Below are 55,352 nucleotides of genomic sequence, written 5' to 3'. Positions count from 1 at the left end.
CACCTGGTTCACCGCCATCGCCATCGCCATCGAACTCGGCGGACTCGCGAACCTCGAACCCGGCGGCTTCGTCGCCATGGCAGCCAGTCTCATCACCGTGGTCGGAGCCCTCGGACTCCCCCTGGACCGGCACACCAAGGAGTCGCTGCCCCAGTTCAGCTGGCCGGCCTTCATCGGGCTCACCCTCATCACCGGCCTCATCACCTACCCGCTCTGGCGCTTCATCCGGCTCGGCCCCAACCCCCGCCAGATCAAGCGCCCCAAGGAGCTCCCCTCCTGGGCCGAGATCCTGATCATCGTCGCCGCCTTCGGCATCGGTCTCTTCGTCGTCACCTACGGCATCGACACCGCATACCCCGAACTCTTCGTCGGCTACCTGATCATCACCGCCTTCGCCGTGACCGCACTCTTCAAGGCCGGCCTCATGGCCCGCCTCTCCGCGCTCACCACGAAGTACCGCTCCATCGCCGTCGCCGCCGCCTTCGTCGCCGCGGCCGTCTTCCCGTTCACCCAGAACACCGACCAGTACACCCTCATCGCGGTCAACATCCTCATCTTCGCGACCGTGGCTCTGGGCCTGAACATCGTCGTCGGCCTGGCCGGACTCCTCGACCTCGGATACGTCGCCTTCCTCGGCGTCGGCGCCTACACCGCCGCCCTCGTCTCCGGCACCACCGCATCCGCGTTCGGCGTCCAGTTCCCCTTCTGGGCCTCCGTCCTCACCGGCGCCGCCGTCTCGCTCATCTTCGGCGTCGTCATCGGAGCACCCACCCTCCGCCTCCGCGGCGACTACCTCGCCATCGTCACCCTGGGCTTCGGCGAGATCTTCCGCATCGCCGTCGGCAACCTCGACGGCGTCTCCGGACCCCGGGTCACCAACGGCCCCAACGGCGTACCGAACATCCCCGACCTCAACTTCTTCGGGTACGACTTCGGCGAGTCCCACACCATCCTCGGCTTCGAACTCGGCGCCTACGCCAACTACTACCTGCTCATGCTGCTCGCGATGATCCTCGTGGTCCTCGTCTTCAGCCGGGCCGGCAGCTCCCGCATCGGCCGCGCCTGGGTCGCCATCCGCGAGGACGAGACCGCCGCCACCGCCATGGGCATCAACGGCTTCCGCGTCAAGCTCATCGCCTTCGCCCTCGGCGCCACCCTCGCCGGCATCGCCGGCACCGTACAGGCCCACGTCCAGAGCACCGTCGTCCCGGAGATGTACGTCTTCGCCGGACCCGTGCCGCCCAACTCCGCCTTCCTCCTCGCCGCCGTCATCCTCGGCGGCATGGGAACCATCAGCGGACCCCTCATCGGCGCAGCACTCCTCTACATGATCCCGGCGAAGCTCCAGTTCCTCTCGGACTACCAGCTCCTCGGCTTCGGCCTCGCGCTCATCCTCCTCATGCGCTTCCGCCCGGAAGGCCTCATCGCCAACCGGCGGGCCAAGCTGGAGTACCACGAGACCGGCCAGCTCGACGTACCCGAAGAAACCCTGGCCGGCACCACCTCCGGCACCACGAAGGCGGGGGCGTGAACACCATGACCACCACCACACCCGAGACCGCCACCACGGTGCTCGACGCCAGCGGCGTCACCATGCGCTTCGGCGGACTCACCGCCGTACGCAACGTCGACCTCACCGTCACAGCAGGCGAGATCGTCGGCCTCATCGGCCCCAACGGCGCCGGCAAGACCACCTTCTTCAACTGCCTCACCGGCCTCTACGTCCCCACCGAGGGCAAGGTCAGGTACAAGGGCACCGTCCTGCCGCCCAAGCCCCACCTCGTCACCCAGGCAGGCATCGCCCGCACCTTCCAGAACATCCGGCTCTTCGCCAACATGACCGTCCTGGAGAACGTCCTCGTCGGACGCCACACCCGCACCAAGGAAGGCCTCTGGTCAGCCCTCCTCCGCGGCCCCGGCTTCAAGAAGGCAGAAGCCGCGTCCCACGCACGCGCCATGGAACTCCTGGAGTTCATCGGCCTCCAGGACAAGGCCGACCACCTCGCGCGCAACCTCCCCTACGGAGACCAGCGCAAGCTGGAGATCGCCCGAGCCCTCGCCAGCGACCCAGGCCTCCTCCTCCTGGACGAGCCCACCGCCGGCATGAACCCCCAGGAAACCCGCGTCACCGAAGAGCTCATCTTCGCCATCCGCGACATGGGCATCGCCGTACTCGTCATCGAGCACGACATGCGCTTCATCTTCAACCTCTGCGACCGCGTCGCCTGCCTCGTCCAGGGCGAAAAGCTCGTCGAGGGCACCCCGAGCGTCGTCCAGGCCGACGAACGCGTCGTCGCCGCCTATCTCGGTACGCCCTTCGAAGGCGCCCCCGGGGACGAGGAGGCCGCCGAGGTCGAAGCAGCCGAGGCGCAGAGCACCACCCGCAAGGAAGGGGAAACCCCGTGACCGCCCTGCTAGAGGTCGAAGACCTCCGCGTCGCCTACGGCAAGATCGAAGCCGTCAAGGGCATCTCCTTCAGCGTCGAAGCCGGCCAGGTCGTCACCCTCATCGGCACCAACGGCGCGGGCAAGACCACCACACTGCGCACCCTCTCCGGGCTCCTCAAGCCCTCCGGCGGCCGCATCACCTTCGACGGGAAACCCCTCGGCAGCGTCCCCGCGCACAAGATCGTCGCACTCGGACTCGCCCACTCCCCCGAGGGCCGCCACATCTTCCCCCGCCTCACCATCACGGAGAACCTCCAGCTCGGAGCGTTCCTCCGGACCGACAAGGCAGGCATCGAGAAGGACGTCCAGCGCGCCTACGACCTCTTCCCCATCCTCGGGGAACGCCGGAAGCAGGCCGCGGGAACCCTCTCGGGCGGCGAGCAGCAGATGCTCGCCATGGGACGCGCCCTCATGTCCCAGCCCAAACTGCTCATGCTCGACGAGCCCTCCATGGGGCTCTCCCCGATCATGATGCAGAAGATCATGGAGACCATCGTCGAGCTCAAGGCGGCGGGCACCACGATCCTGCTCGTCGAGCAGAACGCCCAGGCCGCCCTGTCCCTCGCGGACCAGGGTCACGTCATGGAGGTCGGCAAGATCGTCCTCTCCGGCCCCGGCTCGGACCTGCTCCACGACGAGTCGGTCCGCAAGGCCTACCTCGGCGAGGACTGAAGCCCCTGCCGCCGTACGCGAGAGGCCCGCACCCCCCGGTCTTCCGGGGTGCGGGCCTCTCGCTCCGTCACGCGTACGCGGCTACTCTGCCGACTTCTTCTTCTCCTCGGCGTCCTCGATCAGCGCCTCCGCCAGCTGCTGCATCGACATCCGGCGGTCCATCGACGTCTTCTGGATCCACCGGAACGCGGCCGGCTCGGAGAGCCCGTAATCCGTCTGCAGGATGCTCTTGGCCCGGTCCACCAGCTTCCGGGTCTCCAGCCGCTGGGACAGGTCCGCGATCTCGCTCTCCAGCGCCTTCAGCTCCGCGAACCGGGAGACGGCCATCTCGATGGCCGGCACCACGTCGCTCTTGCTGAACGGCTTCACGAGGTACGCCATGGCCCCGGCGTCCCGGGCCCGCTCGACGAGGTCGCGCTGCGAGAACGCGGTGAGCATGAGGACCGGGGCGATGGACTCCTCGGCGATCTTCTCGGCTGCGGAGATGCCGTCGAGGACCGGCATCTTCACGTCCAGGATGACCAGGTCGGGCTTGTGCTCCCGGGCCAGCTCGACGGCCTGCTGCCCGTCGCCCGCCTCACCGACGACGGAGTAACCCTCCTCCTCCAGCATCTCCTTGAGGTCGAGGCGGATGAGGGCCTCGTCCTCGGCGATGACGACGCGGGTCGTCAGCGGCGGGACGTGCGACTTGTCGTCGTCGACGGCGTCTACGGGCTGGGGCGACTCGGGGGTGGTCACGGGGCTCCTTGATTCAGGGCAGGCGCTGCTGCGAAGCAGCCTACCTACCTGCTGCCGCCTCCTGTCACCAGGTACACTGCTGATCGGTTACCACGCCGGGTTGGCGCAATTGGTTGACGCGGAGGTCTCAAACACCTCTGTCCGAAAGGACATGTGGGTTCGAATCCCATACCCGGTACTACCTCACAGAGCGGATGTTCACTTTCGCGTGAACATCCGCTTTTTGCTGCCCGAGGCCGCCCCTCTCCACCAAGAGTGGACGAATGAACGCACACAGCACAGAAGTGCGCCAACAAGCTCTCACCCTCCTTCGGAGCGGCACCCGAAACGCTGAAGTGGCCCGCAGACTGAGCGTGCCGCGCGGCACCGTCTCGTACTGGCTCCACATGGATCGTTCTCGACGCGGCGAGTGCCCCGGGGCGCACAACCCATCGTGCCACCGGTGCGACGGCACAGTGCTCGACGAGTCCGCCTACGCCTACCTGCTCGGGCTCTACCTGGGCGACGGCCACATCAGCCCATGCTCGGCACATCGAGCACCCAGCCTGATGATCACGCTGGACAATGCCTGGCCAGGCGTCCAGGACGAGGCGGAGGCCGCGTTACGCAAGGTCTTCCCGCAGAACACCACGTGCCGGGTCCGCCGGGCCGGCTGCCACAACATCAAGGTGTACTCGAAGCACCTCGTCTGCTACTTCCCGCAGCACGGTCCGGGCAGGAAGCACGAGCGCGAGACAGTCCTGGAGCCCTGGCAGCAGAAGATCGTCGACGCCCATCCTTGGCAGCTCGTCCGAGGTCTCATCCACTCGGACGGCTGTCGGCTCACCAACTGGACGACTCGCGTGGTCGGCGGTGAACGCAAGCGCTACGAGTATCCCCGCTACTGGTTCACCAACGTCTCCGACGACATCCGCCGCCTCTACACCGCCACCCTCGACGCGCTCGGCATCACCCGGACGCACTGCACGCGCGCGGGCAAGCCCTACAACATCTCCGTAGCCCGACGGGCATCCGTAGCCCTCATGGATGCGCACGTCGGGCCGAAATACTGAGCTGATCCTGAGCCGCCCTACTTCGGGCTGTCGTCCTCGCCGATGTGGTGGACGCGGACCAGGTTCGTGGAGCCCGCGACGCCCGGCGGGGAGCCGGCGGTGATGACCACGACGTCGCCCTTCTTGCAGCGGCCGATGCGCAGCAGCTCCTCGTCGACCTGGGCGACCATCGCGTCCGTGGAGTCGACGTGCGGGCCGAGGAAGGTCTCGACGCCCCAGGTGAGGTTGAGCTGGGCGCGGGTGGCCTCGTCGGGGGTGAAGGCGAGGAGCGGGATGGGTGAGCGGTAGCGGGAGAGGCGCTTGACGGTGTCGCCGCTCTGGGTGAAGGCGACGAGGAACTTCGCGCCGAGGAAGTCGCCCATCTCGGCGGCGGCCCTCGCGACGGCGCCGCCCTGGGTGCGGGGCTTGTTGCGCTCGGTGAGGGGCGGGAGGCCCTTGGCGAGGAGATCTTCCTCCGCGGCCTCGACGATGCGGGACATGGTGCGGACGGTCTCGATGGCGTACTTGCCGACACTGGTCTCGCCGGAGAGCATGACCGCGTCGGTGCCGTCGATGATGGCGTTGGCGACGTCGGAGGCCTCGGCACGGGTGGGGCGGGAGTTGTCGATCATCGAGTCGAGCATCTGGGTGGCGACGATGACCGGTTTGGCGTTGCGCCGGGCGAGCTTGATGGCGCGCTTCTGGACGATCGGGACCTGCTCCAGGGGCATTTCGACGCCGAGGTCGCCGCGGGCGACCATGATGCCGTCGAAGGCGGCGACGATGTCGTCGATGTTGTCGACGGCCTGGGGCTTCTCGACCTTGGCGATGACGGGGAGGCGGCGGTTCTCCTCGTCCATGATCCGGTGGACGTCGTCGATGTCGTGTCCGGTGCGGACGAAGGACAGGGCGATGATGTCGGCGCCGATACGCAGGGCCCAGCGGAGGTCGTCGATGTCCTTCTCGGAGAGGGCGGGGACGGAGACGGCGACGCCGGGGAGGTTGAGCCCCTTGTTGTCGGAGACCATGCCGCCTTCGATGACGGTGGTGTGGACGCGGGGCCCTTCGACGCCGGTGACTTCGAGGGTGACGCGGCCGTCGTCGACGAGGATGCGTTCGCCGGCGGTGACGTCGGCGGCGAGTCCGTCGTAGGTGGTGCCGCAGATGTCGCCGGTGCCCTGTCCCTCGAGGGGTTCGACGGTGATGGTGAAGGTGTCGCCGCGTTCAAGGAGTACGGGGCCTTCGCGGAAGCGTCCGAGGCGGATCTTCGGGCCTTGAAGGTCGGCGAGGATGCCGACGTTGCGGCCGGTTTCCCCGGCCGCTTTGCGGACGCGGTGGTAGCGCTCTTCGTGTTCGGCGTAGCTGCCGTGGCTGAGGTTGAAGCGGGCGATGTCCATTCCCGCTTCGACCAGGGCTTTGATCTGGTCGTATGTGTCGGTCGCGGGTCCCAGGGTACAAACGATTTTCGCTCGGCGCATGGTTCGAGACTAAACCTTACCTACGGGTAGGTAATTGGCTGCGAGTGACACCTCAACAACCGCCGAATGAAGGGTTGTTGACAACTGTTTAATTGTGCAGCGGGTCGCTCCGATGAGCGTTTATCCGAGGTTCGGCGGGACGAGCGTGAAGGACGCTTCGACGTGGGCGTCGACGGTCTGGCGTACGGGTTCGAGGTCGACGGGTGCGGCGTCGGTGGCGGCTTCGGTGACTCCTCCGTAGGACCTGGCCTGGGCGGAGAAGCCGATGGGGCCCATGTGGGGGCTGCCGTGGGTGCCGGTGTCGCTGAGTTCGAGGAGGGCGCCGAGTCGGGTGTCGAGGGCTTCGGCGTACTCGCGGGCCCGCTGGAGGGCTTCGTGGACGGCTTGGCGGCGGGCGGCGGCGTGGTGGGGGGAGGTGGGGCGCAGCGCCCACCAGGGGCCGTCGATGCGCGTGAGGTCGTGGTCGGCGAGGCGGGTGACGAGTTCGCCGAGGGTGGTGAAGTCGTTGATGGTGACGGCGAGTTGGATGTGGCCGTGGTAGGCGCGGACGCGTTCGGCGCGGCCGTGGCGGGTGAGTTCGGGGTTGATGGTGAGGGTGCCGGTCTCCAGTTTCTCGATGGCGTCGCCGTAGGTCTTGATGAGGTCGAGGGTGGTGGCGTTGCGGTGGGTGAGGCCGTCGAGGGTGGTGCGTCGGTCGGTGCCGCGGGCGGTGAGGGTGATGGTGAGGTGGGCGATCTCGGGGTCGACTTCGAGGTGGGCTTCGCCTCGGACGGTGACGTGAGGGGTGGCGGGGGTGCCGTAGGGGTGGTGGGGCGCGGGGGCGGGTGTGGGGGTTTCGGTCATGTGTTCACTGTGGCATGAGGGGTGGCGTGGCGTGGTGTGTCTCGCGTGGTCATCGGATCGAAACCTGCGCGGGGTGTTGTGCGTGGTGGTCCCTGGGCCAGAATCTACGCGCGTTGCCCAACTGAACGAGGAGTGAAGAGATGCCGTTGAACCGTAGGACGTTTCTGGGCCGTTCGGCTGCCGCCGGTGCGGGTGTGGCGATGGTGGGCGGGGCGGTCGTGGGCTCGGCGGGTGCTGCGGAGGCGCAGGGGCACGGTCACGGTCACGGGCGTCCGGCGAAGCGGTATTCGTTCACGGTGATGGGCACGACCGATCTGCACGGGAACGTCTTCAACTGGGACTACTTCACGGACGAGGAGTACGACGACCCCGCGCACAACGATGTCGGTCTGGCGAAGATCTCGACGTTGGTGGAGCAGGTGCGCCGGGAGAAGGGCCGTCGGAACACGCTGTTGATCGACGCGGGCGACACGATCCAGGGCACGCAGTTGTCGTACTACTACGCGAAGGTCGACCCGATCACGGCGCGGCGGGGTCCGGTGCATCCGATGGCGCGGGCGATGAACGCGATCGGCTACGACGCGGCGGCGCTCGGGAATCACGAGTTCAATTACGGCATTCCGGTGCTGCGGAAATTCGAGGAGCAGTGCGACTTTCCGTTGCTGGGGGCGAATGCGCTGGATGCGAGGACGTTGCGGCCGGCGTTCGCCCCGTATGTCATCAAGCGGATGCGGACGCCGTACGGGCGTGATGTGCGGGTGGCGGTGCTGGGGCTGACGAATCCCGGGGTCGCGATCTGGGACAAGGCGAATGTGGGCGGGAAGATGGTGTTCCCGGGTCTGGAGGAGCAGGCGGCGAAGTGGGTGCCGAAGCTGCGGTCGATGGGTGCGGACGTGGTGCTGGTGTCGGCGCATTCGGGTTCTTCGGGGACGTCGTCGTGGGGGGATCAGTTGCCGTACGTGGAGAACGCGGCGGCGCTGGTGGCGGAGCAGGTGCCGGGGATCGACGCGATTCTGGTGGGGCACGCGCATGTGGAGATCGCCGAGCACTTCGTGACGAACAAGGAGACCGGGAAGCGGGTCGTGCTCTCGGAGCCGGCGAAGTGGGGTCAGCGGCTGACGCTGTTCGATTTCGATCTGGTGTGGGAGAGGGGACGTTGGGCGGTGGAGAAGGCCGGTTCGCGGGTGTTGAACTCCAACACGGTGCCGGAGGACCGAAAGGTGACGTCGCTGCTGCGCTCGGAGCACCGTGAGGTGGTGGAGTACGTCAACCAGGTCATCGGTACGTCGGTGGTGGCGATGTCGACGGCGGACGCGCCGTGGAAGGACGAGCCGATCATCGACCTGATCAACCAGGTGCAGGCGGAGACGGTGCGGGCGGCGCTGGCGGGTGGGGAGTACGCGGCGTTGCCGGTGCTGTCGCAGGCTTCGTGCTTCTCGCGTACGGCGGGGATTCCGGCCGGTGAGGTGACGATCAAGGACGCGGCGGGGTTGTATCCGTTCGAGAACACGCTGGAGGCGCGGCTGCTCACGGGTGCCCAGTTGAAGGAGTACCTGGAGTATTCGGCACGGTATTTCGTGCGGACGCCGGCGGGTGGTCCGGTGGACACGGCGAAGCTGACGAACGCGGACGGGGTTCCGGACTACAACTACGACGCGGTGTCGGGGGTGACGTACGACATCGACATCGCTCGGCCGGTGGGTTCGCGGATCGTCGGGCTGTCCTTCGGGGGGAAGGCGATCGATCCGGCTGCGCGGTTCGTGTTCGCGGTGAACAACTATCGCGCGAGCGGTGGGGGGAACTTCCCGCATGTACCGGGTGCGCGGCAGGTGTGGGCGGATTCGGACGAGATCCGGAACACGATCATCGGGTGGGTGCGGGAGAAGGGGTCGGTGGATCCGGCGGCGTTCGCTTCGGTGGGGTGGCGGCTGACGCGGGATGGGACGCCGGTGTTCCCGTGACGCCGGTGTTCCTTGCGGCGCTTGTGTTCCCGTAGCGCGCCGGTACCGCCGGTGTTCCCGTGGCGCTGTGCGCGGTGGGTTGTTCGTTCGGCCCGGGTCTCCTTCGGTGGGGCCCGGGCCGTTCGGCGTGCGGGGGCTAGACGGATTGGCTCAGGGGGACGAGGGCGTGACCCTGGGCGGGGATTCTCGGGGGGTGGGGGGCGAGGCCGAAGGTGGTGAAGGCGGTGCGGTCGGGGAGGGGGTAGGGGTTGGCGCCGGTGAGGTTGTTGAGGATGGTGGCGCTGCGCCAGGCGGCGAGTCCGAGGTCGGGGGCGCCTACTCCGTGGGTGTGGCGTTCGGCGTTCTGTACGTAGACGTGTCCGGTGACGGCGGGGTCGAGGACGAGGCGGTACTGGTCGTCGATGCGGGGGCGGTGGGAGGCGTCGCGGCTGAGGTAGGGGCCGAGGCTGCCGAGGACGGCGTCGAGGGGGCGTTCGCGGTAGCCGGTGGCGAGGATGACGGCGTCGGTGGTGAGGCGGGAGCGGGTGCCCTGCTGGGTGTGCTCGAGGTGGAGTTCGACGCGGGTGTTGGCGACGCGTCCGGCGGTGCGGACGTGGACGCCGGGGGTGAGGGTGGCGTCGGGCCAGCCGCCGTGGAGGGTGCGGCGGTAGAGCTCGTCGTGGATGGCGGCGATGGTGTCGGCGTCGATGCCTTTGTGGAGCTGCCATTGGCGGGGGACGAGTTCGTCGCGGGCTGATTCGGGCAGCGCGTGGAAGTAGCGGCTGTAGTCGGGGGTGAAGTGTTCGAGGCCGAGTTTGGAGTACTCCATGGGGGCGAAGGCCTGGGTGCGGGCGAGCCAGTGGATCCTCTCGGCGCCTTCGGGGCGGGCGCGCAGGAGGTCGAGGAAGATCTCGGCGCCGGACTGTCCTGAGCCGATGACGGTGATGTGTTCGGCGGCGAGGAGACGTTCGCGGTGGCGGAGGTAGTCGGCGGAGTGGAGTACGGGGACGGTTTCCGCTTCGGCGAGGGGTTTGAGGGGTTCGGGGACGAAGGGTTCGGTGCCGATGCCGAGGGCGATGTGGCGGGCGTAGGCGCGGCCGAGGGCTTCGGCTTCGCCGTCGCGGTCGAGTTGGGTGAAGTCGACTTCGAAGAGGGCGCGGCCGGTGTTCCAGCGGACGGCGTCGACCTGGTGGCCGAAGTGGAGGCCGGGGAGTTGTTCGCTGACCCAGCGGCAGTAGGCGTCGTATTCGGCTCGTTGGATGTGGAAGCGCTCGGCGAAGTAGAAGGGGAAGAGCCGGTCGCGGGTGCGGAGGTAGTTGAGGAAGCTCCAGGGGCTGGCGGGGTCGGCGAGGGTGACGAGGTCGGCGAGGAAGGGGACCTGGAGGCTGGCGCCGTCGAGGAGGAGGCCGGGGTGCCAGTGGAAGGCGGGGCGTTGCTCGTAGAAGGTCGCGGCGAGGGGGCGGGGGTCGTCGGTGCTCGCGGGGATGTTGTGGGCGAGTGCGGCGAGGGAGAGGTTGAAGGGGCCGATGCCGATGCCGACGAGGTCGTGGGGCCGGTCGGGTGCGGGGGCGGGCCGGGCGGTCATCGCGGGGTGTCGCTTTCCGTGGGGTGGGGGGTGGCGTGGGTCGCGGCGGGTGGGCGGGTGGGGTGGTCGGTGGTGGTGTCGGTGATGAGGTCGAGGAGTGCTTGGAGGTCCTGGGGGGTGGTGTGGGGGTTGAGGAGGGTCGCTTTGAGCCAGAGGCGGCCTTCGGCGTGGGCGCGGCCGAGGACGGCGTGGCCGCGTTGGAGGAGGGTGCGGCGGACGGTGGCGACGGTGTGGTCGTCGGCGCCGGTGGGGCGGAGGAGGACGGTGCTGATGGTGGGGCGGTCGTAGAGGTCGAGTGCCGGGCTTTTGGTGACGAGGTCGGCGAGGTGGTGGGCGGTGGCGAGGGTGCGGTCGATGAGGTCGGCGAGTCCGGTGCGGCCGAGGGCCTGGAGGGTGACGGCGATCTTGAGGGCGTCGGGGCGGCGGGTGGTGCGCAGGGAGCGGCCGAGGAGGTCGGGGAGTCCGGCTTCGGTGTCGTCGTCGGCGTTGAGATAGGGGGCGTGGTGGTGGAGGGGGGTGAGGTGGTGGCGTTCGGGTACGGCGAGGAGGCCGGCACAGGCGGGTTGCCAGCCGAGTTTGTGCAGGTCGAGGGTGACGCTGTGGGCGCGGTCGAGGCCGTGGAGGAGGGTGCGGTGGGTGGGGCTGAAGAGGAGGGGTCCTCCGTAGGCGGCGTCGATGTGGAGTTCGGCGCCGTGGGTGGTGCAGAGGTCGGCGATGGCGTCGAGGGGGTCGATGGCGCCGGTGTCGGTGGTGCCGGCGGTGGCGACGACGAGGAGGGGGCGGTGGAGTTCGGTGAGGGCTTCGTCGAGGGCGGCGAGGTCGAGGGTGCCGGTGGGTGCGGGGACGACGACGGGTCGGGGGAGGCCGAGGAGCCAGGCGGCCCGGGCGACGCTGTGGTGGGCGTTGGCGCCGCAGATGGTCTGTACGGGGCCGTGGCGTTCGCGGGCGAGGAGCAGGGCGAGTTGGTTGGCCTCGGTGCCGCCGGTGGTGATGACGGCGTCGGGTGAGGGGGTGCGGGGGTAGATCTCGGCGGCGAGTGCGGTGGTGAGGTCGGCTTCGAGGGCGGAGGCGGCGGGGGCCTGGTCCCAGGAGTCCATGGAGGGGTTGAGGGCGCTGGCGGCGAGGTCGGCGGCGGCGGCCAGGGCGAGGGGCGGGGTGTGGAGGTGGGCGGCGCAGTGGGGGTGGGCGGGGTCCGCGGCGCCTGCGGCGAGGGTGGTGACGAGGCCGCGGAGAGCCTGGTGGGGGCCGGTGCCGTGGTCGGGGATGAGGGGGTGGGTGGCGGTGCGGGTGCGGGGGGTGACGGTGTCGGGTCCGCCGGCGGGGAGAGGGCCGCCTCGGAGGGTCGCGCCGTCGTGGAGTGCGGTGAGGACGGTGTCGATGAGGGGGCGCAGGGCGGCGGGGCCTGCGGTGCCTCCGGCGAGGGGCGGGGTGGGCATGGGTGGGTGGTCCTTCGGGTGCGCGGGGGTGGACATGCCAGCTGTTCCCGGGTTTCGGGTGGCGCGGCCGAAGAGCCCAACGATCTGAACTCGAAAGGGGTACTGCTGGTCGGTGTGGCCTGGCCGGGGAGGGGCGGGGTGGTAGGGGTGTGCGGTTCTGGGACGGGTGTGCGTCTCCGGGGGCGGCTGAGGTGGGGGTGGCCGGGGTGGGGGTGGCCGGGGTGGGGTTCGGGACGATCGGGCGGCTGAGGCTTGGGCAGGCCGCGGGCTGGGCCGACGGAGGACTGGGGCAGGCGGGCGGCCATCTCTCCGACCCTTGCTCAATGAGTGAATTGCAGATTTCAGCAATTCACTACATGCTGTACGGGCCGTTCCGCCGTCGGCGCGCGGCCCCCGCGTGGCTCTCCGGCCCGCGGCGGTGGTTTCCCGGCCGGGGGGTCCGCCCGATGATCACGCCGCCCGACACGTTGCCGTACCGGCATGTGCTGACGCTGCCCGCGGTGGGGGCGGCCGTGCGCATCGCCCGGGAGACCGCAGAGCAGGTGCTGGCGGAGTGGGGAGTGGGGCCGCGGGCTCCGTGCCGAAATGCGGCGCTGCTGATCCTCAGCGAGCTGGTGGCCAACAGTGTGCGGCACGCGGCGGTGCTCTCACCGAACGTGACGGTGGTGTTCGCGGGCGGACCGGGCACGTTCGCGTTCGGCGTGCACGACCGGCATCCTTACCGGCCGGCGCTGTTCGCCTCCGCCGGAACGGCTCCCGGGCGGGGCCTCGCCACCGTGATGGAGCTGACCCATGGTCTGGGCGGCAGCGCGGTGGTGCGGGGCGATGTCGACGAGGGCGGCAAGAGCATCTGGATCACCCTCCCGTTGCGGGCCGGCGGCCTGTGAGCGGACCGCCGGGTGACTTCGGGGGCCGTCGGGTGACCTCGGGGGCGGGGTGCCGTCCCCAGGTTCATCCGTGGGGCGCGAAGGCGCGAGGATGAGCCCATGGAGAAGAGTTCTGGTCAGCTGTGGTGCGACGGGTTCCCGTCGCACGGAACGGGGCCGCGCCGGTGAGCACACCGCTGTACCGATTGAAGGCGGAGTTCTTCAAGACGCTGGGGCATCCGGTCCGGATCAGGGTGCTCGAACTGCTCAGTGAACGCGATCACGCGGTCTCGGAGATGCTGCACGAGGTGGAGGTCGAGGCCGCCCATCTCTCGCAGCAGCTGGCCGTGTTGCGCCGGGCCGGTCTCGTGACGGCCCGGCGGGAGGGCTCGGCCGTCCACTACACGTTGGCCGACCCGGGGGTGGCGGAGCTGCTGCGGGTGGCCCGGACGATCCTGACCGGGGTGCTGGCGGGCCAGGCGGAGCTGCTGGCCGATCTGCGGGCGGCGGGCCGCTCCGGGGAGGACACCCCGGTCGGGGCTCCGGACGCCGCCGCCGAGGACGCGGAAGCGGAGGTGGACGTGGACGTGGACGGGGAAGTGGACGCGGACGGGGGAGTGGACGCGGAGGTGGACGCGGACGTGCACAAGGCCGGCAACGAGAACAACAGCAACGACGACGGCTGATCCTCCGTACCGCCCCCGCCCGCACCGCCCCCGCCCGCACCGTCCCCGCCCGTACCGCCCCCGCTGATCCCGTTTCGGCCGCGGGGCGGGGAGCGGTACCCGCCCCGCGGCCGTACGCGTCGGGTCAGCCGGTCGTGGCGGGGGCGGTCCGTACGGCGAGGGCGCGGCGGAGGTCGTCGAGCTGGTCGACGAGCTTGCGGCGCAGGGCGGGAATGAGGTCCGGGTCCTCCAGGGCGCGGACGCCGATGCGGAGGCTCTCGGGGTCGACGGCGTACGCGGGGAAGGCGTAGCGTCCGGCGGCCTCGGCGATGGCGGGGCCCCGGCGGGCGGCGAGAGCGACTGCTTCCGGGTAGAAGCGGGTCACGTAACCGCCGAGGAGCTCTTCCTGTCCGGGCTGCCAGAAGCCCTGGGCGGTGGCGGTGAACAGGTAATTGGACAGGGTGTCGTCGGTGAACAGGGCGTCCCAGGCGGCGGCCTTGGCCTCGGGGGTGGGCAGCGCGGCGCGGCAGCGGGCGGCGCCCTCGCGGCCGGTGGCGCTGGGGTCGGCCTCCAGGGCGGCGGCGATGGCGGCCTCGTCGGTGGCTCCGAGGACGGCGAGGCGGGTGAGGATGCGCCAGCGCAGCTCGGGGTCGAGCTCGGGTCCGCCGTGGACGGTGTCCTCGTCGATCCAGCTCCGCAGGGTGTCGGGCTGGGTGGCGGCGTCGATGAAGTGGCGTACGGCGATGAGGCGGAGGCCGGGGTTGGAGCCGTCCTCGGTGCGGCGGATGAGGTCGCGGCAGAGGTCGGTGAGGGTGGCCAGGGCGGCCGGACGGTCCTCGGGGACGGAATAGCGGTCGACGACCTGGCCGGCGGCGAAGGACAGGACGCCCTGGACGAGCGAGAGGTCGGTCTCGTGCGGGAGGTGCGTGCGGGCGGTCGCGAGGTAGAGGGCGGGAGGCAGTTCCGCGTCGCGGACCATGTCGCGGGCGGTGTTCCAGACGACGGCCCGGGTGAGGGCGTCGGGGATGCCGGAGAGGCTGGTCAGGACGGTGCCCCAGGAGGCGGTGTCCAGGCGGACCTTGGCGTAGGTGAGGTCGCCGTCGTTGAGGACGACGAGGGCGGGGCGGCTGCCGGGGCGGATCGTGGGCGTCCCGTCGCCGGGTACGTCGAGCTCGAAGCGGTCGCGCAGTGCGAGGTGGCCGGGGCCGCCGGCCTGGGTTCCCAGGGCGTGGTCGTAGGCGCCGACGGTGATGCGGTGGGGGCGGGAGCCGTCCCGGGTGACGGCGAGGGACCAGGACTGCGCGGCGCCGTTCGGCGCGGGCTCGGCGGGCTCGGGGGCGCCGGTCTCGGCGGTGAGGGTGTCGATGCCGGTGGTGCGCAGCCACTGCTCGGCCCAGGCGTGGACGTCGCGGTCGGTGGCGGAGGCCAGGTTGTCGATGAAGTCGGCGAGGGTGGCGTTGGCGAACTTGTGGCGGGCGAAGTGGGTGTTGATGCCGGCCAGGAAGTCCTTCTCACCGAGCCAGGCGACGAGTTGGCGCAGTGCGGAGGCGCCCTTCGCGTAGCTGATGCCGTCGAAGTTGAGGAGGGCCGACGCGGTGTCGGGGACGGCGTCGGGGTCCGGGGCGACGGGGTGGGTGGAGGGACGCTGGTCGGCGTCGTAGCCCCAGCCCTTGCGGGCGACACCGAAGTCGACCCAGGTGTCGGGGAACAGGGTCTCCCCTGCTCGGGTGGTGTGGGGAGTTCGGGGAAGGGTCGCCTCGGTGAGCGTCTGGTAGCCCATGTACTCGGCGAAGGACTCGTTCAGCCAGATGTCGTCCCACCAGGTCAGGGTGACGAGGTCGCCGAACCACATGTGGGCCATCTCGTGGGCGATGACCATGGCACGGGTCTGGCGCTCGGTGTCGGTGACGGCGGAGCGGTAGACGAACTCGTCGCGGAAGGTGACGAGGCCGGGGTTCTCCATGGCGCCCGCGTTGAACTCGGGGACGAAGGCCTGGTCGTAGGAGTCGAACGGGTAGGGCTCGTCGAACTTCTCGTGGTAGCGGTCGTAGCAGGCTCGGGTGATGTCGAGGATCTCGTCGGCGTCGGCGTCCAGGTACGGGGCGAGGGAGCGGCGGCAGTGGATGCCGAAGGGCAGTCCGGCGTGTTCGGTGGTGACCGAGTGCCAGGGTCCTGCGGCGACCGCGACGAGGTAGGTGGAGACGAGGGGCGTGGCGGCGATGGTCCAGCGCCCGTCCCCCGTGTGTTCGGCGACGCCGTTGCCGAGGACGGTCCAGCCTTCGGGCGCGGCGACGTCGATGGCGAAGACGGACTTGAGGTCCGGCTGGTCGAAGGCGGCGAAGACGCGCTGGACGTCCTCCATGAACAGCTGGGTGTAGACGTAGGTCTCGCCGTCGGTGGGGTCGGTGAAGCGGTGCATGCCCTCGCCGGTGCGGGAGTAGTGCATCGCGGCGTCGATGCGCAGTTCGTGGGGGCCGGCGGCGAGTGCGGTGAGGGGGTAGCGGTTGCCGTCGAGGAGGGCGGGGTCCAGGGGTTGTCCGTCGAGGCTGATCGAGCGCAGGGTGGCGGGCTTGACCTCGACGAAGGTGTCTCCGGCCGCGCGGGCGGTGAACCGGATGGCGGTGCGGGAGTCGAAGGTCCTCTCGCCGGTGGTGAGGTCGAGGGCGATCGTGTACCGCTCCACGTCGAGGATCTGGGCTCGGGTCTGCGCTTCGTCGCGCGTCAGTACGGACATGGCCCCATGCTGCCGTACGGGGGGCGGCGGGCGCAGTGGGGTTCTCCCTGGGCGGACGGGGCGGTGCGGGCGGGATCCGGCGCGGGAGCTTAGTGGGGGCGTGCGCGGGAGCGCGTTGTGCGGGCCGGCGTGGGCCTGCGCGGGAGCCGTGCGCGGGAGCCGTGCGAGCCCTGCGCCGGATCGAAGAGGTCTACGGGAGCGGTGCGGGCCCTGCGCGGGACGGTGGGGTCTGCTGCCGCTTACCATCTCCTCGGCGCGGCACATCGAGTATCGAGGACGTCCTCATGACGCTCAGGCCTGCGCACGAACCGGTCCGTCCGAGACCTCCGGCCGGTTTCGCCGTCCCGGTGCCGAAGCCCGCGGCGCCGCCGGTCGGCGCCGTCTCCCCCGTCGCGGTGCGCGCGGGGTGCGAGTTCGGGCTGACGGCGATGCTGTTGTTCCTCGTCGTGACGGCCGTGCGCTGGCTCGTGGGGGCGGCATCGCCGATGGCGGTGGCGGTCGGCCCCTCCCTCGCCGCGGCCGTCCTCGGCCTGGTGACCGGTGGGCTGCTCACCGTGTTCATGGTGTCGCCTCCCGGACGGTGTTCGGGAGGCCATCTGAATCCGGCCGTGACCCTGGCCCTGTGGCGGCTGGGCGCGCTTCCCGGCCGTGATGTCACCCCGTACGCCGTGGCGCAGCTGACGGGATCACTGGCCGGGGCGTGGTCGGCCGGGGCCCTGTGGGGTCCGGCCGCGACAGGGGACCCGGTGCGCAGCGCGTCGGTGCGGCCGGATCCGGCGTGGGGCGACGCGGCTGTGCTGGGCGCCGAGGCGGTGGTGCTGGTCGGGGTGACGGTGATGCTCGCGGTGTTCCTGGCGCGGCCGGTGGGGGGCCGGGGGCTCCCGTACGCGGTGGGGGTGACGACGGCCGTGGTCATCGCGGTGCTCGGTCCGTTGAGCGGTGGATCGGCCAATCCGGCACGTCAGTTCGGCCCGGCGGTGCTCGCCGGGGACGTCGACAGGCTGTGGGTGTATCTGCTCGGGCCGGTCCTGGGCGCGGTGCTCGGCGCGGGGCTCGTCGGCGCGGTCAGGTGCCGGAGGTGGTCCGGGGCCGGTCCGTGGGCCGGTCTCCCCCGGCGTTCTCCGCTTCGTCGGCGATGCGCTCGTGATGACGGATGACCTCGGCGATGATGAAGTTCAGCAGCTTCTCGGCGAACGCCGGGTCCAGGTTGGCGCTCTGCGCGAGCTGTCGGAGCCGGGCGATCTGGCGGGTCTCGCGGGCGGGGTCGGCGGGCGGCAGCTTGTGGTCCGCCTTGAGGCGGCCGACCTGCTGGGTGGCCTTGAAGCGCTCGGCCAGCATGTGGACGACGGCGGCGTCGATGTTGTCGATGCTCTCGCGCAGCCGGTTCAGCTCGGCCTGGACGGACGCGTCGATCTCGCTCGTACTCATGGTCAGCGAGCTTAGAGCCCCGCGACGCCGCCCCCCAATCGCCGGTGGGTCGTGGACCGCCGCGCTCAGGTGGTGATCGTCGGTGGGGCGTCGGGGTCGGGCACTTGGTCGCTCCAGCCGCCGGGCACGCTGCGGCCCTGCTGATCGCGGAAGCGGACGGGGGCGGTGCCGACCCGGCGGGCGAAGAGCCGGGAGAAGTAGGCGGGGTCGTCGTAGCCGACCCGGCGGGCCACGGCGGCGACCGGGAGGTCGGTGGCGGCGAGGAGTTCCTTGGCCCGGCCCAGACGGATGCCCAGCAGGTAGTCCTTGGGGCTGCAGCCGGCGCCGCGCCGTACGGCGGTGCGCAGTTCGGCGGGGGTCATGCCGTGCCGGGCGGCGTGCTCGGCGACGGTCAGCGGCTGGTACGCGTCGCGGGCCAGCGCCTGGAGCACCGGGTCGCCGTCGGGGCCGATGTCGGCGCGGGCGCGGCGCAGGGTGACCAGGAGTTCGTGGACGGCGGCCCCGGTCTCCACCTCCAGGAGGGGGTTGCCGCGCCGGGCGGCGCGCACGATGCGTCCGACGGCCGCGCGGGGGGCGGCGGTGTCGGAGAGGGGGACGAGGGGGCGGTCGGGCTCGATGTAGCCGAGTTCGGTGTACGTGGTGGTGGCGGGGCCGGTGAAGTCGACGAAGCTCTCGTCCCAGCCGGTTTTGGGGTCGGCGCCGTAGTGGTGGGGCGTGCCGGGGGTCAGCCAGATGAGGCTGGGGCCGGTGACGGGGGTGCGGCGGCCGTCGGGGCCCTTGAACCAGCCGGTGCCGGAGTTGACGATCACGGCGACGTGGTGGTCGAGGGTGCGGGGGCCGACGGTGGGGAGCGCTCCGTGCTGGAGGCCGACGCCGAGGCAGACGAGTCCCAGGCGGTGGTGGAGCGGGCTCGGGGTGAAGAAGCGCATCCAGGTGTGGTACATCGCGGTCCTTCCTCTCCCCTGCTGGTCCGGGCGCCGACCCGGCCGGCCCGTTGTGTCCGATCCCCGCTGGCCCGTTGTGTCCAATCAACAGCGATCTTTGTCCATGGACCGGGTGCGGCGCCAGAGGTGAAGGTGGTCGGACCAATCGACCCGAGGGCCGCCGGACGCGGCCGAGCACAGGAGCGTAACGGCACCATGACCGACTTCACCGTGGGGGACGACTGCTTCCGGCTCGACGGGAAGCCCGTGCGGCTGCTGTCGGGCGCCCTGCACTACTTCCGGGTGCACGAGGCGCAGTGGGAGCACCGGCTGGCGATGCTCGCCGCGATGGGGCTGAACTGCGTCGAGACGTACGTGCCGTGGAATCTGCACGAGCCCCGGGAGGGTGAGGTCCGGGACGCGGGGGCGCTCGGCCGGTTCCTGGACGCCGCGGAGCGGGCCGGGCTGTGGGCGATCGTGCGGCCGGGCCCGTACATCTGCGCCGAGTGGGAGAACGGCGGCCTTCCCGTGTGGGTGACGGGGCGGTTCGGGCGGCGGGTGCGCACCCGGGACGCGGAGTACCGGGCCGTGGTGGAGCGGTGGTTCCGGGAGCTGCTGCCGCAGGTGGTGCAGCGGCAGGTGTCCCGGGGCGGTCCGGTGATCCTCGTGCAGGCGGAGAACGAGTACGGGAGTTACGGCAGCGACGCGGTGTATCTGGAGTGGCTGGCGGGGCTGTTGCGGCGGTGCGGGGTGACGGTTCCCCTGTTCACGTCGGACGGCCCGGAGGACCACATGCTGACCGGCGGTTCGGTGCCGGGCCTTCTCGCGACGGCGAACTTCGGTTCGGGGGCGCGGGAGGGTTTCGAGGTGCTGCGGCGGCATCGGCCGAGGGGCCCGCTGATGTGCATGGAGTTCTGGTGCGGCTGGTTCGACCACTGGGGGTCCGAGCCGGTGCGCCGGGATCCGGAGCAGGCGGCCGGGGCGCTGCGGGAGATCCTGGAGTGCGGGGCGTCGGTGAACATCTACATGGCGCACGGGGGGACGAACTTCGGGGGCTGGGCGGGGGCGAACCGGTCCGGCCCGCATCAGGACGAGTCGTTCCGGCCGACGGTGACGTCGTACGACTACGACGCGCCGGTCGACGAGTACGGGCGGGCCACGGAGAAGTTCCGGCTGTTCCGCAAGATCCTGGAGGCTTACGCCGAGGGGCCGTTGCCCGCGCTGCCGCCGGAGCCGGTCGGGCTCGCCGGGCCGGTGCGGGTGGCGCTGGCGGAGTGGGCCGGGCTCGGGGCCGTACTGGAGGCGCTGGGCGATCCGGAGACGGAGTCGGGGGTGCCGCCGACCTTCGAGGAGTTGGGCGTGGACCGGGGCCTGGTGCGCTACCGGGTGGCGGTGCCGGGGCCGCGCCAGGCGTATCCGCTGGGGGCCTCGGGGCTGCGGGACCGGGCGGTGGTGTCCGTGGACGGGGTCCGGGCCGGGGTGCTGACCGAGGAGTCCTGCACGCTGCCGGAGCCGGTGGCGGGTCCGGCGGAGGTCGAGCTGTGGGTGGAGTCGCTGGGGCGGGTCAACTACGGGCCGCGCCTCGGCGAGCCGAAGGGTGTGACGGGCGGGGTGCTGCACGAGCGGCAGTATCTGCACGGGGTACGGGCCCGGGGCCTGCGGCTGGACGCGTTCGAGGCCGCGGGCGCGGTGGCGGCGATCCCGTTCGGACCGGTGGAGGCCGCCGCCGGGGCGGGTGACGCGGGGCGGACCGGCCTGTTCCGGGGGACGTTCACCATGGAAGGGCCCACGGGCGTCTCAGCCGCCACAGCCGCCTCGACCACCTCTGGACCGTCCGGCCCTGTCGGCGCTGTCGGCGCTGTCGGCGCTGTCGGCGCTGTCGGCGCTGTCGGCGCTGTCGGCGCTGTCGGCGCTGTCGGCGCTGTCGGCGCTGTCGGCATTGATCACGCGGGGCTCGAACTGCCGGGCTGGACGCGCGGGTTCGTCTGGGTGAACGGCTTCTGCCTCGGCCGGTACTGGTCGATGGGCCCGCAGCGGACCCTGTACGTGCCGGGTCCGGTGCTCCGCGAGGGCGCCAACGAGGTGTGGGTGCTGGAGCTGGAGGACGCGGGCGAGCCGCGGGTGGAGCTGGGTCCGGGGGCGCCCGCCGATACGGACGCCCCCGGGATGGTTCAGCCGTGATCACCGGCCCGGACGTGCGGTGATCCGGCGGTCGGCCCGGACCGGAGTCCGGGCCCGGACCGGAGTCCGGGCCCGGACCGGAGTCCGGGCCCGGACCGGAGTCAGAGCTCGGACCGGAGTCAGAGCGAGTCGGCCGCGGAGGCGATGTCGCCCGCGAAGTGCGAGACCTCGGTGTAGACGCCCGGGTAGTTCGGGCGGGCGCAGCCCTGGCCCCAGCTGACGATGCCGACCTGGATCCACTCGTCGGCGTCGTCCCTGCGGAACATCGGACCGCCGGAGTCGCCCTGGCAGCTGTCGACGCCGCCGGTGTCGAGGAGGCCAGCGCACAGCTCCTCACCGGGGACGAGGTCGCTGTAGGCGCCCTGGCAGTCGGCGTCGGAGACGAACGGGACGTCGGCCTTGAGCAGGTGGCGCTGCTGGCTGCCACCCTCACGGTCGGCGCCCCAGCCCGCGACGGTGAAGGTGCCCTCGTCGTAGGTGCTGTCGGTGGCGATCTTCAGGGTGGGCTGGTCGATCGGCTGGGCGAGCTTGATCAGCGCCCAGTCCTTGCCGGTGCCGTTGTAGCCGGGGGCCTGGAGGACCTTGGTGGACTGGACCTCGACGGCGTCGGGCGACTGGAGGTCGGCGACGCCGCCGGTGACGGTGATCGAGGTGTCGTTGCCCGATCCGTCCACGCAGTGGGCGGCGGTGAGGACGATGTCCTGGGCGTAGAGCGCACCGCCGCAGCCCATGGAGAGCCGGACCATGAAGGGGAACTCGCCCTGTTCGGCGCGTTCACCGCCGACGATCGGCTGGGGGGCCGCGGAGGCGGGCTGGAGACTGACGGTCGCGAGGGCGACGGCGGCTATGGCGACGGAACACCTTTTCAGTGCGCTCTGAAGCTTCACGGAGGCCTGCTTTCGTGGGGGGATTTCGTGTGGGGGGTTGCTGTGGGAGGTTGCCGGCTTGCCTTGCGGTGCAGGAGTCCCTGGACGGAGCGCTGGGCGGTGGTTCCCGCACAGCGGCGCCGCGTGGGGTCCTGCGGAGGTGCTGACGTACGGGGGTGCTGACGTACGGAAGTACGGGCGTACGGAAGTGCTGTGGTTCGCGCGGTCCGGCACGCGTGCCCCTGCCGGGTGACGACCGCCGGCACCGAAGCCGAACTAGTCATGTACTCGACAAGAACGATCCGATTATCGGTGCCGAGTGACCGCTGCCACAAGGCGCACTTTTCAGCCAAGATCATCGGGGCGCGTCCGGGACCTCCTCCCCGGCCCGGCATACAGTGGAGGTCCGTCGACCGTCACGGATGGGGGTTCCGACGTGGCGAACGGCCCTCCGGGCACCCCCGTCGTCCATGGCTTTCCGCATCTGGCCACGGTCCGCTCCGCCATCACCGCGCTCTACCGCCGGCTCTCCGCGGACGGCGTCCACGCCTACGCCACCAGCCTCCCGCCCGCCGACGCCGCCTTCGCGGACCAGGACGATCTGCACCTGGGAGCCCAGCGGGTGGCGCGCTCCCTGGTCCAGCACCTCCATCTGCCCGAGGCCCGCATGATCGTCGGCTTCCGGGCGATGGAGCACGCGGCGAGCGTGGAACTGACCGCGGGCCCCGAGTACTTCATCGAGCTCAACGACCGCTTCCGCACCCACCGCAGGGACATCGGCGCGGCGCTCGCGCACGAGGTCACCCATGTACTGCTGCACCGGCTCGGCCTGGAGTTCCCCGGCACCCGCGCCAACGAGATCCTGACCGACACGACGACGGCCTACCTCGGCGCGGGCTGGCTGCTGCTGGACGCGTTCCGGGAGGACGCCACGTCCCGCCAGAAGCTCGGCTACCTCACCCCGGAGGAGTTCGGATACGTCCTGGCCAAGCGGGCGTTCGCCTTCGGTGAGGACCCCTCCCCGTGGTTCACCAGCCCCCAGGCGTACACCGCGTACACCAAGGGGCGGGAGCGGGCGCTGCACGACCTGCGCAGGCCCCCGCTGACCGCCGCGGGCTGGGCGGGCCGCCGCCGCTACGCCAAGGACCGGCGGTACGCCCGGGACCACCCCTCCGCGAGCCCTGACCCGAACGTCCCGTACGCCTTCGAGACCGGCGATCAGGGACTGCGCGTCTCCTTCCCCTGCCCCACCTGCCACCAGCGCATCCGGGTCCCCGTCCGGGGCCGGTTCACCGCGCGATGCGGGCTGTGCCGGACCGCCCTGGACTGCGACACCTGAGCGTCGTTTCGGCCACCGTAGGATCGAAGCATGACGAACGAGCCGATCAGGGACGAACTACGCCTGTTCGACGCGCTGTACGAGGACGAGAACGCGGTCGTACGGGCGCTGCGCTCGGGCGCGCGGGCCGAGTCGAGCGACGAGGAGGGCACGACGGCTCTCTATCTGGCGTCGGTGCAGGACCGGCTGGAGGCGGTGCGCCTGCTGCTCGCCGTCGGGGCGGACCCGAACCGGGCGAGCGGCCCCGGGGCGAGCGACCTGCCGCTGTGCGGGGCGGCGTGCGGCGGGCACACCGAGGTGGTGGTGGCGCTGCTGTCCGCCGGGGCCCGGCCGGATCTGCGCGAGGAGTTCGGTTTCACCGCGCTGCGGTGGGCGGTCGGGCTGGGGCACGCCCCGACGGTGGAAGCGCTCCTCGCCCATGGCGCGGACCCGCTGCTGCCGGGCCCGCAGGGCGAGGCGATGCTGGTGCTGGCGGCGCAGCGCGGATCCTCGCGGACGGTACGGGCGCTGCTCGCGCACGGTGCGGGCGCGGCGGGTCAGGAGTCGGTGGTCGCCCTCGCGCGGGCCGAGGCGCGACGCATCGCCGCTCTCGATCCGGAACGGGAGTTGCGACGACGGCTGGAGGAGTCGTACGGCTCCGGGATCGAGACGGTGACGCTCCGCGACCGCAGGGACGGCGAGGAGACGATGGCGGTGGAGCTGCTCCGGGACGGAGTGCCGTCGGCGGGCACGGACCAGCACACGGGGCACGGGGAGATCGAGGCCCTGCTGGCCGGACCGTCGTAGTCGCTACCGGGCTCCCGGCCCGCCGCGCTCCCAGGCCTCACGGGTGAGTACGTACTCGACCTCGCCGTGCTCGGAGCCCTCGATGACCTCCGGCCAGTCCTCGGTGTAGGCCCGCAGGAAGGTCAGCCCCGCCTTCTCCATCACGCGCCGGGATCCCGTGTTGACCGCCATGGTGTTGGCGGTGACCCGCTGGACCCCGAGGTCGGTGAACCCCTTGGTGACCAGGGCCCGCGCGCCCTCGGTGGCGTAACCCCGGCCCCAGGCGGCCCGGTTCAGCCGGTAGCCGAGTTCGGCGACGGCGGGGTCGTGGTCGTCCAGCGGCCGGAGCTCGAACCAGCCGAGGAAGGCTCCGGTGTCCTTCTCCCGCGCGGCCCAGAAACCGCGGGTTCCGGTGCACGGGTGGTCGTGGAGGAGTCTCGGCAGGGTCCGGTCCCGGATGTCCTCGGGGCTCGTCGGCCGGCCGCCGTTGATGTACCGCATGACGGCGGGGTCGTTGTCGAGGGCGAGCAGCTCGGGGGCGTCGGCCTCCGTGACCGGGTGCAGGACGAGCCGGTCGGTCTCCAGGAAGGTGCGCATACGGCGATCCTCACCGCCGGCGGCCGGACCGCGCCACCCGATAAGCGCGCGGGCGTCACCGGTCCGGGCCGGGCTTGGGCCTGGGACGGTGCCCGGGTCCGGGGTCGGGCACCGGGCCGGTACCTGGTTCCGGGCCGGGTCAGGTCCCTTGCCGGGTCAGGTCCCGGCCCTGGACCCGGTCCCGGCCCTGGACCAGGAACGTCAGCCCTTCCGGGCTGCGCAGCCGCACGACGCGGCGGGCGCCTTCTCCGGCGAGGGTGACGAGGTCCGGCCCGTGGGCGCGGGCCCGGCGGATCACCGCGTCCGGATCGTCCACGGCGAGGGCCAACTCCCACCGGGGTGCGGTGGCGGTGGCGGTGCCGGTCGCGGCGGGACCCGCTTCCCGGAAGACGGCCCGGCCGAGGGGCGTGCCCGTCGTCCTGGCGTAGAACTCCCGGGCCCGCTCGGGGTCTTCGCAGGCCAGGACCGCGTGGTGGGGCGTGCCCTCCGCCGTGGCGGACACCGGCCACCCCGCGAACCCCCGTGGCCGCCAGAGGGAGACGACGGCGCCGACCGGGTCGATCAGCGTGGCGATCCGGCCCTGGTCCCCCGCGTCGAACGGCGGGACGACGACCTGTGCCCCGTTCGCCACCGCCAGAGCCGTGCGGTGGTCCACGGCGTCGACCGCGAGGTAGTGGGCGATGTGCGGCGGAGTGCCGGGTGGGTAGACCGGCTGGGCGAGATCGCTCACCCCGCCGATCCGGTCGGGCCCGGCGGATATCTTGACGGCCCGACGCCAGTCGTCCTCGTCCACGGCGAAGTCCCAGCCCAGCACCGAGGAGAAGAAGGCGGCGGTGCCGGACGGGTCGCGGGTCTTGAGGTCCATCCAGCAGAACTCGTTCATCGGGCCGTGCCGCGTCATCGTGTGCTCCTCCGGTGTCCGTGGCTGGATACAGGGCGCCCGCACGGGTGCGCAAGCGGGTTTCCCGCGCCGTACGCGCTCGGCGGGGCACGGGTCCCGGGCACGTGAGCCGTACGCGCTCGGCGGGGCGCGGGTCCCGGGGCATGGACGCGGCTCGGCGGATGCCCGGACGGCAACGCGACGCGGTCGGCGATCGGCCTACCGGTGCTGCCGGATCGCCGCCGGATCGGCATCCCTGGCGTTGCTGTGGTCTTCCCCTGCGCTGAAGAAGAATGCCCAGGTCACGACGTTGTCGCCAGCACGCTGTGTGCCCGGCTCCGTCTCGAAGCCGTCACAGAGGACATCTCCGCCGCAGCCGAATCCGATGTCCCTCCCGTGTGCGGCGGCGTGCGCCTCCATCTCCTGAGCGAGTTCCGACGGCTCACGGCCGATCAGCCGTATCCCCTCGCAGGTGACCTGTGGGCCGATGCGCCCGTCCACGAGTACGTACGCCAGAACACAGTCCCGATCGACCACGTCGAAGGAGCGCTTCACCGCCGCCTGCCACGCGTACGGCTCCGGCTTGCGGAACTCGGCGACGCGCCGGCCCTCTTCGGTCACGTCCGAACGTCGGCGAAGCCCAGCCCGGCCATGGCAGCGGCGCAGTCCGTCCAGCTCATCCCGAAGCGCAACGGCCCGAGTGCCTGCCCCGACACGTACTCCCACTGATCGCGCTCCCGTCCGGCAGCACTACCCACAAGTTCTGATCCATCACCTGATGATCCCCCGCTAGGGCGCCCCGTGGACCCGCCCCGGCTCCTCCGCGTCCGCCAGCAGCCGGCGCACCGTCTCGCCCGCCTCGGCCGGGGATCTGCGCGCGCCCCGGTCGTCGGTGGGGCCCGGGCGCCAGCCCTCCATGACGGTGATGCGGCCCGCCTCGGCCTCGAAGACGCGGCCCGTCACCCCCTCGCTCGCGGCGGAGCCGAGCCAGACGACGAGGGGCGAGACGTTCGCGGGGGCCATGGCGTCGAACTCCCCCGCCCCCGGGGCCGCCATCGCCTCGGCGAAGGTCCGCTCGGTCATCCGGGTCCGGGCGGCCGGGGCGAGGGCGTTGACGTGGACCCCGTACCGGCCCAGCTCGGCCGCGGCGACCAGGGTCAGGGCGACGATTCCGGCCTTGGCCGCCGCGTAGTTGCCCTGGCCGACGCTGCCGAGGAGTCCGGCGCCGGAGCTGGTGTTGACGACCCGGGCGACCGGCGGGCGGCCCGCCTTCGCCTCGGCCCGCCAGTGGGCGGCGGCGTGCTTCAGGGGCAGGAAGTGGCCCCTGAGGTGGACCCGCATCACCGCGTCCCAGTCGTCCTCGTCCAGGTTGACGAGCATCCGGTCGCGCAGGAAGCCCGCGTTGTTGACCAGGGTGTCGAGGTGTCCGAAGGTCTCCACGGCGGTGGCGACCAAGGAGGCCGCGCCCTCGGCCGTGGCGATGTCGCCGCCGTGGACGACGGCTTCGCCGCCCGCCGCCGCGATCTCGTCGACGACCTCGCGGGCCGGGCCGGAGGAGCCACCGCCCCCGTCGGGTCCGACGCCGAGGTCGTTGACGACGACCCGCGCCCCTTCGGCGGCGAAGGCCAGGGCGTGGGCCCGGCCGAGCCCCCGCCCGGCGCCCGTGACGGCGACGACCCGGTCCGCGCAGAGTCCGGCACGGCGTGCGGTGGGTGCGGTCATCTCATCTCCCCATGATCGAAGGCTGGTTGACGGCCAGTGGCCCGTTGACGGCCGATGGGCGGCCAGGAGACGGCCGGCGGACGGCCGGTTGGCGCACGGGGACGGGACTGCTACCGTCCACCTAACAAATGTTTGGTGGAAAGGTAGCTGATCCTCCGATGAGTGTCTCCACCGCCAGCCCCTCGGACGGCGTGCGCGTCGTCACCGTGGACCGTCCCCCCGTCAACGCGCTCCCCGTGCGGGGCTGGTACGACCTGGCGGACGCCGTCCGCTCGGCGGGCCTCGATCCCGGGGTCCGCTGCGTCGTCCTGGCCGCCGCCGGGCGCGGCTTCAACGCGGGCGTCGACATCAAGGAGTTGCAGCGCGACACGGGGCACGAGGCCCTGCTGGGCGCCAACCGGGGCTGCGCCGAGGCGTTCGCCGCGGTGTACGCCTGCGAGGTCCCGGTCGTCGCGGCGGTGCAGGGGTTCTGCCTGGGCGGCGGGGTCGGGCTCGTCGGGAACGCCGACGCGATCGTCGCGAGCGAGGACGCGGTCTTCGGCCTGCCGGAGCTGGACCGGGGTGCGCTCGGCGCCGCGACCCACCTGGCGCGGCTGGTCCCGCAGCACCTGATGCGCACGCTGTACTACACCTCCCGCACCGTGACCGCGGCCGAGCTGCTCGCCCACGGATCGGTCTGGCGGGTGGTCCGGGCCGGGGAACTGATGGACGCGGCACTGGAGTTGGCGGCCGAGATCGCCGCCAAGGACGGCCACCTGCTGCGGCTCGCGAAAGCCGCGCTGAACGGCATCGACCCCGTCGACGTACAGCGCAGCTACCGCTTCGAGCAGGGGTTCACCTTCGAGGCGAACCTCGCCGGGACCGCCGCCCGGGTCCGCGACACCTTCGGCAAGGAGGCCTGAACCGTGACCACTCCCCCTCATGTGCGCGACAAGACGATGACGCCCGAGGAGGTCGTCGACCGGCTGAGCAGCGGCATGACGATCGGGATCGGCGGCTGGGGGTCCCGCCGCAAGCCGATGGCCCTGGTCAGGGCGCTGCTCCGGTCGCCCGTCACCGATCTCACGGTGATCTCCTACGGCGGCCCGGACGTGGGGCTGCTGGCCGCGGCGGGCCGGATCGCCCGCCTGGTCACGGCATTCGTGACGCTCGACTCCATCCCGCTGGAGCCGCACTACCGGGCGGCCCGGCAGCGCGGGGCGTTCGCCCTGACGGAGATCGACGAGGCGATGTTCATGTGGGGGCTGCACGCGGCGGCGAACCGGCTGCCGTTCCTGCCGGTTCGCGCGGGCCTCGGATCGGATGTGATGCGGGTCAACCCCGAGCTGCGCACGGTGACCTCACCGTACGAGGACGGCGAGGAGTTCGTGGCGGCGCCGGCCCTGCGGATGGACGCGGCGCTGGTCCACCTCAACCGGGCGGACCGCCTCGGCAACGGCCAGTACCTGGGCCCCGATCCCTACTTCGACGACCTGTTCTGCGAAGCGGCGGACGCGGCGTACGTCTCCTGCGAACGCATCGTACGGACGGAGGAGTTGACCGGGAACGCCACCGCCCCGCAGACCCTCCTCGTCCAACGGCACTCGGTCACCGGTGTCGTGGAGACCCCGGGCGGGGCGCACTTCACGTCCTGCGTACCCGACCACCCGCGCGACGAGCCGTTCCAGAAGGCCTACGCCGCCGCGGCGGCGGACCCGGCCGCCTGGGCGGAGTTCGCCGCCCGCTTCCTGCCGCCGGACGGCGACGAGAAGGGCTACCAGCAGGCGGTCCGCACCTGGCACGAGGAGCAGACATGAACGCACCCACCCCCGACACCGACACCGAGGCCGACACCGGGAGCATCACCCGTGCCGAGCACTGCGTGATCGCCTGCGCCGAGGCCTGGCGGGGCGACGGCGAGATCCTGGCCAGCCCGATGGGCGCGGTGCCGTCGGCCGGCGCGCGGCTGGCCCGGCTGACCTTCGCCCCCGACCTGCTGCTCACGGACGGCGAGGCGACACTCGTCGGCCCGGACGGCGAGGCGGAGGGCTGGCTGCCCTACCGCAGGCATCTGGCGCTGGTGACCGGCGGGCGGCGGCACGTGATGATGGGCGCGAGCCAGATCGACCGCTTCGGCAACCAGAACATCTCCTGCATCGGCGACTGGGAGCAGCCCTCGCGGCAACTGCTCGGCGTACGCGGAGCCCCGGTCAACACCCTGAACAACCCCGTGAGTTACTGGATCCCCCGGCACTCCCCCCGGGTCTTCGTCGAGCGCGTCGACATGATCTGCGGAGTCGGCCACGACAGCGCGCGGGCGGCGGGCCCCTCCGCCACCCGCTTCCACCGCATCCCCCGGGTCGTCAGCGATCTCGGGGTCTTCGACTTCGCGACGCCCGACCGTTCGATGCGCCTCGCCTCGGTCCACCCCGGCGTCACGGTGGACCAGGTCCGCGAAGCGACGGGCTTCGCACTCGCGGTCCCCGCCGACGTCCCGTACACCCGCGACCCGACCGCGGCCGAACTCACCCTGATCCGCGAGGTCGTCGACCCGGCCCGCACCCGGGACCGGGAGGTCCGGTCCTGATGCGCACCGCCCTGACCGACCTCGTCGGCGTGCGGCACCCGATCGTGCAGACCGGGATGGGCTGGGTGGCGGGCCCCCGTCTGGTCACCGCGACCGCACGGGCCGGGGCGCTCGGCATCCTGGCCTCGGCGACCATGTCACCGGACCAACTGCGTTCGGCCGTACGGGAGGTGCAGTCCCGGACGGACGCGCCGTTCGGGGTGAACCTGCGGGCGGACGCGGGGGACGCCCGGGAGCGGGTCCGGATCATGGTCGAGGAGGGTGTGCGGGTGGCGTCGTTCGCACTCGCCCCGTCGAAGGAGCTGATCGCGGAGTTGAAGGACGCGGGCGTGGTCGTCGTCCCGTCGGTGGGGGCCCGGCGGCACGCGGAGAAGGTCGCGGCCTGGGGCGCGGACGCGGTGATCGTGCAGGGCGGCGAGGGCGGCGGCCACACCGGGGAGGTCGCCACCACGGTGCTGCTGCCGCAGGTCGTGGACGCGGTGGACATCCCGGTGGTCGCGGCGGGCGGCTTCCATGACGGCCGGGGTCTGGTGGCGGCGCTGGCGTACGGGGCGGCGGGCGTCGCGATGGGCACCCGGTTCCTGCTGACGTCGGACTCGACGGTCCCGGACGCGGTGAAGGCCCGCTATCTGGCGGCGACCGCCAAGGACATCACCCTGACGAGAGCGGTGGACGGCCTCCCGCACCGGATGCTCCGTACGGAGATGGTGGCGGAGCTGGAGGGTGCGGGCCGGCTGCGCTCCCTGTACCGGGCGGTGCGCCGGGCGTCCGGCTTCCGCCGGATCTCCGGCCTGAGCCGGCCGGGCATGGTCCGCGACGGCCTGGCGATGCGGCACGGCAAGGAGCTGAGCTGGAGTCAGGTGCTGCTGGCGGCGAACACCCCGATGCTGTTGAGGGCGGCCATGGTCGACGGCCGCACTGACCTCGGCATCATGGCATCGGGCCAGGTCGCTGCCCTGATCGAGGACCTGCCGAGCGTGGCGGAGCTGGTGGACCGGATCGTGGCGGAGGCGGAGACGGCCCGCGCGCGTCTGGTCGACCCGCCCCGGCCACATCGGCCGGAGCCCGGGCCCTCGGCCGACACCGACAACCAGGCGGCCGCACCCAGCCCGTCCGGCGCTTGAGGAAGAAGCCCGGTCGGGGGCTTTCGGGGCCCTGCCCCGGACCCCGGTCCTCAATCGCCGGACGGCCTGAAACAGGCCCTACGCGGCCCGACGGCCCCGAGCAGGCGCACCGGAGCGACCGGCGCCGCGCGCCTCGCCGCCGGAGCGGCCCGCGCCACCGGAGCGCCCCGCACCGCCACCGGAACGCGCACCCTGAGCACCGCCACCGCCACCGCCACCGACGCCGGCGGCCCCGCGCCGTCCGCGTCCCCGGCTGCCGGAGCGCACCGCGCCCCCGCCGGAGCCGCCCGCCGCACCGCCCGACCGGGTCCGCTGCTTCGGCGGCGTCGCCTGCGGCACCTCGATCACGATCGCGACGCCCGAGGGCTCGCGGGCCCCCGTGATCCGGCCCAGTTCCGCGTCGCTGGAGGTGACCCGCGTGGTGCGCGGCGCGATGCCCGCGTCCTGCATGAGCCGGGTCATCTCGCGCTTCTCCTCGGGCAGCACCAGCGTGACGACGCTGCCGGACTCCCCGGCGCGCGCCGTGCGCCCGCCGCGGTGGAGGTAGTCCTTGTGGTCGGTCGGCGGGTCCACGTTGACGACCAGGTCGAGGTCGTCGACATGGATGCCGCGGGCCGCGACGTTCGTCGCGACGAGCGCGGTGACCTGCCCGTTCTTGAACTGGTCGAGCGTCCGGTTGCGCTGCGGCTGGGAGCGCCCGCCGTGCAGGGCGGCCGCCCGTACACCGCTGGCGAGCAGCCGCTTGGCGAAGCGGTCGGCGGCGCGCTTGGTGTCGACGAACATGATCACCCGGCCCTCGCGGGCGGCGATCTTCGTGGCGACGGCCTTCTTGTCGGTCTCGTCCAGGACGTGGAGGACGTGGTGCTCCATCGTGGTGACCGCACCGGCGGACGGGTCGACGGAGTGCACGACCGGGTCGGTGAGGAACATCTTCACGAGCCGGTCGATGTTCTTGTCGAGGGTCGCGGAGAACAGCATCCGCTGCCCGTCTGCCTCGACCTGCTTGAGCAGGGCGACGACCTGCGGCATGAAGCCCATGTCGGCCATCTGGTCGGCCTCGTCGAGGACGGTGATGGAGACCTCGTCCAGGCGGCAGTCGCCGCGCTCGATGAGGTCCTTGAGCCGGCCCGGGGTGGCGACGAGCACTTCGGCGCCGCGCCGCAGGGTGGCGGACTGCTTGGTGATCGACATGCCGCCGACGACGGTGGCGAGCCGCAGGTTCACGGCGGTCGCGTACGGGGTCAGCGCGTCGGTGACCTGCTGGGCCAGCTCACGCGTGGGCACGAGGACCATGGCGAGCGGGGCGCGCGGCTCGCTGCGGCGCCCTGCGGTGCGGGCCAGCAGCGCCAGGCCGAAGGCGAGCGTCTTGCCGGAGCCGGTGCGTCCGCGGCCGAGGATGTCGCGGCCGGCCAGCGAGTTCGGCAGGGTCGCGCCCTGGATCGGGAAGGGCTCGGTGACGCCCTGCGCGGTGAGGGTCTTCAGCAGCCCGCCGGGCATGTCCAGGTCGGCGAAGGCGTCGACGGCGGGCAGCGCGGGGGTCACGGTCTCCGGCAGGGCGAACTCGCCCTGCGGCGGAGTGGCGCGACGGCGGGCCGGGGGCTTGGAGCCGCCCTGGGCCTTGGAGCGGGGCGCGCCGCCCCGGCCGTTCGCGGGAGCCTGGGTACCCGCGCCCTGGCCGCGGCCCCGGCCACGGGCCGGTCGCGAGCGGGGGGTGCGGTCCTGGCGTTCGGAGCTGGTCATACGGAATTGCCCTCCTGGGGGATTCCTGGGCAACTGCCGGATGGGTTTACTGCGATGTGCCGGCCCGGCCGTCCGGGTGCGCCCCCAGGATGTGCGCACAGAACGGGTTGTTGCGACGGGTCGTCGCTCGGACAGCACAAACCGGGGCCCGCACCTTCACGGTGCGGGCCCCGGTCAGCGAGGTACGCGTCCGGCAATTAGGCCGGGACGATGTTCTCCGCCTGCGGGCCCTTCTGGCCCTGCGTGACGTCGAAGGAGACCTTCTGGCCCTCCTGGAGCTCACGGAAGCCCGAGGTGGCGATGTTGGAGTAGTGGGCGAAGACGTCGGCGCCGCCGCCGTCCTGCTCGATGAAGCCGAAGCCCTTTTCCGAGTTGAACCACTTCACGGTTCCAGTAGCCATGTCATTCTCCTAAAAGAGGTGCAGTGCCGAGAACCCGCACTTTACGGATTCCAAGTCGCCGCATTGAGCCCCACCCGGAGAAAGCCGGAAAACAATAAAGCGCCTGAGGAAGCATTCCCGTCAGGCGCACATAAAGTTCATGGGTACCAAAACTGCAACGGGAAACACCCTAGCACGTCCTCTCGTCCGGCGGCGGAGCGCGCCGCGCCGCCGGAGGGAAAACTTTGCTGACCAGAGGGTGTACGGGCGGGCCCGCCGGGGCGCGGGCGGCCCCGGGGACCGGTTCTCAGAGCCGCTCGACGATGGTGACGTTGGCCTGTCCGCCGCCCTCGCACATCGTCTGGAGCCCGTAGCGGCCGCCGGTGCGTTCCAGTTCGTGCAGCAGGGTCGTCATCAGCCGGGCCCCGGTCGCGCCGAGTGGATGGCCGAGCGCGATGGCTCCGCCGTTGACGTTGACCCGCTCGGGGTCCGCACCGGTCTCTTTCAGCCAAGCGAGGACGACCGGGGCGAACGCCTCGTTGATCTCGACGAGGTCGATGGCGTCGAGGGTGAGGCCGGTCTTCTTCAGGGCGTGCGCGGTGGCCGGGATCGGGGCCGAGAGCATCCGGATCGGGTCCTCGCCCCGTACGGACAGGTGGTGGACGCGGGCCCGCGGGGTGAGCCCGTGTTCGGCGACGGCCCGTTCCGAGGCGATGAGCAGGGCGGCGGCCCCGTCGGAGACCTGGGAGGAGCAGGCCGCGGTGATGGTGCCGCCCTCCACGACGGGTCGCAGACCGGCCATTTTCTCCAGGGTGGTGTCGCGGCGCGGCCCCTCGTCCGCGGTGACGTCCCCGTACGCGACGATCTCGCGGGCGAAGCGGCCCTCGTCGATGGCGCGGAGTGCCCGGTGGTGGGAGGTGAGGGCGAAGTCCTCCATGTCCCGGCGGCTGATGCCCCACTTCTCGGCGATCAGCTGGGCGCCGTGGAACTGGTTGACGGGGGCGTCGCCGTAGCGGGCGCGCCAGCCCTCGCTGCCCGCGTACGGCCCCTGGGTGAGACCGAGGGGTTCGGCGGCCTGCCGGGAGGCGAAGGCGATCGGGATCTGGGTCATGTTCTGGGTACCGCCCGCGACGACGAGGTCCTGGGTGCCGGAGAGGACGCCCTGGGCCGCGAAGTGGAGGGCCTGCTGGGAGGAGCCGCACTGCCGGTCGATGGTGACGCCGGGGACCTCCTCGGGCAGTCCGGCGGCCAGCCATGACGTACGGGCGATGTCGCCGGCCTGCGGTCCGACGGTGTCGAGGCAGCCGAAGACGACGTCCTCGACGGCCGCCGGGTCGACGCCGGAGCGGGCGATCAGCTCTCTGAGCACGTGCGCGCCGAGGTCGGCGGGATGGACGGCCCCGAGGCCGCCCCCGCGCCGCCCGACGGGGGTGCGTACCGCTTCGACGATGTAGGCCTCGGCCATGGCTGCTGCTCCTCGGTGCGCTCGGGATGGACCGGTCTTTCGGTTACGTACGCAGGGCGATTCCGTCGAGCACCATCGAGAGGTACTGACGGGCGATCTCCTCGGGGCTGTGGTGTCCGCCGGGCCGGTACCAGGAGGCCGCGACCCAGACGGTGTCGCGGACGAAGCGGTAGGTGAGGCGGATGTCGAGGTCGTCGCGGAAGGCGCCTTCGGCGACGCCGCGTTCCAGGGTGCCGAGCCAGGCCTTCTCGAACTTCGTCTGCGAGTCGACGAGGTAGGTGAAGCGCGGCTGGTTGGCGAGGTGCTTGGACTCCTTCTGGTAGATCGCGACGGCGGGGCGGTGCCGGTCGATCTCCCGGAAGGACTCGGTGACCAGGGCCTCGATGGTCTCGCGGGGGCCGAGGCCGGACTCCAGGACCGTGTCGTAGCCCTGCCAGAGCTCGTCGAGGAAGGTGGAGAGGATCTCGTCGATCATCGATTCCTTGGAATCGAAGTGGTAGTAGAGGCTGCCCGCGAGCATCCCGGCCTCGTCCGCGATCCGGCGGACGGTGGTGGCGTTGTATCCGTGGGCGGCGAAGACCTCGGCGGCGGTGGCGAGCAGTTCACGGCGTCGCTCCGGCGTGGGGGTCACCTGGGGCTTCTTCTTGGTAGGCACCCGGCCATTGTCCGCCCGCGGCCCGTGTGTTCACGCATGCTGGCTGCTGACGGGGACGACCTCGCCGGTCATGTACGAGGAGTAGCCGCTGGCCAGGAAGACGATCACGTTGGCGACCTCCCAGGGTTCGGCGTACCGGTCGAAGGCCTCCTTCGCGGTGAGTTCGGCGAGCAGTTCGGCGGAGGTGACCTTGGCCAGGTGCGGGTGCATGGCGAGGCTGGGGGCGACGGCGTTGACGCGTACGCCGTAGTCGGCGGCCTCGACGGCGGCGCAGCGGGTGAGGGCCATGACGCCGGCCTTGGCGGCGGCGTAGTGGGCCTGGCCGCGCTGGGCGCGCCAGCCGACGACGGAGGCGTTGTTGACGAGGACTCCCCCGGTGCCGGCGGCCTTGAGGGAGCGCAGGGCGGCGCGGGTGCAGCGGAAGGTGCCGTTCAGGGTGACGTCGAGGATCCTCGTCCACTGGTCGTCGGTCATCTCGGTGAGTTCGGCGGTGCCGCCGAGGCCCGCGTTGTTGACGACGATGTCGAGGCCGCCGTGGGCGCGTTCGGCGTGGGCGAAGAGGGCGCCGACCTGGGCCTCGTCGGTGACGTCGCAGGTCAGGTGAGTGACGCGGTCGGCGCCGAACTCGTCGGCGAGGGCGTGCGCGCTCTCCTTCAGCCGGCGGGCATGGGCGTCGCCGATCACGACGCGGGCGCCCTCCTCCAGGAAGCGGCGGGCGGTCGCGCCGCCGATCCCGGCCCCGGCGGCGGCGGTGACGACGGCGGTGCGGCCGGCCAGCAGTCCGTGTCCCGGCAGGTACGGCGGTGTGTCCATGGCCCGGTCCCCCGACTTCTCGACGGTCTGTGGGTCGTACGTTAACCTACCAAACACTTGTTAGGGAACGTGCTCGGCGACGGCGCCGACCGGACGGAAGGCGGACGCCTCATGGATATGGCGCAGACGGCACGCACGACAGCCCTGCGGGCCGAGGCGCGGGCCTGGCTCCGGGACCACGTACCGGCCCGGCCGCTGCCCTCCCTGGAGACCGGGGAGGGATTCGCCGCGCACCGGGAGTGGGAGGCGCTGCTGCACACCGGCCGCTGGTCGGCGGTCTCCTGGCCGAAGGAGTACGGGGGCCGGGGCGCGGACCTCTTCGGCTGGCTGGCGTTCGAGGAGGAGTACTGGGCGGCGGGCGCGCCGGGCCGGGTCTCGCAGAACGGGATCAGCCTCCTCGCCCCGACCCTCCTCGCCCACGGCACGGCGGAGCAGCGGGCCCGGGTCCTGCCCCCGATGGCGAGCGGCGAGGTCATCTGGGCGCAGGCCTGGTCGGAGCCGGAGGCCGGGTCGGACCTGGCGGCACTGCGGTCGCGGGCGGTGCGCACGGACGGCGGCTGGCTGGTGTCGGGGCAGAAGGCCTGGTCCTCGCGGGCGGCTTTCGCGGACCGGGCCTTCGGCATCTTCCGTACGGACCCGGGGGCGGCGAAACCGCACCAGGGGCTGACGTACCTGATGTTCGGGCTGCGGGACCCCGGGGTCACGGTCCGCCCGATCGGGCGGCTGGACGGGAAGCCCGCGTTCGCCGAGATCTTCCTCGACGAGGTCTTCGTACCGGACGCGGACGTCATCGGGGAGCCGGGGCAGGGCTGGCGCATCGCCATGTCGGCCACCGGCGACGAGCGCGGCCTCACCCTCCGCTCCCCCGGCCGTTTCCTGGCCGCCGCCGACCGGCTCAAGGACCTGTGGCGGGAGGCGGGCGACCCGGCGGACACGGCGCTGCGGGACCGGGTGGCGGACGCGGTGATCGGGGCGCGGGCGTACCAGCTGTTCACGGCCGCCTCCGCGGCCCGGTTCGCGGCGGGGGCGTCGCTGGGGCCCGAGTCCAGCCTGAACAAGGTGTTCTGGTCGGGTTACGACATCGCGCTGCACGAGACGGCGCTCGATCTGCTGGGCCCGGACGCGGAGCTGGCGGACACGGCGTGGGCACAGGGGTACGTCTTCGCGCTCGCGGGCCCCGTGTACGCCGGGACGAACGAGATCCAGCGGGACATCATCGCCGAGCGGCTGCTCGGCCTGCCGAAGGGACGGCGCTGATGCGTTTCCTCCTCGACGACGAGCAGCGGGAGTTCGCCCGGTCGCTGGACGCGATGCTGACGGCGGCCGGCACGCCGTCGGTCCTGCGGGCGTGGGCGGCCGGGGACCACGCCCCGGGACGGGCCCTGTGGGGGCGGCTCGGGGACGCGGGGGTGTTCGCGCTCGCGGTCCCTCAGGCGTACGGGGGCCTCGGGCCGCTCCCCGTGGAGCTGGCAGTGGCCTGCGTCGAGCTGGGGCGGCACGCGGTGCCCGGACCGGTGGCGGAGACCTTGGCGGCCGGGGTTCTGCTGGGCGGGGCGGGCGGACCGGCGGCGAAGGAGTGGCTGCCCAGGATCGCCTCCGGCGAGGCGCTCCTCTCGCTGCGGCTGGCCGGGCACGGGCCGTACGCCCTGGACGCGGACGCGGCGGACGCGGTGTTCACGGTGGACGGCGACGAACTGCGGCTCGCGCCGGGGCCCGGGGAGCCGTCTGCGTCGGCGGATCCGGCACGGCGGCTGTTCAGGCCGGAGCCGGGCGGCGAGGTGGCGGCGGCCGGCCCCGGGGTGCGCGGGGCGGCGCGGGCGGCGGGTGACCTGGCGGCGTTCGCCACGGCGGCCCTGGCGCTGGGCTGCGGGGAGGAGCTGCTGCGGGCGACCGTGGCGTACGTGAAGCGGCGCACCCAGTTCGGGGTGCCCGTCGGGTCCTTCCAGGCGGTCAAGCACCGCCTCGCGGACACCCTGCTCGGCCTGGAGTTCGCGCGTCCGCTGCTGTACGGGGCGGCGGTGGAGCTGGCCGGGGGAACGGCCGGGGCGGGGGCGGCGGTCGCGGCGGCGAAGGCGGCGGCGGGTGAGGCGGGGTACGCGGCGGCCCGCACCGCGCTCCAGTCCCACGGCGCGGTCGGCTACACCGAGGAGCTGGACCTCGCGTGGTGGCTGCGCCGGGCCCGGCCGCTGCGGGACGCCTGGGGGACGCCGTCCGCCTGCCGGGCCCGGGTGCTGGCGGGCTGAGGCCGGGGGCGCGTCGCCCCCGGTTCAGGACGCGTCGGTCGTCGGCGGGGTGTCGTCGCCGGTGCGGCGCACGGTGCGCAGCGGCTGCCCGGGCCGCCAGGACCGGATGACCAGCGCCTCGCCGTCGAGCCCGATGCGGACCACCTCGGCCAGCTCCGCCCGGAAGAGGTGGAAGGGCTCCGGCGGGGCCGCCTCCTCGATGAAGCGGGCGATCACCCGCGGGTCGGTGATCTCCACGGCACGGCCGCTGACGCGGACGTCCCCGTCGTTCAGCTCGGCGTCGGGCCCGGGGTTGGCCTGGAGCGCGAAGCGCGGATCGCGGCGCAGGTCCAGGGCCTTGCGGGAGTTCGGCATCATGCCGAGCAGCAGCTCACCGAAGCGGAAGTCGGCCTCCAGGCCGGTGACCCGGGGCGAGCCGTCCTTGCGCAGGGTGGCCAGGACGTGGTGCTTGTAGAGCCGGAAGCGGCGCCGCACGGTGTCGGCGAACTCGGGCTCGGCGGCGGCGAAGCCGTCCCAGGAGACAGGCGCGTGCGAAGGGGATGAAGACGTCGTGGATGCCATGGATGCCATGGAACACCGGATACCCGACATCTCCTGTCGGTGTTTACGCGCGACAGGCGGGCGGATTCCGACGGACCGAGCACCATCTCGTCAAACGGCGTCACCGTCTCGCCGCGTCAGGCGTGGTTCGCCGGAGCCGGCCGGGTGAGCCTCAGCATGACCTCGTCGTACTCCTCGTCGACGCGGCGGCTCTCCTCCACGAAACCCATCCGGGCGTAGAAGCTCCGGGCCCCCGTGTTCTTCTCGTACACCTCAAGGGTCAACGCGCCGTGCAGCGCCGCCGCGTGTTCGACCAGGCGGCGGCCCACCCCGGTGCCCTGTGCCTCCGGAGCCACGAAGAGGCCGCCGATCTCGGCGTCCAGGAGGCCCAGGAGGGCCACCACACGGCCGTCCGTCTCGGCGACCCAGTTCTCGGCGTGGACGAGATAGACCTCGCGCATCTTGCGGGCGCGCTCGCCCTCGCCCTCGCCGGGGATGAAGGGGTGCGCCGGGCTGCCGGCACGGGACCAGACGTCCACCGCCGCGTTCTCGTCGGCGGCGGCATAGCGGCGGATCACGGTGCGTTCGGGTGCGTTTTCGGGCATGGGCGCGACCGTATCCCGAGGCGGGGAGATCGGCAGCCGAGTTTCCCGGCCGCCGGGAGCCGGCCGCCGGGAACCGATCGGTCACGCGTCCGAGAACGTGATCAGCACCGCCTGGCCCATCGTCCGCAGGACCCCGGGCGACACCCCGGCCGCCAGGACCGCGTCGTAGCGGTCCAGCCGGACGCCACCGCCCTCCAGCTCCGCGCCGTCGTCCAGGGAGACGGCCAGCACCGCGCCGCCCTCCGGTGGCAGCAGGCGGACCGTGCCGCAGACGACGGCGGCCTCCGCCCGCGTACGGGCCCTGCGGTACATGACGTTGAGATTGACGACGGGCCCGCCCAGCAGGAAGCCCTCGGTGGGCAGGTCCCCGGGGAAGCCGTACGGCCACAGCGGCTCGTCGACGATGTGGTGCTCACCGCCGACGACGAGGTCCATGCCCGCGCCCTCGACCACCGTCAGGACGCGCTCCACACCCGGGAACCGCGAGAACGGCCCGTCGGCGGTGACGTCCGCCAGACTCACCCGCCAGTCGAAGGCGTCGGTCCCGGCGCCCTCGGGGCCGGCGGCGATCTCGCGGACGGTCCCGCCGCCGTTCTTCCAGGGGACGGTCGGGCGGTCGGCGGCGCGCAGGATCCGTACCGTCATCGGACGATCCCCCGCTCCCGGGCCGCGGCGAGCCAGAGCGGGAATTCGGCGACGAGCCGGTCGTACAGCTCGGGGTCCGGGACCTTCCGGGGGTCCTGGCCCGCGTGGAAGTACCCGGCGTTGTCGACGATCCGCTCGGCGGGGACGGCCAGCTCGTCGAGCTTGCGGAGGAAGTCGAACTGGCTGCTGCGGGTGTTGCCGAAGCCGACGAACTGCCAGAACAGGGGCAGCTTCGCGGCCTTGCAGAGGTAGCGCTCGGCGGCGAGCTTGTTGATCGGCCCGCCGTCCGTCTGGAAGACGACGAGGGCGGGCGCGGTGGAGCCGCTGTCGAGGTAGTGGTCGATGACCGCGTCCATCGCCAGGTGGTAGCTGGTCCTCCCCATGTGCCCGAGGCCCGCCCGGATCTCGTCGATCCGGCCGTGGTGGTTGTCGAGGGCGATGTCGGTGACCGCGTCGACGTCGGTGGAGAAGAAGACGACGGGCACCGTGCCGTCGTCGTCGAGGTTGGCCGACAGGCCCAGCACCCGGTCGGCCAGCGCCTGGACGCTGCCGTCGTTGTAGTACGGCTTCATCGAGCCGGAGTGGTCGAGGACGAGGTAGACGGCCGCGCGGTGACCGCCCAGTCCGTGCTTCTCCAGCGAGATCCCGGCGCTCGTGTAGTGGCTGACCAGGGCCGGAGCCGTCTCCCGCACCTTGGTGAGGCTGATGGCCGGGCCGGTGCCCGCGGCCGTGTTCGCGCCGTTCATGACGGGCCCCCGTTCTGTGCTCCGCGGACCTTGAGCGTAGGCCACGACCGGCCCCGGACTTAACGCCGGTCACTCCGGTTCGCTATCTTGATCGCCGCCGCCCCCACCGGCCCCGTTGCACATCCCCAGTGAAGGAGTCGGCCATGGAGGCCGCCGCCACCGCGTGCTACCGCCATCCGTCCTACGAGACGTACGTCCGCTGCACCCGTTGCGACCGCTACATCTGCCCGGACTGCATGCGGGAGGCCGCTGTCGGCCACCACTGCGTGGAGTGCGTGAAGGAGGGGCAGCGCTCGGTACGGCAGGCCCGTACGGTCTTCGGCGGTGCGGTGTCCCGGGCGACGGCGCCGGTGGTGACGTACGTTCTGATGGCGCTCAACGTCCTGGCCTACCTCGGCGAGGTGGTGCGGCCCGAGATCGTGGACCGGTTCGCGGTGCTCGGGGCGGCGCTCACGGGGCCGGACGGCGAGCAGTACTACTACCGGGGTGACACCTACCCCGGGTACGACCTGACGGGCATCGCGGACGGCGAGTGGTACCGGCTGGTGACCGGGGCCTTCCTGCACCTTCCGCCGGACGCCTCGTTCGGGGTGATGCACCTGGTGTTCAACATGCTCGCGCTGTGGAACATCGGCCGTGCGGTGGAGGGCCAGCTCGGGCGGGCCCGTTATCTCTCGCTGTACCTGCTGTCGGCGGTGGGCGGTTCGGTCCTGGTGTACCTGCTGGCCCCGGACACCTCGACGGTCGGCGCCTCCGGCTCGGTCTTCGGGCTGGCCGCCGCGTACTGGGTCATCCACCGGCGGCTCGGCCGTGACATGGCGGCCGTCAACCGCTTCATGGCCGGATTTCTGCTCTGGATGCTGATCTCGGCCGCGTTCACCTCGTGGCAGGGGCACCTGGGCGGGCTGCTGACGGGGGCCCTGGTGACGTACGGGCTCGCGTTCACGCCGGCGAAGCTGCGGACCTGGCCGGCGCAGCTCGCGGGCGGGCTGGTGCTGACGGGCCTGTTCGCGGTGGCGGTGGTGCTGAAGACCTCGGCCCTGACGGGCGGCTGAGGCCGGGCGCCGTGGCCGGGCGGCTGAGGCCGGGCGCCGTGGAAGGCACCCGGCCCCGGACGCGCCACGGCGCCCGCTGGAGTCCGGTCGGGGACAGGCAGGCGCCGCGTTCAGTTCCGTACGCCGTTGTACGGGACGTCTTGTGGGGCTCCCCCGGGCCGCGTGGCCCAGGGGGAACCCGGGTGGTGCTCAGACCAGCAGGGAGCGGTCCGTCGGGCGGATCGGCGCGTGCAAGGCGCTGGTCCCGGTCAGGAAGCGGTCCACTCCGCGGGCGGCGGAGCGGCCCTCGGCGATCGCCCAGACGATCAGCGACTGGCCGCGCCCCGCGTCACCGGCGACATAGACGCCCTCGACGTTGGTCGCGTAGTGCTCGTCGCGGGCGACGTTGCCGCGCTGGTCGAGCTCCAGGCCGAACTGCTGGACCAGACCGTTGGACTGGTCGGTTCCGGTGAAGCCCATGGCGAGGGTGACGAGCTGCGCGGGAATGCGCCGCTCCGTGCCGGGCTTCTGCTCAAGCTTACCGTCCTTGAACTCGACCTCCACCAGGTGGAGGGCCGCGACGTTTCCGTCCTCGTCGCCCTCGAAGTGGGTGGTGGAGACGGAGTAGACCCGCTCGCCGCCCTCCTCGTGCGCGGAGGTGACCTTGTAGAGCATCGGGAAGGTCGGCCACGGCTGGCCCGGGTTCCGGTCCTCGCCCGGCTTCGGCATGATCTCCAGCTGGGTGACGGATGCCGCGCCCTGGCGGTGGGCGGTGCCCACGCAATCGGCTCCGGTGTCACCGCCGCCGATGACGACGACGTGCTTGCCGCCTGCGTGGATCGGGGCGACGGTCAGGTCGCCCTCCTGCACCTTGTTGGCGAGCGGCAGGTACTCCATCGCGAAGTGGATGCCGCCCAGCTCACGGCCGGGGACGGGCAGGTCGCGGGAGACGGTGGCGCCGGCCGCGACGACGACCGCGTCGTAGCGGCGGCGGAGCTTCGCGGCGTCGATGTCCTTGCCGATCTCCACCTCCGTACGGAACTTGGTGCCTTCCAGGCGCATCTGCTCGATGCGGCGGTTGATGTGCGACTTCTCCATCTTGAACTCGGGGATGCCGTAGCGGAGGAGGCCCCCGATGCGGTCCGCGCGCTCGTAGACGGCGACGGTGTGGCCGGCCCGGGTCAGCTGCTGGGCGGCGGCGAGTCCCGCCGGGCCCGAGCCGATGACCGCGACGGTCTTGCCGGAGAGCCGCTCGGGCGGCTGCGGCGTGACGTCGCCGCTGTCCCACGCCTTGTCGATGATGGAGACTTCGACGTTCTTGATGGTGACGGCGGGCTGGTTGATGCCGAGCACGCACGCCGACTCGCAGGGGGCCGGGCACAGCCGCCCGGTGAACTCCGGGAAGTTGTTCGTGGCGTGCAGCCGCTCGGACGCCGCGGTCCAGTCCTCGCGGTAGGCGTAGTCGTTCCACTCGGGGATGAGGTTTCCGAGCGGGCAGCCGTTGTGGCAGAACGGAATGCCGCAGTCCATGCAGCGGCCGGCCTGCTTGCTGATGATCGGGAGCAGCGAGCCCGGAACGTAGACCTCGTTCCAGTCCTTGACGCGCTCGGCCACGGGGCGGGTCTGGGCGACCTCGCGTCCGGTGGTCAGGAAGCCCTTGGGGTCAGCCATGGGTCGCCGCCTCCATCATCTTCTCGGTGGTCTCCTGCTCGGAGAGACCGGCGAGCTCAGCGGCGTCCTTGGCGGCGAGCACTGCCTTGTACGTGGACGGGATGATCTTGCTGAAGCGGGTCACGGCGGTGTCCCACTCCGTGAGGAGCTTCTCGGCGACGGTGGAGCCGGTCTCCTCCTGGTGGCGGCGCACGACGTCGTGCAGCCACTGCCGGTCGGTGTCGTCCAACTCCTCGACCGCGCCGAGGTTGCCGACGTTGACGTTGTCGCGGTTCAGGTCGATGACGTACGCGACGCCGCCCGACATGCCGGCGGCGAAGTTGCGGCCGGTCTCGCCGAGGACGACGGCCTGGCCGCCGGTCATGTACTCGCAGCCGTGGTCGCCGACGCCCTCGGAGACGACGAGCGCACCGGAGTTGCGGACGCAGAAGCGCTCGCCGGTACGACCGCGCAGGAAGACCTCGCCGCCGGTCGCGCCGTAGCCGATGGTGTTGCCGGCGATGGTGGAGTATTCGGCGAGGTGGTCGGCGCCCCGGTCGGGGCGGACGATCACCCGGCCGCCGGAGAGGCCCTTTCCGACGTAGTCGTTGGCGTCGCCCTCCAAGCGCAGGGTGACCCCGCGCGGCACGAACGCGCCGAAGGACTGGCCGGCCGAGCCGGTGAAGGTGATGTCGATGGTGTTCTCGGGCAGGCCGGGACCACCGAACTTCTTGGTCACCTCGTGGCCGAGCATGGTGCCGACGGTCCGGTTGATGTTGCGGATCGCGACCTGGGCGCGGACCGGCTGGGCGGTCTCGGGGCTGGTCGCTCCGAGCGCGTCGGCGGCCAGCTTGATCAGCTGGTTGTCGAGCGCCTTCGTCAGACCGTGGTCCTGCTCGACGATGCGGTGGCGGACCGCGCCCTCGGGCAGCTCGGGGACGAAGAAGAGCGGAGCCAGGTCCAGGCCCTGCGCCTTCCAGTGGGTGATCGCCCGGTCGGTGTCGAGGAGTTCGGCGTGGCCGACAGCCTCCTCGATGGTGCGGAAGCCCAGCTCGGCGAGGATCTCGCGGACCTCTTCGGCGATGAACTCGAAGAAGTTGACGATGTACTCGGCCTTGCCGGAGAACCGGTCGCGCAGGACCGGGTTCTGGGTGGCGATGCCGACCGGGCAGGTGTCCAGGTGGCAGACGCGCATCATGACGCAGCCGGAGACGACGAGCGGCGCGGTCGCGAAACCGAACTCCTCGGCGCCGAGGAGCGCGGCGATGACGACGTCGCGGCCGGTCTTGAGCTGGCCGTCGGTCTGCACGACGATGCGGTCGCGCAGGCCGTTGAGCAGCAGCGTCTGCTGGGTCTCGGCGAGGCCGAGCTCCCAGGGGCCGCCCGCGTGCTTGAGCGAGGTGAGCGGGGAGGCGCCCGTTCCGCCGTCGTGGCCGGAGATGAGGACGACGTCCGCGTGGGCCTTGGAGACACCGGCGGCGACCGTGCCGACGCCGACCTCGGAGACCAGCTTCACGTGGATCCGCGCCTGCGGGTTGGCGTTCTTCAGGTCGTGGATCAGCTGCGCGAGGTCTTCGATGGAGTAGATGTCGTGGTGCGGCGGCGGCGAGATGAGGCCGACGCCGGGCGTCGAGTGACGTGTCTTGGCGACCCACGGGTAGACCTTGTGGCCGGGCAGCTGGCCGCCCTCGCCGGGCTTGGCGCCCTGCGCCATCTTGATCTGGATGTCGTCCGCGTTGACCAGGTATTCGCTGGTCACACCGAAGCGGCCGGAGGCGACCTGCTTGATGGAGGAGCGGCGCGCCGGGTCGTACAGGCGGTCCGGGTCCTCACCGCCCTCACCGGTGTTGGACTTGCCGCCGAGCTGGTTCATCGCGATGGCGAGCGTCTCGTGCGCCTCGCGGGAGATGGAGCCGTAGGACATGGCGCCGGTGGAGAAGCGCTTGACGATCTCGGAGGCGGGCTCGACCTCGTCGAGGGAGATCGGCTCGCGGCCGGAGTCGAAGCCGAAGAGGCCGCGGAGCGTCATGAGGCGCTCGGACTGCTCGTTCACCCGCTCCGTGTACTGCTTGAAGATGTCGTAGCGCCGGTTGCGGGTGGCGTGCTGGAGGCGGAAGACCGTCTCCGGGTCGAACAGGTGCGGTTCGCCCTCGCGCCGCCACTGGTATTCGCCGCCGATCTCCAGCGCGCGGTGCGAGGCCGCGATGCCGGAGGCGGGGTAGGCCTTGGTGTGCCGGGCGGCGACCTCCTTGGCGACGCCGTCCAGGCCGGCGCCGCCGATCTTGGTGGCGGTGCCGTTGAAGTACGTCGCGACGAAGGCCTCGTCCAGGCCGACGGCCTCGAAGACCTGGGCGCCGCGGTAGGAGGCGACGGTGGAGATGCCCATCTTGGACATGACCTTCAGGACGCCCTTGCCGAGCGCGTAGATCAGGTTCCGGATGGCCTGTTCGGCCTCGATGTTCTCGATGAAGGTGCCGGCGCGGACGAGGTCCTCGACGGACTCCATGGCGAGGTACGGGTTGACCGCGGCGGCGCCGTAGCCGATGAGCAGCGCGACGTGGTGGACCTCGCGGACGTCCCCGGCCTCGACCAGCAGGCCCACCTGGGTGCGCTGCTTGGTGCGGATGAGGTGGTGGTGGACGGCGGAGGTGAGCAGCAGCGAGGGGATCGGCGCGTGCTCGGCGTCGGAGTGCCGGTCGGAGAGGACGATCAGGCGGGCGCCGTCCTCTATGGCGGCGTCGACCTCGGTGCAGATCTGCTCGATGCGCGCGGCCAGCGCGTCACCGCCGCCGCCGACCCGGTAGAGGCCGGAGAGGGTGGCGGCCTTCATGCCCGGCATGTCGCCGTCGGCGTTGATGTGTATCAGCTTGGCGAGCTCGTCGTTGTCGATCACCGGGAAGGGCAGCGTGACGCTGCGGCACGCGGCGGCGGTCGGCTCCAGGATGTTGCCCTGGGGGCCCAGCGAGGAGCGCAGCGAGGTGACGAGCTCCTCGCGGATGGCGTCCAGCGGCGGGTTGGTGACCTGGGCGAAGAGCTGGGTGAAGTAGTCGAAGAGCAGCCGGGGGCGCTCGGAGAGCGCGGCGATCGGCGAGTCGGTGCCCATGGAGCCGAGGGGCTCGCCGGCGGTGCGGGCCATCGGCGCGAGGATGACGCGGAGCTCTTCCTCGGTGTAGCCGAAGGTCTGCTGGCGGCGGGTGACCGAGGCGTGGGTGTGCACGATGTGCTCACGCTCGGGCAGGTCGCTCAGCTCGATCTCGCCGGTCTCCAGCCACTCCTGGTAGGGCTGCTCGGCGGCGAGGGACGCCTTGATCTCGTCGTCCTCGATGATGCGGTGCTCGGCGGTGTCGACGAGGAACATCTTGCCGGGCTGGAGGCGGCCCTTGCGGACGACCTTCGCGGGGTCGATGTCCAGGACGCCCACCTCGGAGGAGAGCACGACGAGGCCGTCGTCGGTGACCCAGTAGCGGCCGGGGCGCAGACCGTTGCGGTCGAGGACGGCGCCGACCTGGACGCCGTCGGTGAACGTGACGCAGGCCGGGCCGTCCCAGGGCTCCATCATCGTGGCGTGGTACTGGTAGAACGCGCGCCGGGCCGGGTCCATCGAGTCATGGTTCTCCCACGCCTCGGGGACCATCATCAGCACCGAGTGCGGCAGCGAGCGCCCGCCGAGGTGGAGCAGCTCCAGTACCTCGTCGAAGGAGGCCGAGTCGGAGGCGTCCGGGGTGCAGACGGGGAAGATCCGGCTCAGCTGCGCCTGGCCGAAGAGTTCGGAGGCGAGCTGGGACTCGCGGGCCTTCATCCAGTTGCGGTTGCCCTTGACCGTGTTGATCTCGCCGTTGTGCGCGACGAAGCGGTACGGGTGGGCCAGCGGCCAGCTGGGGAAGGTGTTGGTGGAGAAGCGGGAGTGGACCAGCGCGACCGTGGAGGCGAAGCGGCGGTCGGAGAGGTCCGGGAAGAACGGCTCCAGCTGCCCGGTGGTGAGCATGCCCTTGTAGACGATGGTGCGAGCGGAGAGCGAGGGGAAGTACACCCCGGCCTCACGCTCGGCACGCTTGCGCAGGACGAAGGCCTTGCGGTCCAGGACGATGCCGGTGGACTCGCCGTCGGCGACGAAGACCTGGCGGAAGGTGGGCATGGTGGCGCGGGCGCCGTTGCCGAGGAGTTCGGGGGTGACCGGGACGTCGCGCCAGCCGAGGACCGTCAGGCCCTCCTGCGCGGCGATGTGCTCGATCGTCCGGACGGCCTCGGTGGAGTCGTCCGCGGGGAGGAAGGCGATGCCCACGGCATACGAGCCGGCCTCGGGAAGTTCGAAGGAGGTCTCGGCGCGGAGGAAGGCGTCCGGGACCTGGCAGAGAATGCCGGCGCCGTCGCCGGAGTCGGGCTCGGAGCCGGTGGCGCCGCGGTGTTCGAGGTTGCGCAGTACGGTCAGCGCCTGCTCGACCAGCTCATGGCTGGCCACACCGGTCAGAGTGGCCACGAACCCGACACCACAGGCGTCGTGTTCGTTACGGGGGTCGTACATCCCCTGCTGGGCGGGGCGACCGTCCATGGGCGACCAGGCGTCGATACGCATCGGCTCTCCCGTCGTCGTCGTGGCATTTGCGGTGCCGAGGGACGACGTTGGCCCTCTGCGAAATTTCGTGCAGGTTACATGATGGGGCGCTTCTCAAGAAGCGGAAGGCGTGTTCCAACATGCGGACACCGTGGTGACCGGAAGTGACTGGGTGACCAGAGGTGACCGGACCGTCCAGGGGGTGGGTCGCTGTCGGAACGATCGGCGCCCGGGGACCCGCAGAGAGCAGGCGTCGTTGCCTGCGGTGCCTACGGCTCATGCCCGGTGGCGAAGGAAACGAAACCACCGAGTAACGGCTACTTATGTGTAGCCCTGCATAGAGTCTCATTTTACGGCCGCAGGACCCGTCCCGCCCAGTGGGCGGCGCCAAGACGTACGTCACACGGGTTGCCGCGCCGTTGCGCCGTTCGGGCGGCCCGGTTACGCCGCCCGTCCACAGCTCCGCGGCGCCCGCGTCATCCGGCGGCGACGCCGAACAGGGTGCCGAGTCCGTACGTCATCGCCGCCGCCGCGCCACCCAGGGCGAGCTGGCGCAGCCCGCTGAACCACCAGCTGCGGGCGGTCACCCGGGCCACCACCGCGCCGCAGGCGAACAGGCCGACCAGCGCGAGGAGCACCGCGGGCCACAGGGCGCTCGCGCCGAGGAGGTAGGGCAGGACGGGCAGCAGCGCGCCGAGCGCGAACGCGCCGAACGACGAGACGGCGGCCACGAGCGGCGAGGGCAGGTCGCCCGGGTCGATGCCGAGCTCCTCGCGGGCGTGGATCTCCAGGGCCTGTTCCGGGTCGCGCGACAGCTGCCGGGCGACCTCGCGGGCCAGCGGGGCGTCCACGCCCCGGGATTCGTAGAGGGCGGCCAGTTCGGCCATCTCGTCCTTGGGGTGCTTGCGGAGTTCACGGCGCTCGACGTCGAGCTCCGCCTCGACCAGCTCGCGCTGCGAGGCGACGGAGGTGTATTCGCCCGCCGCCATGGAGAAGGCCCCGGCCGCGAGCCCCGCCAGGCCGGTGATGACGATGGTCTGCTGGGAGACGGCGCCGCCCGCGACCCCGGTCATCAGGGCGAGGTTGGAGACCAGGCCGTCCATCGCGCCGAAGACGGCGGGGCGCAGCCAGCCGCCGGTCACATCCCGGTGGGTGTGGTTGTCCCGGTGCGCCTCGTGCAGGACGGCTTCGGTCTCGATGATGGCCACGGCGTGCTTCTCCCCTTCGCTCCGGCGGGCCGTCACCCCGCCGTTCCCCGCTGAATACAACTTTCGACAAAGTCCAAACTACGCCGTCCGGGTGACCGCCGCCAGCAAGGCAGGCCTGGCTTACCACCCCTCTGACCTGCGAAGAAAGGGCAGCCTCAGCTATCTGGGCCGTCATCCGCATGGCCCCTTTCCCGCCGTTTTTCGCCTCTCCCCGCCCGCCACGTGGCACAGATGCGGACAGGGCCCGGAAACGGAGATCGGATACGGACCCGGATGGATACCGCCGGACGAGCGAAGGGCGACGCGATGAACACGGCCGTCGGCAATGACCGGGCCAGGGGTGCGCTGCTGGGGCTGGCGGTCGGGGACGCGCTCGGCGCTCCGGCGGAGAACCTGCGGCCCTCCGAGATCCGCCGCCGCTGGGGGCGGATCGAGGGTTTCGTGAGCGATGATCCGGCGGGCACCGACGACACGGAGTACGCGATCTTCTCCGGGCTGCTGCTCGCCCGGCACGGCTCGGCGCTCGACGTCTCCCATGTGGAGCGGGCCTGGCACCACTGGATCGCCGATCTGGACGAGGGCCCGTTCCGGGGGGCCGGGTTCAGCGAGCGCGGCACGCTGGAGAACCTGCGCCGGGGTCTGGCCGCGCCGATCTCCGCCCAGCACCGGCACGCCTGGAGCGACGGGCTCGCGATGCGGGCGGCCCCCTTCGGGGTGTTCGCGGCGGGCCGCCCGGCCGAGGCGGCCCGGCTGGTCGCGGTGGACGGCCGGGTCAGCCACGAGGGCGAGGGGATCTACGGGGGTCAGGCGGTGGCGGCCGGGGTGGCGGCGGCCATGGTCGGTTCGGGCCTCGCCTCGGTGATCGCGGCCGCGCTCTCGGTGGTCCCGATGGACTCCTGGACGGCCAGGTCGCTGCGCCGGGCGGTGGCGGCGGCCCAGCGGCCCCACCCCGACCGGCTCACGATGGAGCGGGCGGTGCGCTCGGCGGTGGTGATCGCCGGCTACCCGTGGACGGACCTCGCGCCGGAGGCGGTGGGCCTGGCGTTCGGGGCGTTCACGGCGGCGCGCGGGGACTTCCGGACGGCGGTGCTCACCGCCGTCAACATGGGCCGCGACGCGGACACGACGGCGGCGGTGGCGGGCGCCCTGGCCGGGGCCCTGAACGGGGAGAGCGCCGTCCCGCCGGACTGGGCGGGCGCGATCGGCCCGGTCCGGGGCAGCTGCCTGCCCTCGATGCGCGGCTACCACGTGCTGGACATCGCGGAACTGCTGACCCCGGAGGACCCGGACGGAACCGGTCCTGCGGGGCCGCCCTCGCAGGAGCGGGGCGGCGGTCGCGAACCGGCGGCCGTACGGGGCATGGCGTCGGCCTCCTTCGAGCCCGTCCGGGACCTGGCGTCCGCGGCGGCCTCCTCCGTGCCCGTACGGGAGGAGCGGCGATGACGGCGTCGGGCGGGGCGGCCGGCGGCGGACCGGCCGTGACCACACCACGCGGAGGGTCCGCGGGAGGCCCGGCGGATACGGCGCGCGACGCGGTCGGGCCGACGGCCGCCCCCGCCCCCTCCCGCCGCGCCCGGATCGAGGGGCTGCTGCTCGGGCTCGCGGCCGGCGACGCCGCCGGCTGGCCCGCCGCCCGGCACCGGGCGGCCCGGATGCCCGAGTGGACCCGGCGGCTCACCCGGGAGCTGGACACCTTCGCCGAGCAGAACGCCACCACCACGCTCCCGGTGCCCATCGCCCTGAACCAGCCGCCCGAGCCGCTGCGGCTCGGGCCGTCCGACGACGCCGAATGGGCCGCGTTCGCCGCCCGTACGGTGCTGGCGGCGGCGGCCGACGAGGCGGTGGACCTCTCCTCCGGCCGCCGGATGCGGGACGCGGTCGACCGGGGCTGGAACGCGCTGGCCGCCACCGTCGCCGCCGCCAGCGCCCGGGCCCCCGAGGTCGAGGCCGCGGTCCTCCCGCTGCGGGCCCGGATCTCGGTGCGGGCCGGGCTCGGCAACCTGGCCGCCGGGCTGCGGCCGCCCGCCACCGGGCACGACAACCCGCACTACTTCGACGACGCCGCCTGCGTGCGGGCCGCCGTGCTCGCCGTGGTCCACCCTGGTGACCCGGAGGAGGCCGCCGCGCTCGCCGAGTTCGACGCCCGCTACACCCAGGACGGCGACGGGGTGCACGGGGCACGGGCCGTGGCCGCCGCCATCGCCGCGGCGCTGGCCGGGGCGGACGTCGACACCGTGGTGAACGCGGCCCTCGCCCAGCTCCCCGAGGGCACCGAGATCGCCCGCAACGCCGCGCACGCGGTCCGCCTGGCCCGGGAGTTCGCGGGCGAGCCGGCCGGGGCGTTCGCCCTGGTCCCGGTGTTGGAACACCAGATCGTGGACCACGTCTACAGCTACGGGATCGCGGCGGCGGAGACCGTGCCGGTCGCCCTGGCCCTCACCACCGCGGCCCGGGGCGAGATCGCCCAGGCGATCCCGGCCGCCGCCTGCCTGTCCCGGGTCGCGGACTCCGCGCCCGCCCTGGCCGGGGCGCTGACCGGGACCATCGGCTCGGTCACCGCCGTACCGGCGGGCTGGCGTGAGGCGTGCCGGACGCTGGCGGGCTGTGCGCTGCCCCGGCTCGCGGGCACGGACCTGATCGAACTCGCCGGGCTGCTGGCAGCCACGGAACCGGCCACTCCGGGTGGACAATTCCGGCATGACGCCCACAACGGCCATGGAAGCCGCCCTCTCGACACCGCGCCCCTCCCCCACCACGCCCGGACTCGATGAACGCGTCCGCCGGGCCCTCGTCGGAGCCGCCGTCGGCGACGCGCTCGGCGGCCCGGTCGAGGGCTGGGCCCCCGAGCAGATCGCCGAGCGCCACGGCGGCCGGGTGACCGGGATCGTCGGCCCCTGGTACGGCGAGGACTGGCGCACCGCGCGCCCCGTCGCGCCGTACCACAAGGGCGACGGGCACGTCACCGACGACACCCTGATGACCCATGCCCTGATCCGGGTCTACCACCGGGTGCGCGACCACCTCGACGCGTACGCCGTCGCGGACCACCTCGTCCCGGACCTGCTGTCGCCCCGCTGGATCCCGGAGCTGGAGTCGGAGGCCCTCCCCCTCCAGCGGATCTTCCTGGCGGAGAAGTGGATCGTGGCCCGGCTGCACTACGGGCACGTGGACCCGCGCGAGGCCGGCGCGGGCAACATCGTCAACTGCGGGGCGGCGATGTACATGGCTCCGGTCGGCCTGGTCAACGCCGGCCACCCGGAAGCCGCGTACGCCGAGGCGCTGGAGGTCGCGGCGCCCCACCAGTCCTCCTACGGACGGGAGGCCGCCGGGGTCTTCGCCGCCGCCGTCGCCGCCGCCTGCCGCCCGGGCGCCACCCCCGGCACCGTGGTCGACGCGGCCCTCTCCACGGCCAGGGACGGCACCCGGTCCGCGATCGAGGCGGTCGCCGAAGTGGCCGTGCACCACGAGGACTTCGAGTCCGCGCTCGCCCCGCTGCGGGCGGCCGTGGAGCCCTTCGACACGGTCGGCCCCGACTACCGGAACCCCTCCCTCGGCGCGCGCCGCCCCTCCCGGCTGCACGCCATCGAGGAACTGCCCATCGCGCTCGGGATGTTGCTGGTCGGGTGCGGTGACTACCGGCGCACGGTGCTCGGTTCGGTGAACTACGGGCGGGACTGCGACTCCATCGCGACGATGAGCGGGGCGATCGTGGGCGCGCTGGGCGGCGAGGTCCCCGCCGACTGGGCCGCCACGGTCGCGGAGGCGAGCCGACTGGACCTGGACGCCCCGGCAGCGGTGCTGGCACAGGTGGCCCGGGAGGTCTTCGCCCGGGACCTGGAGCGCCGCCGGGCCCATGAGCAGGCGTTCGGCGCGCTGGCCGGTGAGCGGTGAACGTCCGCCTCACCTGGGCGCAGCCCGAGGATCTGGTCGGTCACGAGCTGCGGCAGGCCGCGCAGGACGGCCGGGATGCCCGGGAGATCGAGGAGCGGTGGTACGCGGCCGGGGGTGCCCCCGCCCCGGACCGGGCAGGGGCCTCCGAGCCGCCGGCACCGCCGCGCCTGCGCGCGCTGGCCGAACGTCTTCTCGAGGAACTCGCACTGCTGGATGTGCCGTTGGCGTCCGAAGAGCCGACCGGACTGGACGAGATCGTGGCCGCCTGCCCGCACTGGCCGAGTCCGGTGGACAGCGCGCCCGTCGTCGGCCGGGACCGGCTGCACGCGGCGTGGCTGGGCCGGGCGGCGGGCTGCCTGCTCGGCAAACCGGTCGAGAAGCTGCCGCTGACCGGCATCCGCGCCCTGGCCCGCGCCACCGGGAACTGGCCCCCGGCCAACTGGTTCACCGCACACGGCGTACCGGCCGAACTGCTGGCCGCCCACCCCTGGAACCGTCGCTCGGCCCCCACGTCCCTGGCCGAGAACATCGACGGCATGCCGGAGGACGACGACCTCGACTACCCGCTTCTCACCCTGCTGTTGCTCCAGCGCCACGGCCGCTCCTTCACCACCGCCGACCTGGCCCGGCTGTGGCTCGACGAACTGCCGGCCGGGCGGACCTTCACCGCCGAGCGCATCGCGTACGGCAACCTCCTCGCGGGTGTCGAGCCTCCGGAGACCGCCTCCCGCCGCAACCCGTTCCGGGAGTGGATCGGCGCGCAGATCCGGGCCGACGTGCACGGCTGGACCCACCCCGGCGACCCGGCCGGGGCCGCCGCCCAGGCCCACCGCGACGCGGTCCTCACCCACACCGGCAACGGGGTCTACGGCGCGATGTTCACCGCGGCGGCGCTCGCCGTCGCGGCCGGCGGCGAGAGCGATGTGCACGGCTGCCTGGCCGCCGGGCTGCGCGTGGTGCCGCCGCACTCCCGGTACGCCCGCGCGATCCGCCTCGGCATCGAAACAGCCCGGGCGGAGGGGGAGTTCGACGCCGTCGTGGACCGGCTGCACGCCGTCTACGCGGACACCCACCACTGGGTGCACGTGCTGCCCAACGCCGCGCTGCTGGCCGCCGCCCTCACCCACGCCGACGGCGACTTCACCCGGTCGATCGGCCTCGCGGTCTCCGGCGGCTGGGACACCGACTCCAACGGCGCGACCGCCGGATCGCTGGCCGGACTCCTGGCGGGCGGGCCGGACGCCCTGCCCGAGCGCTGGACGGCCCCGCTGAAGAACCGGCTCGCCACCTCCGTACCCGGCTTCGACCGGACCGGGTTCGACACCCTCGCCGCACTGACCCACCAGGAGGCTCTGCGCCCATGACCCGCATCGCGGTGCTCGGCAGCACCAACATGGACCTCGTCGCCCACACGGCCCGCGCCCCCGGGCGCGGCGAGACCGTCACCGGCCGGGAGTTCCGGACGGTCCCCGGCGGCAAGGGCGCCAATCAGGCCGTCGCCGCCGCCCGCGCGGGCGGGGAGGTGACGATGATCGGCGCGGTCGGCGACGACGCCTACGGCACCCTGCTGCGCGACGGACTCGAACACGCCGGGGTCGACATCGACCTCCTGCACACCGCCGAGGGCCCCAGCGGCACCGCGCACGTCGTGGTGGACGACACCGGGGGCAACCGAATCGTGGTGGTCCCCGGCGCGAACGGCGTCGTCACCGCGCTGGGGCCCGGGGAGATCGCGGCGATCGTCGCCGCCGACCTGCTCCTGATGCAGCTCGAAATCCCCCTGTCCGCCGTCGTCGAGGGAGCCCGCGCGGCCCGGGCACAGGGCGTTCGGACCATCCTCACTCCCTCCCCCGTCCAGCCCCTGCCCGATGAACTCCTCGACCACATCGACCTGTTGGTGCCCAACGAGCACGAGGCCGCCGAGCTGTCCGGGCAGGCCGAGCCGCACGCCGCGGCGCAGATCCTGCTGCGCCGGGTGCCCGAGGTCATCGTCACGCTCGGCGCGAAGGGCTGCCTGTACGCGGCGCGGGGCGGCGAGCCGGTGCTCTTCGCGGCCCCTTCGGTGAACGCCGTCGACACGACCGGGGCCGGGGACACCTTCGTCGGGACGCTGGCCGTGGCGTTCGGCGAGGGGCGGCCGGTGGCCGAGGCCGTGGCGTTCGCCTCCTCGGCCGCCGCGCTCTGCGTCCAGAAACCGGGCGCGTCCACGTCCATGCCCTACCGCAGCGAGATCGAGGCCCGATGAGCACCACCGCGGCAGGACCCCTGACCGGGCTGAAGGTCATCGACCTGGCCACCCTCTTCGCCGGGCCGCTCGCGGCCACCATGCTCGGGGACTTCGGCGCCGATGTGATCAAGG

Annotated in this window: 49 protein-coding genes, 1 tRNA gene and 1 pseudogene (2 of these 51 running past the window's edge); 25 read left to right on the top strand and 26 right to left on the bottom strand. The window is 72.2% G+C overall.

What is annotated here, in order from left to right:
- The 3 genes in view from ACIRJT_RS08885 to ACIRJT_RS08875 are tightly spaced (at most 5 nt apart) and all read left to right on the top strand, a layout consistent with a single transcriptional unit that may run on beyond the window.
- Nucleotides 1-1,531, top strand: the 3' portion of a protein-coding gene (locus ACIRJT_RS08885) for a branched-chain amino acid ABC transporter permease (protein WP_403906382.1). 308 nt of this gene lie to the left of the window's left edge; only the last 1,531 of its 1,839 coding nucleotides appear in the window; the start codon falls outside the window, past its left edge; it ends in the stop codon at nt 1,529-1,531.
- Nucleotides 1,532-1,536: 5 nt separating this feature from the next.
- Nucleotides 1,537-2,406: an ABC transporter ATP-binding protein gene (locus tag ACIRJT_RS08880; protein ID WP_403758456.1), complete on the top strand. Its 870-nt coding sequence runs from the start codon at nt 1,537-1,539 to the stop codon at nt 2,404-2,406.
- On the top strand, nt 2,403-3,119 hold the full coding sequence (locus ACIRJT_RS08875) for an ABC transporter ATP-binding protein (protein WP_010061197.1): 717 nt from the start codon (nt 2,403-2,405) through the stop codon (nt 3,117-3,119). Before ACIRJT_RS08880 ends, ACIRJT_RS08875 begins: the two co-directional genes overlap by 4 nt.
- A gap of 81 nt (nt 3,120-3,200) precedes the next feature.
- Here the strand turns inward: ACIRJT_RS08875 and ACIRJT_RS08870 are convergent, their stop codons facing one another.
- Complete coding sequence (locus ACIRJT_RS08870; RefSeq protein WP_003969810.1) at nt 3,201-3,857, bottom strand: ANTAR domain-containing response regulator; 657 nt, start codon at nt 3,855-3,857, stop codon at nt 3,201-3,203.
- Between the two features lie 94 nt (nt 3,858-3,951).
- Here ACIRJT_RS08870 and ACIRJT_RS08865 point away from each other — a divergent pair.
- Both ACIRJT_RS08865 and ACIRJT_RS08860 read left to right on the top strand, forming a co-directional pair.
- Nucleotides 3,952-4,035: transfer RNA gene (locus ACIRJT_RS08865), tRNA-Leu, on the top strand.
- A gap of 85 nt (nt 4,036-4,120) precedes the next feature.
- Entirely contained in the window at nt 4,121-4,909 is a 789-nt protein-coding gene (locus tag ACIRJT_RS08860; protein ID WP_403906378.1) for a helix-turn-helix domain-containing protein, read from the top strand.
- A 17-nt stretch (nt 4,910-4,926) separates the two neighbouring features.
- Here the strand turns inward: ACIRJT_RS08860 and pyk are convergent, their stop codons facing one another.
- The gene (gene pyk, locus ACIRJT_RS08855; protein WP_403906376.1) at nt 4,927-6,366 is read right to left on the bottom strand and encodes a pyruvate kinase; all 1,440 of its coding nucleotides are present in this window, start codon (nt 6,364-6,366) and stop codon (nt 4,927-4,929) included.
- Between the two features lie 120 nt (nt 6,367-6,486).
- The gene (locus ACIRJT_RS08850) at nt 6,487-7,209 is read right to left on the bottom strand and encodes an SIMPL domain-containing protein (protein WP_403906373.1); all 723 of its coding nucleotides are present in this window, start codon (nt 7,207-7,209) and stop codon (nt 6,487-6,489) included.
- A 140-nt stretch (nt 7,210-7,349) separates the two neighbouring features.
- Here ACIRJT_RS08850 and ACIRJT_RS08845 point away from each other — a divergent pair, with 140 nt between their 5' ends.
- Entirely contained in the window at nt 7,350-9,170 is a 1,821-nt protein-coding gene (locus tag ACIRJT_RS08845) for a bifunctional metallophosphatase/5'-nucleotidase (RefSeq protein WP_403906370.1), read from the top strand.
- A gap of 136 nt (nt 9,171-9,306) precedes the next feature.
- Here the strand turns inward: ACIRJT_RS08845 and ACIRJT_RS08840 are convergent, their stop codons facing one another.
- Both ACIRJT_RS08840 and ACIRJT_RS08835 read right to left on the bottom strand, forming a co-directional pair.
- Complete coding sequence (locus ACIRJT_RS08840; protein ID WP_403906368.1) at nt 9,307-10,734, bottom strand: lysine N(6)-hydroxylase/L-ornithine N(5)-oxygenase family protein; 1,428 nt, start codon at nt 10,732-10,734, stop codon at nt 9,307-9,309.
- Nucleotides 10,731-12,170 carry a pyridoxal phosphate-dependent decarboxylase family protein gene (locus tag ACIRJT_RS08835; RefSeq protein ID WP_403906365.1) on the bottom strand — a complete coding sequence of 480 codons (1,440 nt, stop codon included), beginning with the start codon at nt 12,168-12,170 and terminating at the stop codon, nt 10,731-10,733. The genes ACIRJT_RS08840 and ACIRJT_RS08835 overlap by 4 nt, the downstream gene beginning before the upstream one ends.
- A 446-nt stretch (nt 12,171-12,616) precedes the next feature.
- Between ACIRJT_RS08835 and ACIRJT_RS08830 the strand changes: the two genes are divergently transcribed.
- Both ACIRJT_RS08830 and ACIRJT_RS08825 read left to right on the top strand, forming a co-directional pair.
- On the top strand, nt 12,617-13,057 hold the full coding sequence (locus tag ACIRJT_RS08830) for an ATP-binding protein (protein ID WP_403906362.1): 441 nt from the start codon (nt 12,617-12,619) through the stop codon (nt 13,055-13,057).
- A 164-nt stretch (nt 13,058-13,221) separates the two neighbouring features.
- Nucleotides 13,222-13,560 (top strand): annotated as a pseudogene (locus ACIRJT_RS08825) (ArsR/SmtB family transcription factor); the annotation flags it as partial.
- A 286-nt stretch (nt 13,561-13,846) separates the two neighbouring features.
- On the opposite strand, the gene pepN reads toward ACIRJT_RS08825, so the two are convergent.
- Complete coding sequence (gene pepN, locus ACIRJT_RS08820) at nt 13,847-16,435, bottom strand: aminopeptidase N (RefSeq protein ID WP_403906359.1); 2,589 nt, start codon at nt 16,433-16,435, stop codon at nt 13,847-13,849.
- A gap of 284 nt (nt 16,436-16,719) precedes the next feature.
- Here pepN and ACIRJT_RS08815 point away from each other — a divergent pair, with 284 nt between their 5' ends.
- The gene (locus tag ACIRJT_RS08815; RefSeq protein ID WP_403906357.1) at nt 16,720-17,592 is read left to right on the top strand and encodes an MIP/aquaporin family protein; all 873 of its coding nucleotides are present in this window, start codon (nt 16,720-16,722) and stop codon (nt 17,590-17,592) included.
- On the opposite strand, the gene ACIRJT_RS08810 is transcribed toward ACIRJT_RS08815, so the two are convergent.
- Both ACIRJT_RS08810 and ACIRJT_RS08805 read right to left on the bottom strand, forming a co-directional pair.
- Nucleotides 17,501-17,863 (bottom strand): chorismate mutase, encoded by a 363-nt coding sequence (locus ACIRJT_RS08810; protein WP_403906354.1) that lies wholly within the window; start codon nt 17,861-17,863, stop codon nt 17,501-17,503. The two genes, ACIRJT_RS08815 and ACIRJT_RS08810, sit on opposite strands and share 92 nt — an antisense overlap.
- A 65-nt stretch (nt 17,864-17,928) precedes the next feature.
- Complete coding sequence (locus tag ACIRJT_RS08805) at nt 17,929-18,807, bottom strand: AraC family transcriptional regulator (protein WP_403906351.1); 879 nt, start codon at nt 18,805-18,807, stop codon at nt 17,929-17,931.
- A 195-nt stretch (nt 18,808-19,002) separates the two neighbouring features.
- On the opposite strand from ACIRJT_RS08805, the gene ACIRJT_RS08800 reads away from it, so the two are divergent.
- On the top strand, nt 19,003-20,967 hold the full coding sequence (locus ACIRJT_RS08800; protein ID WP_403906349.1) for a beta-galactosidase family protein: 1,965 nt from the start codon (nt 19,003-19,005) through the stop codon (nt 20,965-20,967).
- Between the two features lie 119 nt (nt 20,968-21,086).
- On the opposite strand, the gene ACIRJT_RS08795 is transcribed toward ACIRJT_RS08800, so the two are convergent.
- Complete coding sequence (locus ACIRJT_RS08795) at nt 21,087-21,854, bottom strand: S1 family peptidase (protein WP_403906346.1); 768 nt, start codon at nt 21,852-21,854, stop codon at nt 21,087-21,089.
- Nucleotides 21,855-22,269: 415 nt separating this feature from the next.
- Here ACIRJT_RS08795 and ACIRJT_RS08790 point away from each other — a divergent pair, with 415 nt between their 5' ends.
- Both ACIRJT_RS08790 and ACIRJT_RS08785 read left to right on the top strand, forming a co-directional pair.
- On the top strand, nt 22,270-23,172 hold the full coding sequence (locus ACIRJT_RS08790; RefSeq protein WP_403906343.1) for a hypothetical protein: 903 nt from the start codon (nt 22,270-22,272) through the stop codon (nt 23,170-23,172).
- Nucleotides 23,173-23,202: 30 nt separating this feature from the next.
- Complete coding sequence (locus ACIRJT_RS08785) at nt 23,203-23,958, top strand: ankyrin repeat domain-containing protein (protein ID WP_403906340.1); 756 nt, start codon at nt 23,203-23,205, stop codon at nt 23,956-23,958.
- A gap of 3 nt (nt 23,959-23,961) precedes the next feature.
- Here the strand turns inward: ACIRJT_RS08785 and ACIRJT_RS08780 are convergent, their stop codons facing one another.
- The 5 genes from ACIRJT_RS08780 to ACIRJT_RS08760 form a co-directional block, all read right to left on the bottom strand.
- Nucleotides 23,962-24,534, bottom strand: a complete 573-nt coding sequence (locus ACIRJT_RS08780; protein WP_403906337.1) for a GNAT family N-acetyltransferase — start codon at nt 24,532-24,534, stop codon at nt 23,962-23,964.
- Between the two features lie 139 nt (nt 24,535-24,673).
- Nucleotides 24,674-25,435, bottom strand: a complete 762-nt coding sequence (locus ACIRJT_RS08775) for a VOC family protein (RefSeq protein ID WP_403906334.1) — start codon at nt 25,433-25,435, stop codon at nt 24,674-24,676.
- 198 nt (nt 25,436-25,633) lie between these two features.
- Nucleotides 25,634-26,035, bottom strand: coding sequence for a hypothetical protein (locus ACIRJT_RS08770; protein WP_403906332.1), 402 nt, complete (start codon nt 26,033-26,035; stop codon nt 25,634-25,636).
- Nucleotides 26,032-26,172: a hypothetical protein gene (locus tag ACIRJT_RS08765; RefSeq protein ID WP_403906330.1), complete on the bottom strand. Its 141-nt coding sequence runs from the start codon at nt 26,170-26,172 to the stop codon at nt 26,032-26,034. Before ACIRJT_RS08765 ends, ACIRJT_RS08770 begins: the two co-directional genes overlap by 4 nt.
- A 31-nt stretch (nt 26,173-26,203) precedes the next feature.
- Entirely contained in the window at nt 26,204-27,136 is a 933-nt protein-coding gene (locus tag ACIRJT_RS08760) for an SDR family oxidoreductase (RefSeq protein ID WP_403906327.1), read from the bottom strand.
- Nucleotides 27,137-27,294: 158 nt separating this feature from the next.
- On the opposite strand from ACIRJT_RS08760, the gene ACIRJT_RS08755 reads away from it, so the two are divergent.
- From ACIRJT_RS08755 to ACIRJT_RS08740, 4 genes are read left to right on the top strand one after another with little or no spacing between them, the layout of a single operon-like run.
- Nucleotides 27,295-28,038: an enoyl-CoA hydratase family protein gene (locus ACIRJT_RS08755; protein WP_403906324.1), complete on the top strand. Its 744-nt coding sequence runs from the start codon at nt 27,295-27,297 to the stop codon at nt 28,036-28,038.
- Between the two features lie 3 nt (nt 28,039-28,041).
- Nucleotides 28,042-28,932 (top strand): CoA transferase subunit A, encoded by an 891-nt coding sequence (locus ACIRJT_RS08750; RefSeq protein WP_403906322.1) that lies wholly within the window; start codon nt 28,042-28,044, stop codon nt 28,930-28,932.
- Entirely contained in the window at nt 28,929-29,702 is a 774-nt protein-coding gene (locus ACIRJT_RS08745; RefSeq protein ID WP_403906320.1) for a CoA-transferase subunit beta, read from the top strand. Before ACIRJT_RS08750 ends, ACIRJT_RS08745 begins: the two co-directional genes overlap by 4 nt.
- Nucleotides 29,702-30,826, top strand: coding sequence for an NAD(P)H-dependent flavin oxidoreductase (locus tag ACIRJT_RS08740; RefSeq protein WP_403906317.1), 1,125 nt, complete (start codon nt 29,702-29,704; stop codon nt 30,824-30,826). Before ACIRJT_RS08745 ends, ACIRJT_RS08740 begins: the two co-directional genes overlap by 1 nt.
- Nucleotides 30,827-30,904: 78 nt before the next feature.
- Here the strand turns inward: ACIRJT_RS08740 and ACIRJT_RS08735 are convergent, their stop codons facing one another.
- The 5 genes from ACIRJT_RS08735 to ACIRJT_RS08715 form a co-directional block, all read right to left on the bottom strand.
- Nucleotides 30,905-32,566: a DEAD/DEAH box helicase gene (locus ACIRJT_RS08735; RefSeq protein ID WP_403906316.1), complete on the bottom strand. Its 1,662-nt coding sequence runs from the start codon at nt 32,564-32,566 to the stop codon at nt 30,905-30,907.
- Nucleotides 32,567-32,763: 197 nt separating this feature from the next.
- The gene (locus ACIRJT_RS08730) at nt 32,764-32,967 is read right to left on the bottom strand and encodes a cold-shock protein (RefSeq protein WP_003969786.1); all 204 of its coding nucleotides are present in this window, start codon (nt 32,965-32,967) and stop codon (nt 32,764-32,766) included.
- A 286-nt stretch (nt 32,968-33,253) separates the two neighbouring features.
- The gene (locus tag ACIRJT_RS08725; RefSeq protein ID WP_403906312.1) at nt 33,254-34,411 is read right to left on the bottom strand and encodes an acetyl-CoA C-acetyltransferase; all 1,158 of its coding nucleotides are present in this window, start codon (nt 34,409-34,411) and stop codon (nt 33,254-33,256) included.
- A gap of 43 nt (nt 34,412-34,454) precedes the next feature.
- On the bottom strand, nt 34,455-35,066 hold the full coding sequence (locus ACIRJT_RS08720) for a TetR/AcrR family transcriptional regulator (protein ID WP_403906309.1): 612 nt from the start codon (nt 35,064-35,066) through the stop codon (nt 34,455-34,457).
- Between the two features lie 30 nt (nt 35,067-35,096).
- Nucleotides 35,097-35,879 carry an SDR family oxidoreductase gene (locus ACIRJT_RS08715; protein ID WP_403906307.1) on the bottom strand — a complete coding sequence of 261 codons (783 nt, stop codon included), beginning with the start codon at nt 35,877-35,879 and terminating at the stop codon, nt 35,097-35,099.
- 111 nt (nt 35,880-35,990) lie between these two features.
- On the opposite strand from ACIRJT_RS08715, the gene ACIRJT_RS08710 reads away from it, so the two are divergent.
- Both ACIRJT_RS08710 and ACIRJT_RS08705 read left to right on the top strand, forming a co-directional pair.
- Entirely contained in the window at nt 35,991-37,136 is a 1,146-nt protein-coding gene (locus ACIRJT_RS08710; RefSeq protein WP_403906305.1) for an acyl-CoA dehydrogenase family protein, read from the top strand.
- Nucleotides 37,136-38,122 carry an acyl-CoA dehydrogenase family protein gene (locus ACIRJT_RS08705; RefSeq protein ID WP_403906303.1) on the top strand — a complete coding sequence of 329 codons (987 nt, stop codon included), beginning with the start codon at nt 37,136-37,138 and terminating at the stop codon, nt 38,120-38,122. Before ACIRJT_RS08710 ends, ACIRJT_RS08705 begins: the two co-directional genes overlap by 1 nt.
- 24 nt (nt 38,123-38,146) lie before the next feature.
- Here ACIRJT_RS08705 and ACIRJT_RS08700 read toward each other — a convergent pair whose 3' ends face one another.
- From ACIRJT_RS08700 to ACIRJT_RS08685, 4 genes are all read right to left on the bottom strand, one after another.
- Complete coding sequence (locus tag ACIRJT_RS08700; protein ID WP_403906301.1) at nt 38,147-38,683, bottom strand: pyridoxamine 5'-phosphate oxidase family protein; 537 nt, start codon at nt 38,681-38,683, stop codon at nt 38,147-38,149.
- Between the two features lie 116 nt (nt 38,684-38,799).
- Nucleotides 38,800-39,267, bottom strand: a complete 468-nt coding sequence (locus ACIRJT_RS08695) for a GNAT family N-acetyltransferase (RefSeq protein WP_403906299.1) — start codon at nt 39,265-39,267, stop codon at nt 38,800-38,802.
- Between the two features lie 81 nt (nt 39,268-39,348).
- Nucleotides 39,349-39,912: a HutD family protein gene (locus ACIRJT_RS08690; RefSeq protein WP_403906298.1), complete on the bottom strand. Its 564-nt coding sequence runs from the start codon at nt 39,910-39,912 to the stop codon at nt 39,349-39,351.
- A complete protein-coding gene (locus ACIRJT_RS08685; RefSeq protein ID WP_403906297.1) occupies nt 39,909-40,658 on the bottom strand; it encodes a vWA domain-containing protein in 750 nt (249 codons plus the stop codon). Before ACIRJT_RS08685 ends, ACIRJT_RS08690 begins: the two co-directional genes overlap by 4 nt.
- Before the next feature lie 143 nt (nt 40,659-40,801).
- On the opposite strand from ACIRJT_RS08685, the gene ACIRJT_RS08680 reads away from it, so the two are divergent.
- On the top strand, nt 40,802-41,713 hold the full coding sequence (locus ACIRJT_RS08680) for a rhomboid family intramembrane serine protease (RefSeq protein WP_403906294.1): 912 nt from the start codon (nt 40,802-40,804) through the stop codon (nt 41,711-41,713).
- Nucleotides 41,714-41,902: 189 nt separating this feature from the next.
- Here the strand turns inward: ACIRJT_RS08680 and ACIRJT_RS08675 are convergent, their stop codons facing one another.
- The 3 genes from ACIRJT_RS08675 to ACIRJT_RS08665 form a co-directional block, all read right to left on the bottom strand.
- The gene (locus tag ACIRJT_RS08675; protein ID WP_403906293.1) at nt 41,903-43,363 is read right to left on the bottom strand and encodes a glutamate synthase subunit beta; all 1,461 of its coding nucleotides are present in this window, start codon (nt 43,361-43,363) and stop codon (nt 41,903-41,905) included.
- Nucleotides 43,356-47,915 (bottom strand): glutamate synthase large subunit, encoded by a 4,560-nt coding sequence (gene gltB / locus ACIRJT_RS08670; RefSeq protein WP_403906290.1) that lies wholly within the window; start codon nt 47,913-47,915, stop codon nt 43,356-43,358. Before gltB ends, ACIRJT_RS08675 begins: the two co-directional genes overlap by 8 nt.
- A gap of 455 nt (nt 47,916-48,370) precedes the next feature.
- Nucleotides 48,371-49,102, bottom strand: coding sequence for a VIT1/CCC1 transporter family protein (locus tag ACIRJT_RS08665; protein WP_403906288.1), 732 nt, complete (start codon nt 49,100-49,102; stop codon nt 48,371-48,373).
- A 306-nt stretch (nt 49,103-49,408) separates the two neighbouring features.
- On the opposite strand from ACIRJT_RS08665, the gene ACIRJT_RS08660 reads away from it, so the two are divergent.
- The 6 genes in view from ACIRJT_RS08660 to ACIRJT_RS08635 are tightly spaced (each overlapping or abutting the next) and all read left to right on the top strand, a layout consistent with a single transcriptional unit that may run on beyond the window.
- Nucleotides 49,409-50,545: an ADP-ribosylglycohydrolase family protein gene (locus ACIRJT_RS08660; protein ID WP_403906286.1), complete on the top strand. Its 1,137-nt coding sequence runs from the start codon at nt 49,409-49,411 to the stop codon at nt 50,543-50,545.
- Nucleotides 50,542-51,873 (top strand): ADP-ribosylglycohydrolase family protein, encoded by a 1,332-nt coding sequence (locus ACIRJT_RS08655; protein WP_403906284.1) that lies wholly within the window; start codon nt 50,542-50,544, stop codon nt 51,871-51,873. Before ACIRJT_RS08660 ends, ACIRJT_RS08655 begins: the two co-directional genes overlap by 4 nt.
- Entirely contained in the window at nt 51,800-52,993 is a 1,194-nt protein-coding gene (locus tag ACIRJT_RS08650; RefSeq protein WP_403906282.1) for an ADP-ribosylglycohydrolase family protein, read from the top strand. The genes ACIRJT_RS08655 and ACIRJT_RS08650 overlap by 74 nt, the downstream gene beginning before the upstream one ends.
- Nucleotides 52,990-54,357 carry an ADP-ribosylglycohydrolase family protein gene (locus ACIRJT_RS08645; protein ID WP_403906279.1) on the top strand — a complete coding sequence of 456 codons (1,368 nt, stop codon included), beginning with the start codon at nt 52,990-52,992 and terminating at the stop codon, nt 54,355-54,357. Before ACIRJT_RS08650 ends, ACIRJT_RS08645 begins: the two co-directional genes overlap by 4 nt.
- A complete protein-coding gene (gene rbsK, locus ACIRJT_RS08640) occupies nt 54,354-55,238 on the top strand; it encodes a ribokinase (protein WP_403906276.1) in 885 nt (294 codons plus the stop codon). The genes ACIRJT_RS08645 and rbsK overlap by 4 nt, the downstream gene beginning before the upstream one ends.
- Nucleotides 55,235-55,352 carry the start of a CaiB/BaiF CoA transferase family protein gene (locus ACIRJT_RS08635; protein WP_403906274.1) on the top strand. 1,082 nt of this gene lie beyond the right edge of the window, so 118 of the gene's 1,200 nt are visible here — the first part of the coding sequence; the start codon lies at nt 55,235-55,237; its stop codon lies beyond the right edge, outside the window. Before rbsK ends, ACIRJT_RS08635 begins: the two co-directional genes overlap by 4 nt.

Origin of the sequence: Streptomyces sp. NPDC102283 (assembly GCF_044766265.1) — a bacterium.
In the GTDB taxonomy this organism is placed as follows: Bacteria; Actinomycetota; Actinomycetes; order Streptomycetales; family Streptomycetaceae; genus Streptomyces.
Note: the sequence above shows the minus strand (reverse complement) of the source record. Positions and strands in the feature narration are given on the sequence as shown.

What these genes read in the sequence shown, in the direction of transcription:
- ACIRJT_RS08755 (WP_403906324.1), top strand. Translation starts at nt 27,295, where the DNA reads ATGAGTGTCTCCACCGCCAGCCCCTCGGACGGCGTGCGCGTCGTCACC.
- ACIRJT_RS08840 (WP_403906368.1), bottom strand. Translation starts at nt 10,734, where the DNA reads ATGACCGCCCGGCCCGCCCCCGCACCCGACCGGCCCCACGACCTCGTC.
- ACIRJT_RS08710 (WP_403906305.1), top strand. Translation starts at nt 35,991, where the DNA reads ATGGATATGGCGCAGACGGCACGCACGACAGCCCTGCGGGCCGAGGCG.
- ACIRJT_RS08730 (WP_003969786.1), bottom strand. Translation starts at nt 32,967, where the DNA reads ATGGCTACTGGAACCGTGAAGTGGTTCAACTCGGAAAAGGGCTTCGGC.
- ACIRJT_RS08655 (WP_403906284.1), top strand. Translation starts at nt 50,542, where the DNA reads ATGACGGCGTCGGGCGGGGCGGCCGGCGGCGGACCGGCCGTGACCACA.
- ACIRJT_RS08650 (WP_403906282.1), top strand. Translation starts at nt 51,800, where the DNA reads ATGACGCCCACAACGGCCATGGAAGCCGCCCTCTCGACACCGCGCCCC.
- ACIRJT_RS08880 (WP_403758456.1), top strand. Translation starts at nt 1,537, where the DNA reads ATGACCACCACCACACCCGAGACCGCCACCACGGTGCTCGACGCCAGC.
- ACIRJT_RS08805 (WP_403906351.1), bottom strand. Translation starts at nt 18,807, where the DNA reads ATGTACCACACCTGGATGCGCTTCTTCACCCCGAGCCCGCTCCACCAC.
- ACIRJT_RS08780 (WP_403906337.1), bottom strand. Translation starts at nt 24,534, where the DNA reads ATGCGCACCTTCCTGGAGACCGACCGGCTCGTCCTGCACCCGGTCACG.
- ACIRJT_RS08830 (WP_403906362.1), top strand. Translation starts at nt 12,617, where the DNA reads ATGATCACGCCGCCCGACACGTTGCCGTACCGGCATGTGCTGACGCTG.
- ACIRJT_RS08810 (WP_403906354.1), bottom strand. Translation starts at nt 17,863, where the DNA reads ATGAGTACGAGCGAGATCGACGCGTCCGTCCAGGCCGAGCTGAACCGG.
- ACIRJT_RS08850 (WP_403906373.1), bottom strand. Translation starts at nt 7,209, where the DNA reads ATGACCGAAACCCCCACACCCGCCCCCGCGCCCCACCACCCCTACGGC.
- ACIRJT_RS08785 (WP_403906340.1), top strand. Translation starts at nt 23,203, where the DNA reads ATGACGAACGAGCCGATCAGGGACGAACTACGCCTGTTCGACGCGCTG.
- ACIRJT_RS08725 (WP_403906312.1), bottom strand. Translation starts at nt 34,411, where the DNA reads ATGGCCGAGGCCTACATCGTCGAAGCGGTACGCACCCCCGTCGGGCGG.
- pyk (WP_403906376.1), bottom strand. Translation starts at nt 6,366, where the DNA reads ATGCGCCGAGCGAAAATCGTTTGTACCCTGGGACCCGCGACCGACACA.
- pepN (WP_403906359.1), bottom strand. Translation starts at nt 16,435, where the DNA reads ATGTCCGTACTGACGCGCGACGAAGCGCAGACCCGAGCCCAGATCCTC.
- ACIRJT_RS08715 (WP_403906307.1), bottom strand. Translation starts at nt 35,879, where the DNA reads ATGGACACACCGCCGTACCTGCCGGGACACGGACTGCTGGCCGGCCGC.
- ACIRJT_RS08815 (WP_403906357.1), top strand. Translation starts at nt 16,720, where the DNA reads ATGACGCTCAGGCCTGCGCACGAACCGGTCCGTCCGAGACCTCCGGCC.
- ACIRJT_RS08845 (WP_403906370.1), top strand. Translation starts at nt 7,350, where the DNA reads ATGCCGTTGAACCGTAGGACGTTTCTGGGCCGTTCGGCTGCCGCCGGT.
- ACIRJT_RS08660 (WP_403906286.1), top strand. Translation starts at nt 49,409, where the DNA reads ATGAACACGGCCGTCGGCAATGACCGGGCCAGGGGTGCGCTGCTGGGG.
- ACIRJT_RS08700 (WP_403906301.1), bottom strand. Translation starts at nt 38,683, where the DNA reads ATGGCATCCACGACGTCTTCATCCCCTTCGCACGCGCCTGTCTCCTGG.
- ACIRJT_RS08760 (WP_403906327.1), bottom strand. Translation starts at nt 27,136, where the DNA reads ATGACCGCACCCACCGCACGCCGTGCCGGACTCTGCGCGGACCGGGTC.
- ACIRJT_RS08860 (WP_403906378.1), top strand. Translation starts at nt 4,121, where the DNA reads ATGAACGCACACAGCACAGAAGTGCGCCAACAAGCTCTCACCCTCCTT.
- ACIRJT_RS08690 (WP_403906298.1), bottom strand. Translation starts at nt 39,912, where the DNA reads ATGACGGTACGGATCCTGCGCGCCGCCGACCGCCCGACCGTCCCCTGG.
- rbsK (WP_403906276.1), top strand. Translation starts at nt 54,354, where the DNA reads ATGACCCGCATCGCGGTGCTCGGCAGCACCAACATGGACCTCGTCGCC.
- ACIRJT_RS08695 (WP_403906299.1), bottom strand. Translation starts at nt 39,267, where the DNA reads ATGCCCGAAAACGCACCCGAACGCACCGTGATCCGCCGCTATGCCGCC.
- ACIRJT_RS08835 (WP_403906365.1), bottom strand. Translation starts at nt 12,170, where the DNA reads ATGCCCACCCCGCCCCTCGCCGGAGGCACCGCAGGCCCCGCCGCCCTG.
- ACIRJT_RS08685 (WP_403906297.1), bottom strand. Translation starts at nt 40,658, where the DNA reads ATGAACGGCGCGAACACGGCCGCGGGCACCGGCCCGGCCATCAGCCTC.
- ACIRJT_RS08735 (WP_403906316.1), bottom strand. Translation starts at nt 32,566, where the DNA reads ATGACCAGCTCCGAACGCCAGGACCGCACCCCCCGCTCGCGACCGGCC.
- ACIRJT_RS08775 (WP_403906334.1), bottom strand. Translation starts at nt 25,435, where the DNA reads ATGACGCGGCACGGCCCGATGAACGAGTTCTGCTGGATGGACCTCAAG.
- ACIRJT_RS08800 (WP_403906349.1), top strand. Translation starts at nt 19,003, where the DNA reads ATGACCGACTTCACCGTGGGGGACGACTGCTTCCGGCTCGACGGGAAG.
- gltB (WP_403906290.1), bottom strand. Translation starts at nt 47,915, where the DNA reads ATGCGTATCGACGCCTGGTCGCCCATGGACGGTCGCCCCGCCCAGCAG.
- ACIRJT_RS08745 (WP_403906320.1), top strand. Translation starts at nt 28,929, where the DNA reads ATGAACGCACCCACCCCCGACACCGACACCGAGGCCGACACCGGGAGC.
- ACIRJT_RS08675 (WP_403906293.1), bottom strand. Translation starts at nt 43,363, where the DNA reads ATGGCTGACCCCAAGGGCTTCCTGACCACCGGACGCGAGGTCGCCCAG.
- ACIRJT_RS08740 (WP_403906317.1), top strand. Translation starts at nt 29,702, where the DNA reads ATGCGCACCGCCCTGACCGACCTCGTCGGCGTGCGGCACCCGATCGTG.
- ACIRJT_RS08705 (WP_403906303.1), top strand. Translation starts at nt 37,136, where the DNA reads ATGCGTTTCCTCCTCGACGACGAGCAGCGGGAGTTCGCCCGGTCGCTG.
- ACIRJT_RS08680 (WP_403906294.1), top strand. Translation starts at nt 40,802, where the DNA reads ATGGAGGCCGCCGCCACCGCGTGCTACCGCCATCCGTCCTACGAGACG.